The 53,993-nt window shown below is 72.0% G+C and carries 61 protein-coding genes and 1 tRNA gene (2 of these 62 only partly in view); 31 read left to right on the top strand and 31 right to left on the bottom strand.

Annotation, left to right across the window (positions count from 1 at the left end; translation table 11 throughout):
* Positions 1 to 275, top strand: the 3' end of a protein-coding gene (mshA, locus tag DJ010_RS04485; protein WP_109692373.1) for a D-inositol-3-phosphate glycosyltransferase. Its footprint begins 988 nt before the window's first position; only the last 275 of its 1,263 coding nucleotides appear in the window; its start codon lies off the left edge, out of view; its stop codon occupies positions 273 to 275.
* A gap of 4 nt (positions 276 to 279) precedes the next feature.
* Positions 280 to 792, top strand: a complete 513-nt coding sequence (locus DJ010_RS04480) for a type III secretion system chaperone family protein (RefSeq protein WP_109692372.1) — start codon at positions 280 to 282, stop codon at positions 790 to 792.
* Here DJ010_RS04480 and DJ010_RS04475 read toward each other — a convergent pair.
* From DJ010_RS04475 to DJ010_RS04465, 3 genes are all read right to left on the bottom strand, one after another.
* The gene (locus DJ010_RS04475) at positions 780 to 1,742 is read right to left on the bottom strand and encodes a DMT family transporter (protein WP_109692371.1); all 963 of its coding nucleotides are present in this window, start codon (positions 1,740 to 1,742) and stop codon (positions 780 to 782) included. The genes DJ010_RS04480 and DJ010_RS04475 overlap by 13 nt on opposite strands.
* A 156-nt stretch (positions 1,743 to 1,898) precedes the next feature.
* On the bottom strand, positions 1,899 to 2,576 hold the full coding sequence (locus tag DJ010_RS04470) for a response regulator (protein WP_109692370.1): 678 nt from the start codon (positions 2,574 to 2,576) through the stop codon (positions 1,899 to 1,901).
* Positions 2,573 to 3,748, bottom strand: a complete 1,176-nt coding sequence (locus tag DJ010_RS04465) for a sensor histidine kinase (protein ID WP_109692369.1) — start codon at positions 3,746 to 3,748, stop codon at positions 2,573 to 2,575. Before DJ010_RS04465 ends, DJ010_RS04470 begins: the two co-directional genes overlap by 4 nt.
* A gap of 133 nt (positions 3,749 to 3,881) precedes the next feature.
* Here DJ010_RS04465 and phoU point away from each other — a divergent pair, with 133 nt between their 5' ends.
* Positions 3,882 to 4,538: a phosphate signaling complex protein PhoU gene (gene phoU, locus DJ010_RS04460; RefSeq protein WP_109692368.1), complete on the top strand. Its 657-nt coding sequence runs from the start codon at positions 3,882 to 3,884 to the stop codon at positions 4,536 to 4,538.
* Between the two features lie 24 nt (positions 4,539 to 4,562).
* Here the strand turns inward: phoU and DJ010_RS04455 are convergent, their stop codons facing one another.
* The 3 genes from DJ010_RS04455 to DJ010_RS21965 form a co-directional block, all read right to left on the bottom strand.
* The gene (locus DJ010_RS04455; RefSeq protein ID WP_109692367.1) at positions 4,563 to 5,309 is read right to left on the bottom strand and encodes a phosphoglyceromutase; all 747 of its coding nucleotides are present in this window, start codon (positions 5,307 to 5,309) and stop codon (positions 4,563 to 4,565) included.
* A gap of 14 nt (positions 5,310 to 5,323) precedes the next feature.
* Positions 5,324 to 5,950 (bottom strand): hypothetical protein, encoded by a 627-nt coding sequence (locus tag DJ010_RS04450; protein WP_109692366.1) that lies wholly within the window; start codon positions 5,948 to 5,950, stop codon positions 5,324 to 5,326.
* Positions 5,951 to 6,072: 122 nt separating this feature from the next.
* Positions 6,073 to 6,924, bottom strand: coding sequence for a UbiA family prenyltransferase (locus DJ010_RS21965; protein WP_158282926.1), 852 nt, complete (start codon positions 6,922 to 6,924; stop codon positions 6,073 to 6,075).
* Between the two features lie 202 nt (positions 6,925 to 7,126).
* Here DJ010_RS21965 and DJ010_RS04440 point away from each other — a divergent pair, with 202 nt between their 5' ends.
* The gene (locus DJ010_RS04440; RefSeq protein WP_109692364.1) at positions 7,127 to 7,612 is read left to right on the top strand and encodes a CarD family transcriptional regulator; all 486 of its coding nucleotides are present in this window, start codon (positions 7,127 to 7,129) and stop codon (positions 7,610 to 7,612) included.
* An 83-nt stretch (positions 7,613 to 7,695) separates the two neighbouring features.
* Positions 7,696 to 8,274, top strand: coding sequence for a 2-C-methyl-D-erythritol 4-phosphate cytidylyltransferase (locus DJ010_RS04435; protein ID WP_245927179.1), 579 nt, complete (start codon positions 7,696 to 7,698; stop codon positions 8,272 to 8,274).
* On the opposite strand, the gene DJ010_RS04430 is transcribed toward DJ010_RS04435, so the two are convergent.
* A complete protein-coding gene (locus tag DJ010_RS04430) occupies positions 8,258 to 8,947 on the bottom strand; it encodes an IspD/TarI family cytidylyltransferase (RefSeq protein WP_109692362.1) in 690 nt (229 codons plus the stop codon). The genes DJ010_RS04435 and DJ010_RS04430 overlap by 17 nt on opposite strands.
* A gap of 104 nt (positions 8,948 to 9,051) precedes the next feature.
* On the opposite strand from DJ010_RS04430, the gene nirD reads away from it, so the two are divergent.
* A complete protein-coding gene (gene nirD / locus DJ010_RS04425) occupies positions 9,052 to 9,420 on the top strand; it encodes a nitrite reductase small subunit NirD (protein WP_109692361.1) in 369 nt (122 codons plus the stop codon).
* A gap of 12 nt (positions 9,421 to 9,432) precedes the next feature.
* Here nirD and DJ010_RS04420 read toward each other — a convergent pair whose 3' ends face one another.
* Positions 9,433 to 10,344, bottom strand: a complete 912-nt coding sequence (locus DJ010_RS04420; protein WP_109692360.1) for an alpha/beta fold hydrolase — start codon at positions 10,342 to 10,344, stop codon at positions 9,433 to 9,435.
* Positions 10,341 to 10,865, bottom strand: coding sequence for a 2-C-methyl-D-erythritol 2,4-cyclodiphosphate synthase (gene ispF, locus DJ010_RS04415; protein ID WP_109692359.1), 525 nt, complete (start codon positions 10,863 to 10,865; stop codon positions 10,341 to 10,343). The genes DJ010_RS04420 and ispF overlap by 4 nt, the downstream gene beginning before the upstream one ends.
* A gap of 31 nt (positions 10,866 to 10,896) precedes the next feature.
* On the opposite strand from ispF, the gene DJ010_RS04410 reads away from it, so the two are divergent.
* Both DJ010_RS04410 and DJ010_RS04405 read left to right on the top strand, forming a co-directional pair.
* Positions 10,897 to 12,435 (top strand): molybdopterin-dependent oxidoreductase, encoded by a 1,539-nt coding sequence (locus tag DJ010_RS04410; RefSeq protein ID WP_109692358.1) that lies wholly within the window; start codon positions 10,897 to 10,899, stop codon positions 12,433 to 12,435.
* On the top strand, positions 12,432 to 13,187 hold the full coding sequence (locus DJ010_RS04405) for an SDR family NAD(P)-dependent oxidoreductase (protein ID WP_109692357.1): 756 nt from the start codon (positions 12,432 to 12,434) through the stop codon (positions 13,185 to 13,187). The genes DJ010_RS04410 and DJ010_RS04405 overlap by 4 nt, the downstream gene beginning before the upstream one ends.
* Positions 13,188 to 13,675: 488 nt before the next feature.
* Here the strand turns inward: DJ010_RS04405 and DJ010_RS04400 are convergent, their stop codons facing one another.
* Positions 13,676 to 14,941, bottom strand: a complete 1,266-nt coding sequence (locus DJ010_RS04400; protein ID WP_109692356.1) for a C39 family peptidase — start codon at positions 14,939 to 14,941, stop codon at positions 13,676 to 13,678.
* 81 nt (positions 14,942 to 15,022) lie between these two features.
* Between DJ010_RS04400 and cysS the strand changes: the two genes are divergently transcribed.
* From cysS to DJ010_RS04385, 3 genes are read left to right on the top strand one after another with little or no spacing between them, the layout of a single operon-like run.
* Positions 15,023 to 16,417: a cysteine--tRNA ligase gene (cysS, locus tag DJ010_RS04395; protein ID WP_109692355.1), complete on the top strand. Its 1,395-nt coding sequence runs from the start codon at positions 15,023 to 15,025 to the stop codon at positions 16,415 to 16,417.
* A gap of 7 nt (positions 16,418 to 16,424) precedes the next feature.
* Complete coding sequence (rlmB, locus tag DJ010_RS04390) at positions 16,425 to 17,396, top strand: 23S rRNA (guanosine(2251)-2'-O)-methyltransferase RlmB (protein ID WP_109692354.1); 972 nt, start codon at positions 16,425 to 16,427, stop codon at positions 17,394 to 17,396.
* Positions 17,397 to 17,402: 6 nt separating this feature from the next.
* Positions 17,403 to 18,908, top strand: a complete 1,506-nt coding sequence (locus DJ010_RS04385) for a metallophosphoesterase (protein WP_245927178.1) — start codon at positions 17,403 to 17,405, stop codon at positions 18,906 to 18,908.
* Here the strand turns inward: DJ010_RS04385 and DJ010_RS04380 are convergent.
* Together DJ010_RS04380 and DJ010_RS04375 are read right to left on the bottom strand one after the other, a co-directional pair.
* Entirely contained in the window at positions 18,887 to 19,768 is an 882-nt protein-coding gene (locus DJ010_RS04380) for an alpha/beta fold hydrolase (protein WP_158282925.1), read from the bottom strand. The two genes, DJ010_RS04385 and DJ010_RS04380, sit on opposite strands and share 22 nt — an antisense overlap.
* A 1-nt stretch (position 19,769) precedes the next feature.
* Complete coding sequence (locus tag DJ010_RS04375; protein ID WP_158282924.1) at positions 19,770 to 20,258, bottom strand: nuclear transport factor 2 family protein; 489 nt, start codon at positions 20,256 to 20,258, stop codon at positions 19,770 to 19,772.
* A gap of 79 nt (positions 20,259 to 20,337) precedes the next feature.
* Between DJ010_RS04375 and DJ010_RS04370 the strand changes: the two genes are divergently transcribed.
* From DJ010_RS04370 to DJ010_RS04360, 3 genes are all read left to right on the top strand, one after another.
* On the top strand, positions 20,338 to 20,952 hold the full coding sequence (locus DJ010_RS04370) for a TetR/AcrR family transcriptional regulator (RefSeq protein ID WP_109692351.1): 615 nt from the start codon (positions 20,338 to 20,340) through the stop codon (positions 20,950 to 20,952).
* Between the two features lie 33 nt (positions 20,953 to 20,985).
* Complete coding sequence (locus DJ010_RS04365) at positions 20,986 to 22,155, top strand: acyl-CoA dehydrogenase family protein (RefSeq protein WP_342769466.1); 1,170 nt, start codon at positions 20,986 to 20,988, stop codon at positions 22,153 to 22,155.
* 111 nt (positions 22,156 to 22,266) lie between these two features.
* Positions 22,267 to 22,348: transfer RNA gene (locus DJ010_RS04360), tRNA-Gln, on the top strand.
* Between the two features lie 2 nt (positions 22,349 to 22,350).
* On the opposite strand, the gene DJ010_RS04355 is transcribed toward DJ010_RS04360, so the two are convergent.
* Together DJ010_RS04355 and DJ010_RS04350 are read right to left on the bottom strand one after the other, a co-directional pair.
* Positions 22,351 to 22,752 (bottom strand): hypothetical protein, encoded by a 402-nt coding sequence (locus DJ010_RS04355; RefSeq protein ID WP_109692349.1) that lies wholly within the window; start codon positions 22,750 to 22,752, stop codon positions 22,351 to 22,353.
* 88 nt (positions 22,753 to 22,840) lie between these two features.
* The gene (locus tag DJ010_RS04350) at positions 22,841 to 24,418 is read right to left on the bottom strand and encodes a serine/threonine-protein kinase (protein WP_109692348.1); all 1,578 of its coding nucleotides are present in this window, start codon (positions 24,416 to 24,418) and stop codon (positions 22,841 to 22,843) included.
* Positions 24,419 to 24,524: 106 nt separating this feature from the next.
* On the opposite strand from DJ010_RS04350, the gene glmU reads away from it, so the two are divergent.
* Positions 24,525 to 25,994, top strand: a complete 1,470-nt coding sequence (glmU, locus tag DJ010_RS04345) for a bifunctional UDP-N-acetylglucosamine diphosphorylase/glucosamine-1-phosphate N-acetyltransferase GlmU (RefSeq protein WP_109692347.1) — start codon at positions 24,525 to 24,527, stop codon at positions 25,992 to 25,994.
* A 3-nt stretch (positions 25,995 to 25,997) separates the two neighbouring features.
* Here glmU and DJ010_RS04340 read toward each other — a convergent pair whose 3' ends face one another.
* Positions 25,998 to 26,498 carry an LppU/SCO3897 family protein gene (locus DJ010_RS04340; RefSeq protein WP_109692346.1) on the bottom strand — a complete coding sequence of 167 codons (501 nt, stop codon included), beginning with the start codon at positions 26,496 to 26,498 and terminating at the stop codon, positions 25,998 to 26,000.
* Between the two features lie 172 nt (positions 26,499 to 26,670).
* Between DJ010_RS04340 and DJ010_RS04335 the strand changes: the two genes are divergently transcribed.
* Positions 26,671 to 27,651: a ribose-phosphate diphosphokinase gene (locus DJ010_RS04335; protein WP_109692345.1), complete on the top strand. Its 981-nt coding sequence runs from the start codon at positions 26,671 to 26,673 to the stop codon at positions 27,649 to 27,651.
* Between the two features lie 66 nt (positions 27,652 to 27,717).
* Here DJ010_RS04335 and DJ010_RS04330 read toward each other — a convergent pair whose 3' ends face one another.
* Positions 27,718 to 28,902: an ATP-binding protein gene (locus DJ010_RS04330; RefSeq protein ID WP_158282923.1), complete on the bottom strand. Its 1,185-nt coding sequence runs from the start codon at positions 28,900 to 28,902 to the stop codon at positions 27,718 to 27,720.
* 67 nt (positions 28,903 to 28,969) lie between these two features.
* On the bottom strand, positions 28,970 to 29,602 hold the full coding sequence (locus DJ010_RS04325; RefSeq protein ID WP_109692343.1) for a maleylpyruvate isomerase family mycothiol-dependent enzyme: 633 nt from the start codon (positions 29,600 to 29,602) through the stop codon (positions 28,970 to 28,972).
* Between the two features lie 90 nt (positions 29,603 to 29,692).
* Here DJ010_RS04325 and DJ010_RS04320 point away from each other — a divergent pair, with 90 nt between their 5' ends.
* The 5 genes from DJ010_RS04320 to DJ010_RS04300 all read left to right on the top strand — a co-directional run bounded on the left by DJ010_RS04320 (position 29,693) and on the right by DJ010_RS04300 (position 33,025).
* Positions 29,693 to 30,124 carry a MarR family winged helix-turn-helix transcriptional regulator gene (locus tag DJ010_RS04320; protein WP_109692527.1) on the top strand — a complete coding sequence of 144 codons (432 nt, stop codon included), beginning with the start codon at positions 29,693 to 29,695 and terminating at the stop codon, positions 30,122 to 30,124.
* A 199-nt stretch (positions 30,125 to 30,323) separates the two neighbouring features.
* Complete coding sequence (locus DJ010_RS04315) at positions 30,324 to 30,986, top strand: 50S ribosomal protein L25/general stress protein Ctc (RefSeq protein ID WP_109692342.1); 663 nt, start codon at positions 30,324 to 30,326, stop codon at positions 30,984 to 30,986.
* A gap of 104 nt (positions 30,987 to 31,090) precedes the next feature.
* Positions 31,091 to 31,687: an aminoacyl-tRNA hydrolase gene (gene pth / locus DJ010_RS04310; RefSeq protein WP_109692526.1), complete on the top strand. Its 597-nt coding sequence runs from the start codon at positions 31,091 to 31,093 to the stop codon at positions 31,685 to 31,687.
* Positions 31,688 to 31,797: 110 nt separating this feature from the next.
* Positions 31,798 to 32,598 carry a 3'(2'),5'-bisphosphate nucleotidase CysQ gene (locus DJ010_RS04305; protein ID WP_109692341.1) on the top strand — a complete coding sequence of 267 codons (801 nt, stop codon included), beginning with the start codon at positions 31,798 to 31,800 and terminating at the stop codon, positions 32,596 to 32,598.
* Positions 32,599 to 32,629: 31 nt separating this feature from the next.
* Positions 32,630 to 33,025, top strand: a complete 396-nt coding sequence (locus tag DJ010_RS04300; RefSeq protein ID WP_109692340.1) for a VOC family protein — start codon at positions 32,630 to 32,632, stop codon at positions 33,023 to 33,025.
* Here DJ010_RS04300 and DJ010_RS04295 read toward each other — a convergent pair.
* Positions 33,022 to 34,044, bottom strand: coding sequence for a TolB family protein (locus DJ010_RS04295; protein ID WP_146207258.1), 1,023 nt, complete (start codon positions 34,042 to 34,044; stop codon positions 33,022 to 33,024). The two genes, DJ010_RS04300 and DJ010_RS04295, sit on opposite strands and share 4 nt — an antisense overlap.
* 63 nt (positions 34,045 to 34,107) lie before the next feature.
* Between DJ010_RS04295 and DJ010_RS04290 the strand changes: the two genes are divergently transcribed.
* Positions 34,108 to 35,928 carry a DUF2207 domain-containing protein gene (locus tag DJ010_RS04290; RefSeq protein WP_158282922.1) on the top strand — a complete coding sequence of 607 codons (1,821 nt, stop codon included), beginning with the start codon at positions 34,108 to 34,110 and terminating at the stop codon, positions 35,926 to 35,928.
* 2 nt (positions 35,929 to 35,930) lie between these two features.
* On the opposite strand, the gene DJ010_RS04285 is transcribed toward DJ010_RS04290, so the two are convergent.
* The 4 genes from DJ010_RS04285 to DJ010_RS04270 are packed head-to-tail and all read right to left on the bottom strand — an operon-like array spanning position 35,931 to position 40,469.
* The gene (locus DJ010_RS04285; protein ID WP_211318645.1) at positions 35,931 to 36,227 is read right to left on the bottom strand and encodes a hypothetical protein; all 297 of its coding nucleotides are present in this window, start codon (positions 36,225 to 36,227) and stop codon (positions 35,931 to 35,933) included.
* Positions 36,224 to 37,477, bottom strand: coding sequence for a Rieske 2Fe-2S domain-containing protein (locus DJ010_RS04280; protein ID WP_109692337.1), 1,254 nt, complete (start codon positions 37,475 to 37,477; stop codon positions 36,224 to 36,226). Before DJ010_RS04280 ends, DJ010_RS04285 begins: the two co-directional genes overlap by 4 nt.
* Positions 37,478 to 37,530: 53 nt before the next feature.
* Positions 37,531 to 39,339 carry a PEP-utilizing enzyme gene (locus tag DJ010_RS04275; protein WP_109692336.1) on the bottom strand — a complete coding sequence of 603 codons (1,809 nt, stop codon included), beginning with the start codon at positions 39,337 to 39,339 and terminating at the stop codon, positions 37,531 to 37,533.
* 47 nt (positions 39,340 to 39,386) lie between these two features.
* A complete protein-coding gene (locus DJ010_RS04270; protein WP_109692335.1) occupies positions 39,387 to 40,469 on the bottom strand; it encodes a PEP/pyruvate-binding domain-containing protein in 1,083 nt (360 codons plus the stop codon).
* 157 nt (positions 40,470 to 40,626) lie between these two features.
* Between DJ010_RS04270 and DJ010_RS04265 the strand changes: the two genes are divergently transcribed.
* Complete coding sequence (locus tag DJ010_RS04265; protein WP_211318644.1) at positions 40,627 to 41,457, top strand: IclR family transcriptional regulator; 831 nt, start codon at positions 40,627 to 40,629, stop codon at positions 41,455 to 41,457.
* 24 nt (positions 41,458 to 41,481) lie between these two features.
* Here DJ010_RS04265 and DJ010_RS04260 read toward each other — a convergent pair whose 3' ends face one another.
* From DJ010_RS04260 to DJ010_RS04250, 3 genes are read right to left on the bottom strand one after another with little or no spacing between them, the layout of a single operon-like run.
* Entirely contained in the window at positions 41,482 to 42,228 is a 747-nt protein-coding gene (locus DJ010_RS04260; RefSeq protein WP_109692333.1) for an SDR family NAD(P)-dependent oxidoreductase, read from the bottom strand.
* Entirely contained in the window at positions 42,221 to 42,475 is a 255-nt protein-coding gene (locus DJ010_RS04255) for a tautomerase family protein (RefSeq protein ID WP_109692332.1), read from the bottom strand. Before DJ010_RS04255 ends, DJ010_RS04260 begins: the two co-directional genes overlap by 8 nt.
* A gap of 11 nt (positions 42,476 to 42,486) precedes the next feature.
* Positions 42,487 to 43,137: an HAD-IA family hydrolase gene (locus DJ010_RS04250; RefSeq protein ID WP_158282921.1), complete on the bottom strand. Its 651-nt coding sequence runs from the start codon at positions 43,135 to 43,137 to the stop codon at positions 42,487 to 42,489.
* Positions 43,138 to 43,263: 126 nt separating this feature from the next.
* On the opposite strand from DJ010_RS04250, the gene DJ010_RS04245 reads away from it, so the two are divergent.
* Complete coding sequence (locus DJ010_RS04245; protein ID WP_109692330.1) at positions 43,264 to 44,199, top strand: PDR/VanB family oxidoreductase; 936 nt, start codon at positions 43,264 to 43,266, stop codon at positions 44,197 to 44,199.
* 104 nt (positions 44,200 to 44,303) lie between these two features.
* A complete protein-coding gene (locus DJ010_RS04240; RefSeq protein WP_109692524.1) occupies positions 44,304 to 44,909 on the top strand; it encodes a carboxymuconolactone decarboxylase family protein in 606 nt (201 codons plus the stop codon).
* 3 nt (positions 44,910 to 44,912) lie between these two features.
* Here the strand turns inward: DJ010_RS04240 and DJ010_RS04235 are convergent, their stop codons facing one another.
* From DJ010_RS04235 to DJ010_RS04210, 6 genes are read right to left on the bottom strand one after another with little or no spacing between them, the layout of a single operon-like run.
* A complete protein-coding gene (locus DJ010_RS04235; protein ID WP_109692329.1) occupies positions 44,913 to 45,203 on the bottom strand; it encodes a DUF1330 domain-containing protein in 291 nt (96 codons plus the stop codon).
* Positions 45,200 to 45,571: a Rieske (2Fe-2S) protein gene (locus DJ010_RS04230; RefSeq protein ID WP_211318643.1), complete on the bottom strand. Its 372-nt coding sequence runs from the start codon at positions 45,569 to 45,571 to the stop codon at positions 45,200 to 45,202. Before DJ010_RS04230 ends, DJ010_RS04235 begins: the two co-directional genes overlap by 4 nt.
* Positions 45,562 to 46,326 carry a 2-keto-4-pentenoate hydratase gene (locus DJ010_RS04225; RefSeq protein ID WP_109692328.1) on the bottom strand — a complete coding sequence of 255 codons (765 nt, stop codon included), beginning with the start codon at positions 46,324 to 46,326 and terminating at the stop codon, positions 45,562 to 45,564. The genes DJ010_RS04230 and DJ010_RS04225 overlap by 10 nt, the downstream gene beginning before the upstream one ends.
* On the bottom strand, positions 46,327 to 47,112 hold the full coding sequence (locus DJ010_RS04220) for a 2-keto-4-pentenoate hydratase (RefSeq protein ID WP_109692327.1): 786 nt from the start codon (positions 47,110 to 47,112) through the stop codon (positions 46,327 to 46,329).
* Positions 47,113 to 47,116: 4 nt separating this feature from the next.
* Entirely contained in the window at positions 47,117 to 47,908 is a 792-nt protein-coding gene (locus DJ010_RS04215; RefSeq protein ID WP_109692326.1) for an IclR family transcriptional regulator, read from the bottom strand.
* Positions 47,905 to 48,645, bottom strand: coding sequence for a hypothetical protein (locus DJ010_RS04210; RefSeq protein ID WP_109692325.1), 741 nt, complete (start codon positions 48,643 to 48,645; stop codon positions 47,905 to 47,907). The genes DJ010_RS04215 and DJ010_RS04210 overlap by 4 nt, the downstream gene beginning before the upstream one ends.
* Before the next feature lie 96 nt (positions 48,646 to 48,741).
* On the opposite strand from DJ010_RS04210, the gene DJ010_RS04205 reads away from it, so the two are divergent.
* The 6 genes in view from DJ010_RS04205 to DJ010_RS04180 are tightly spaced (at most 26 nt apart) and all read left to right on the top strand, a layout consistent with a single transcriptional unit that may run on beyond the window.
* Positions 48,742 to 49,653, top strand: a complete 912-nt coding sequence (locus DJ010_RS04205) for a catechol 2,3-dioxygenase (protein ID WP_109692324.1) — start codon at positions 48,742 to 48,744, stop codon at positions 49,651 to 49,653.
* Positions 49,654 to 49,679: 26 nt separating this feature from the next.
* Positions 49,680 to 50,597, top strand: coding sequence for a catechol 2,3-dioxygenase (locus DJ010_RS04200; RefSeq protein ID WP_109692323.1), 918 nt, complete (start codon positions 49,680 to 49,682; stop codon positions 50,595 to 50,597).
* Complete coding sequence (locus DJ010_RS04195; RefSeq protein WP_109692322.1) at positions 50,594 to 51,634, top strand: histidine phosphatase family protein; 1,041 nt, start codon at positions 50,594 to 50,596, stop codon at positions 51,632 to 51,634. Before DJ010_RS04200 ends, DJ010_RS04195 begins: the two co-directional genes overlap by 4 nt.
* Positions 51,631 to 52,554 (top strand): acetaldehyde dehydrogenase (acetylating), encoded by a 924-nt coding sequence (locus DJ010_RS04190; RefSeq protein ID WP_109692321.1) that lies wholly within the window; start codon positions 51,631 to 51,633, stop codon positions 52,552 to 52,554. Before DJ010_RS04195 ends, DJ010_RS04190 begins: the two co-directional genes overlap by 4 nt.
* Positions 52,551 to 53,594: a 4-hydroxy-2-oxovalerate aldolase gene (gene dmpG, locus DJ010_RS04185; protein ID WP_109692320.1), complete on the top strand. Its 1,044-nt coding sequence runs from the start codon at positions 52,551 to 52,553 to the stop codon at positions 53,592 to 53,594. Before DJ010_RS04190 ends, dmpG begins: the two co-directional genes overlap by 4 nt.
* A 21-nt stretch (positions 53,595 to 53,615) precedes the next feature.
* A protein-coding gene (locus tag DJ010_RS04180) for an aldehyde dehydrogenase (RefSeq protein WP_109692319.1) crosses the window boundary here: on the top strand, positions 53,616 to 53,993 show its 5' end (the start). 1,053 nt of this gene lie beyond the right edge of the window; 378 of the gene's 1,431 nt are visible here — the first part of the coding sequence; it begins with the start codon at positions 53,616 to 53,618; its stop codon lies beyond the right edge, outside the window.

Raw genomic sequence — 53,993 nt, 5'->3', positions numbered from 1 at the left:
CCCAGGCCTCCGGCGCCCCGGTCGTCGCCGCCGCAGTCGGTGGCCTCACCACCGTCGTGCGCGACGGCCGCAGCGGCCTGCTGGTCCCGACCCACGACGCCGTCGACTGGGCCCGCGCTCTCGAATCCGTCGTGATGGACCCGGCCCACCGCGACCGGCTCGCCGCCGGTGCGCTGGAGCAGGCGAGGCTGTTCTCGTGGGACGCGACGGCCGCGCAGACCCTCGGCGTCTACGAGCGTGCCGGGTCGTTGATGAGGGAGGCCGTGGCAGGCTGACGGGGTGAGCGAGCCCGCCGATCCTGCCGATCCTGCCGCCGTCGTCCGCGACTACTTGGTCGCCGAGGAGATCGAGCACGACGAGCCGCAGCCCGGCATGTTCACGTTCTCGCTGCCGGGTGAGCGCAAGCAGCAGACGCCGGTGCGGCTGGATGTCGGACCGCACTCGCTGTCGGTGCACGCGTTCGTGTGCCGGCGGCCGGACGAGGAGTTCGAACGGGTCTACCGCTGGCTCCTCGAGCGCAACATGCGGATGTACGCCGTCGCGTTCGGGCTCGACCACCACGGCGACATCTACCTGGACGCCCGGTTGCCCCTGTCGATGGTGAACCCCGAGGAGCTGGACCGGCTGCTCGGCTCGGTGCTGACCTACTCCGACGAGTCGTTCAACGCGATCCTCGAGCTCGGGTTCGAGTCGTCGATCCGCAAGGAGTGGGAGTGGCGGGTCTCCCGTGGTGAGTCGACCCGCAACCTGGAGGCGTTCCGCGGCTGGCTCGAGGCCGGTCAGACCGACTGACGGTCGGCCGGGTCGATCGGCGCCGGGGTCTCCGGCGGCGTCACCTCGGCCTCCTCGACCACCGGTTTGGCCGGCGACCGCCGCGTGATCGCGACGCCGACCAGGGCGAGCAGGCCACCGACGTACGCGATCGCGGGTGGCGTCTCGCCGAGGAACACCAGCGCCAGCACGATCGTGATCGGCGGCACCAGGTAGGTCGAGATGCCGAGCGCGGAGGCGGACATGTGCCGCAGCGCGTAGGCATAGGTCGTGAACGCCACCGCCGTCGGGAAGATCCCGAGGTAGAGCAGCCACAGCAGCGCCGACGTGGGCGCCTCGCTCGCCTCGGAGACCAGCGTCGGACCGAACGGCAGGCAGCTGGCCGCGCCGACGATGCAGGACAGCCAGGTGACGTGCACGGCGGACAGGTCGGCGACCAGCGGCTTCTGCAGCACCAGGCTGACGGCGTACGTCGCCGCGGAGACGAAGCACAGCAGCGCGCCCAGCACGATCTTGCTCGTCTCGACGTCGCCGTCGCCGCTGCCGGAGAGGCCGATCAGCGCCACGCCCGCGAACGCCACGATCATGCCGATCACGAGCGGCGTGGTGAACCGCTCGCCCAGGAACGCCGCCGCCAGGAACGCGACCAGCACCGGCGCGACCTGGAGCAGCATCGAGGCGGTGCCGGCGTCGACCCACTTCTCGCCCTGGTTGAGCGCGAGGTGGTAGAGCGAGAACCAGAGCAGCCCGATGACGACGATGGAGACCCACTGCCGTCGGCTCGGCCGCGGGAACCCCTGCCGCAGGGCCACGAACGCGAGCGCCAGCGCCGCCACCCCGATCCGCCCCAGCGTCAGCGCGCCCGCCGAGAAGTCCTGGCCGAGGTGCCGGATCGCCACGAACGCCGAGGCCCACAGCACCAGCGTCGTCGCCACGGCGAGAAGGGGCAGGACCGCGCGCTCGTTCGTCACGAGGAGGACGCTACGGCCCGCCGCCGACCGTCGTCGCGCGGATTTCGGTCATGGCGCCGCGAGATGCCGCCAGCCGCGATAGTCCCTGACGAAAAGCACCCGATTGGGGTGATCTGAGGTGCTTTTCGTCAGGGACTATCGCCCCCCGGCGCAGGCTCAGACCTCCAGCTTGTAGCCCAGCCCCCGGACGGTGACGAGGTACTTGGGTTCGCTGGGTTCGGGTTCGAGCTTGGCGCGGAGGCGCTTGACGTGGACGTCGAGGGTCTTGGTGTCGCCGACGTAGTCGGAGCCCCAGACGCGGTCGATGAGCTGGCCGCGGGTGAGGACGCGGCCGGGGTTGCGGAGGAACATCTCGAGCAGCTCGAACTCCTTGAGCGGCAGTCGCTGCTCCTGGCCGTCGACGGTGACGACGTGGCGCTCGACGTCCATGCGGACCGGGCCGACCTCGAGGGTGTCGGGCATCAGCTCGGTCTCGGTGCCGCGGCGGAGCACCGCGCGGATCCGGGCGACCAGCTCGCGCGGGGAGTAGGGCTTGGTGACGTAGTCGTCGGCGCCGAGCTCGAGACCGACCACCTTGTCGATCTCGTCGTCCTTGGCGCTGACCATGATCACGGGCACGTTCGAGGTCTGGCGGATGGTGCGGCACACCTCGGTGCCGGGGATGCCCGGGAGCATCAGGTCGAGCAGCACGATGTCGGCGCCGTTGCGGTCGAACTCGGTGAGGGCGGCGTTGCCGTCGGCGGCGATCGCCACCTCGAAGCCCTCCTTGCGGAGCATGTAGGCGAGGGCGTCGCTGTAGCTCTCTTCGTCCTCGACGACGAGTACTCGGGTCACTTCACAGTCTCCTGGGTCGGTGCGGGGACGGGCTCCTGCGGCAGGGCCTCGTCGTACGACGTGTGCAGCGGCAGGGTCAGGGTGAACGTCGACCCCTGTCCCTCCACCGACCACACGCGGACCTCGCCGCCGTGGGTGGCGGCGACGTGCTTGACGATCGACAGGCCCAAGCCGGTGCCGCCGGTGGAGCGGTGGCGGGCCGGGTCGACGCGGTAGAACCGCTCGAAGATCCGGTCGATCTCGTCGGTGGGGATCCCGATGCCCTGGTCGACCACCGAGATCTCCACGAACCCGTCGACCACCTCGGTCCTGACGAGCACCTTGGACCCGGGGTCGGAGTAGTGGACCGCGTTGGCGACCAGGTTGGCGACCGCCGCGGACACCTGCTCCTCGTTGCCGAGCACGGTGATCCCGGGGCGGCCCTCGACGAGGACCTTGATGTCCTTGGCGCCCGCGTCGATCGCGCTGGTGTCGACGCCGACCGCGATGACCTGGTCGAGGTCGACCACGTCCGGCGACTCGAGCGGCTCGTCGCCCTGCAGGCGGGAGAGGTCGATGACCTGCTGCACCAGGTGGCTGAGCCGGTCGCTCTCAGTGAGCATGCGGGTGGCGAAGCGCTGCACGGCCTCGGGGTCGTCGGCCGCGTCCTGCACCGCCTCGGCGAGCAGCTTGATCGCCCCGACGGGGGTCTTCAGCTCGTGGCTCACGTTGGCCACGAAGTCCCGCCGCACCGCCTCGACGCGGCGCTCGCGGGTGCGGTCCTCGACCAGCGCGAGCACCAGGCGGGAGCCGAGGGGCGCGACACGGGCGCTGACGTTGCGCGGCGGCCCGGAGGCGCGGGTGACGATCAGCTCGGCCTCGCGGATCTGCCCGTCGCGTCGTACCTCCCGGACGAGGGTGCTGAGCTCCTCGGACACCAGGTTGGTGCCGCGGACGAAGCCCATCGCGAAGGCGGGCGCCGACGCCTTGACGACGACGTCGCGGTCGTCGACGACCACCGCGCTGCTGCGCAGCACGGACAGCACGGTCGCCACGCCGGGCGGCACCAACGGCTCCTCGGTCGCCGGCCGGCGGTGCTGCTGGCGGTCCGAGAGGTGCCACGCGAGCACGGCGCCACCGGCCACGAGGGAGCCGAGCACGCCGGCGAGGAGCGCCTGGGTCGTCGGATCCACGTCATCGATGGTACGGCGAGCAGGCCGGCCGGATTCGAATCGCCGAGGCCGTGCTTCGGAGTGTTCACCTGCCGTTCACCGCTGCTCCCCGGAGGGACAACTCGTGGTCCTCCTGCCGACCTAGCCTGCGACTATGCGTGATGCCTACACCGACCAGCTCGACTCGATCTTCGCCGACCTCGCCGGCATCTGCCGACGGGTGGAGACCGCGGTGGGCCTGGCCACCCGGGCCCTGATGAACGGGAACGCCACCCTCGCCGAGCGGGTGATCAGCGACGACATCGAGATCGACCGCGCCCGCGAGCGCGTCGAGGACACGGCGTTCAGCCTGCTCTCGCTCCAGCAGCCGGTCGCGGGCGACCTGCGCACGATCGTCGCCGCGCTGCGGATGGTCAGCGAGCTCGAGCGGATGGGCGACCTGTCCGTCCACGTGGCCAAGGTGGCCCGGCTCCGCGTGCCCGACGTCGCCGTGCCCGACGAGATCCGGCCCACCATGGAGCAGATGGCGGTCGTCGCCGAGGACATGGTCAGCCGGGTCTGCGACGTCATCATCAGCCGCGACGTCGAGGCCGCGATCGCCCTCGGCCGCGACGACGAGGAGATGGACGGCCTGCGCCGCCGCAGCTTCGCCGAGCTGCTCTCCGACGACTGGACGCACGGCGTCGAGGCGGCGGTCGACGTCGCCCTGCTGGGTCGCTACTACGAGCGGATCGCCGACCACGCGGTGTCGATCGCCAACCGGGTGGTCTTCGTCGTCACCGGGCACCACCCGGCGGCGCTGGCGGAGTAGCCCGCCGGTCAGGTCCTAGCGGTCCTAGCGGCCCTGGTTCGCCACCGCGGCAGCGGCCGCGGCGGCCGCCTCCGGGTCGAGGTAGGTGCCGCCCTTCGTCACGGGCTGCATCGTGTCCTCGTCGAGCTCGTAGACCAGCGGCATGCCGGTCGGGATGTTGAGGCCGGCGATGTCCTCGTCGCTGATCTGGTCGAGGTGCTTCACGATCGCGCGGAGGCTGTTGCCGTGCGCCGCGACGAGCACGGTGTGGCCCGCCCGCAGGTCGGGGACGATCCCGGCCTCCCAGTAGGGCAGCAGCCGCGCGATGACGTCCCTGAGGCACTCGGTGCGGGGCATCTCCGCGCCGAGGTCGGCGTATTGCGGGTCGCCGACCTGGGAGTACTCCGCGTCGTCGTCCAGCGGCGGCGGAGGTACGTCGAAGGACCGGCGCCAGAGCATGAACTGCTCCTCGCCGTACTCGTCGCGGACCTGCGCCTTGTTCTTGCCCTGCAGCGCCCCGTAGTGACGCTCGTTGAGCCGCCAGGACCGCCGCACCGGGATCCAGTGCCGGTCGGCCGCGTCGAGCGCGAGCGCGGCGGTGTTGATCGCGCGACGCTGGAGGCTGGTGTGGACGACGGTCGGGTGCAGCCCAGCGGCGACCAGCTGCTCGCCGCCGCGCACGGCCTCGGCCTGGCCCTTCTCGGTGAGGCCCACGTCGACCCAACCGGTGAACAGGTTCTTGGCGTTCCACTCGCTCTCGCCGTGGCGGAGCAGGATCAGCGTGTGCGTCATCGGTCAGCGCGGGCTCAGTGCCCGCCCTCCTCGCCCTCGGCTGCTTCGGTCGATTGCTCGCAGAGGTAGGTGGCGTCCTCGGCGTGGTCCTCGCCCTCCTCGCCCTCGACCTCGACCTCGACCTCGGGCGAGGCGGTCTCCTCGGCCGCGGCCGGCTCGAACTCGGGCTCGGCGATGTCGGCGTACTGGAAGCACGGCTTCACGACCGGCACCTCGAGGGTGACGCTCTCGTCGGTGTCGAAGGAGTAGGTCAGCTCGACCAGGTCGCCCGGGGCGAACTCGCCCTCGACCGGGATGGCCGCGACGTCGTCGCCGGAGAGGTTGACCGACCGGTTCGGCGGGACCTCGATCGCCGCCTCCTGGGTCCCGACCGTGACGCCGGTGCCGAGCACCTCGACCAGCTTGGCCGGGGGCTCGTCGCCGTTCTCGTTGTAGACCAGGGTGCCGATGAGGCGGCCCTTGCCGTCGGAGAAGGCGAGGATGCGCGCGCCCAGCACGTCGACGCTCGCCTCGCGCTCGTTGACGCCGGCGCCGATGGTGTTGACCTGGTTGGTCCTCGGCTCCTCGGCGCAGGACGTCAGCGCGCCGACCAGGGGCAGCAGGGCGACGAGAGCGATCGCGGTCGAGCGTCGGTGAAGCATTCGGCGGGCCTCCGCACATGTTCTGCGAGTCGGTGGACGGTTGCTCACGAGGAGCGGGGTCAGCCTAGTGGTCCGTCGCCCGGGTGCGCCCAACGGGACCGGGGGGCGGGCCCCCGGACCGGTCACCTCGAGAGACCGACGTCGCTCGCGACGTAGCCGATCGCCACCAGGATCCCGATGACGTAGAGGGTCGACAGCGCGAGCAGCCGGGTGGCCCCGATCTTGAGGCCGAGCTTGAGCGGCAGGTAGGTCCACCCGTCCTCGTGGTCGGCGACCAGCCCCCACACGGCTCGGGTGAAGTGGATGCCGATGCCGAGGGCGCCGGCGAGGATCGTGATCGCCGTCTCCGGCGGGTCGCCGACGGCCTGGCCGCCCCAGCCGCCGTAGGAGAGGTACGCCGGGAGCATGCCGAACGAGATCGCCCAGGTGACCCACGAGAAGAAACCGGTGCGCAGCACGACGTTGCCGAGCATGCCGACGCACACCGAGACCAGGTAGATGCCGCCGGCGGTGATGCCGGTCGTGATCGCCAGCGGCACCAGGATCAGCGCGGCCACGATGATCGCGTACCACGCGGCGCCCGGGTCGAGCCGGCCGTCGGCGATCGGCTTGCCGGGCGTCCCGTGGGCCGCGTCGCGCTCGCGGTCGACGATGTCGTTGTGCCAGCCGAGGATGACCTGACCGACGAGCACGGTCATCAGCACCACACCCGCCTCGCGCGCCGAGCGCTCGGCGAGCACGGCCGCGCCGCCCATCGCCAGGGCGGTGAGCACGGCCTGCTTGGCGTGGGCGGCCTGGAAGAGCAGCAGGGGGGTCCACCGGACGGTCGCGAAGAATCCCGGCCGGGCGGGTGGCTCGTCGTACTCGCCCTCCTCGGCGAGCTCCTCGTCCTCGGCCGGCTCCTCGACCTCGGGGTCGTCGACGACCTTCTCGTCCACGTCCCCGATCGCGCCCTCGTCGCGGTCCACTCCCATGCCGAGCAGTATTGACCACGCCGTGCCGCGGCGCAGGCGGAGCGGTGGAGTGTCGACGCCCGGATCGGCCGCCGTGTGAGGTTGCCCACCACACGAAACACCGTCTGTCAAGCCCGCGATTGCCGCGCTGACCTGCGCAAACGCTTTCGGAGGCGACGCCGGGACGTGGTAAGATGGACGCCTAGGAAGGGGTTCATCACATATGACTTTCACCGTCGGCGAAACGGTCGTCTACCCCAATCACGGGGCCGCTGTCATCGAAGACATCGAGATGCGGACAATCAAGGGGGAGGAACGGCAGTACCTCGTACTTCGGATCGTAGCCCAGCAGGACCTGGTGGTTCGGGTCCCGGCCTGCAACCTGGATCTGGTCGGAGTTCGTGACGTCGTCGACAAGGAGGGCCTCGACCGTGTGTTCGGCGTCCTCCGCGCCGAGCACGTCGAGGAGCCGACCAACTGGTCGCGCCGTTACAAGGCCAACCTGGAGAAGCTCCACAGCGGCGACGTCATGAAGGTGGCGGAGGTCGTCCGCGACCTGTGGCGCCGCGAGCGCGACCGTGGCCTGTCCGCGGGCGAGAAGCGGATGCTCGCCAAGGCGCGCCAGATCCTCGTCTCCGAGCTGGCGCTGGCCGAGCACACCAACGAGGACAAGGCCGAGACCATCCTCGACGAGGTCCTCGCCAGCTGATGCTCCGCTGAACGACTCTGTCGATGCCCCCGCCCGCCAGGGCGGGGGCATCCTCGCTTTTTCGACGCCCTACCGTGGGACCCGTGGAGTCCGAGGCGTACGACGAGGCGACCAGCGAGCCGCTGCGGTCGGTCGGCTTCGTGGTCGACGAGGGCCGCGGGTCGCTGCCCTACCGGCTGATCCACGGCGAGGCGCTGGTGGCCGCGGCTGCCTGGGCGGTCGGGGAGGCCGGCGTCGACCTGGTCGACGTCACCGTGCCGTGGCACGTCGTCACCGACCTCGGCCGGCCGCTGGTGCTGCACGACCCACTGTGCCCGATGACGCCGCCGGACTTCATCGCCGACTGTGTGCAGCGCGCGGTCGCGCGGGACGTCGTGGTGGTCGGGGTCCGGCCGGTCAGCGACACCATCAAGGAGCTCGACGGCGACCGGCTCGGCCGGACCGTCGACCGCGACGGCCTGACGATGGTGTGCGCCCCGGTCGTGCTGCCCCCGCGGGTGGTGCGCGAGACGCAGGACCGCCCGACCGCCGACTTCGTCGAGCTCGTGACCCGGCTGCGCGCGTCGTACGACGTCGAGCTGGTCGAGGCCCCGCCCGCGGCGCGCCGGGTGGGGTCGGACGAGGACATCGAGGTCCTCGAGGCGCTCACCGACCCGCGTTGAGGCGGGACGCGCTGACGAGGTCCTCCGGGTAGGTGATCTTGAGGTTCGCCGGCCCGGTCGGCACTGCGACCAGTGCGACGTCGGGACGGTAGCGCTCGAGGCAGGCGGCGGTGTCGGTGCCGTCGAACCCGTCGCGGCGCGCGGCGCGGTAGGCCTCGAGCAGCGGCCGTGCCTGGAACGCCTGCGGGGTCTGCACGCCGACCAGGTGACCCTCGGGGGCGGCGCTCGCGGGGTCGAGGGGGAGCAGGCCAGGCAGCTCGACCGTCGGTACGGCGCCGCCGGCCTCCCGTGCGACGGCGACGACCCGCTCGAACAGCCCGGCCGGGGCCAGGGCGCGGGCCCCGTCGTGGATCACCACGACGTCGACCTCGCCGGACTCGATCCTGGGCGCCAGGACGTCGAGGGCAGCCTGCTCCGAGGCGTGGCGGGTGGCGCCCCCCGGCACCAGGAGCAGGTCGCGGTCGGCGAGGTGGGGCACCACCGCGGCGGCGACCGCGTCCTCCTCGCCGGGACGGCACACCAGGACCACGGGATCGACGCCGTCGACACCGAGCGCGGTCAGCACCGCATGGGTGACCACCGGCCGGCCGTCGAGGTCGAGCAGCACCTTGTTGACGTCGGCACCGACGCGGGAACCGCTACCGGCAGCGAGGATCACGACGGCGGCGGACATGGTGCCCGAGCCTAGAACACGGGTCGGCGAGGCGTGCGCGTGAGTTTTCCTCGTCGTTACACAGCGAAACGCCGGTGTGAACAGGGCACTCCTACGGTCGGGCCATGGCAGAGGTGTCCGCACCCCCCGACGAGTGGCAGCCGGTGTGCCGGATCGTCGAGCTCGAGGTCGACCGCGGCGCGACCGCGCTCGTGCACGGCCAGGCCGTCGCCATCTTCCGCACCGGCGACGACACCGTCTACGCCCTCGGCAATCACGACCCGTTCGCCCGCGCCGCCGTCGGCGGCATCGCCAAGGGGATCGTGGGACGGCGCGGGGACGTCCCGTTCGTCGCCTCCCCGGCCCACAAGCACGCCTTCGACCTGCGCTCCGGTCGCTGCCTCGACGACAGCCACGTGTCCGTGCCGGCCTACGCCGTCAAGGTCGTCGAGGGTGTCGTCCTCATCGGCCACCGGAAGGTGGAAGCGGCCTAGCCCGGTCGCCCGCTAGCTCGCCTCGTCGGCCGCGCCTTCGCGCAAAGCGCGGTCGACGAGGTCGAACAGCTCCTCGCTGACCAGGTCGCGCCGCTCGAACGGCAGGTAGTGGCCGGCGTCGGGGGCGATGACGAGCCGGGCGCCGCGGATGCCGTTGGCGAGCGCGCGGGCGTGCGGAGGCGGGGTCAGCAGGTCGTGGGAGCCGACGAGGACCGTGGTCGGGATGCTGTCGAACGACCGCAGGTTGCCGATCCGGTCGTGGATCATCATGTCCCGGAAGAACCCGGCATAGGTCTCGGGCGCGCACTGGACGAGCTGGTCGACGACGTGCCCCACGTCGCGCGGCCGCGGGTCGCGACCGAGCAGGAACCGCCGGGCCACCTGCCGCTCGATCACCGGGAACCGCTGGCGACGGGACCGGCTGAGCATCCGGGCGCGGGTCGCAAGAACGAACGGCAGCCGGTCGCGCAGAGCCGGACCCAGCTCGGGCAGGCCGAGGGTCACCGTGTGCAGGTCCGCGCCCGAGGTCGAGACGAGCAGCACGCCGGCGATCCGGTCGACGAGGCGCGGGCACTCCTCGGGGATCGCGGTGATCGTCATGCCGCCGACCGAGTGCCCGGCGATCACCACGACACCGGTCGGAGCGAGCTGGTCGGCGAGGAGGCCGAGGTCGCGGGCGAGGTGCGGGATCGTGCACGCGGCCTCGGGGACGCGGTCGCTGCTGCCGTGGCCGCGGTGGTCCCAGGTGACGACGCGGATGCCGTGCCCGTAGCGGGAGAGCAGGTCCTCGACCTGGTAGTGCCAGTCCGACTCGTCGGCGGTCCAGCAGTGCGACAGCAGCACGCTGACCGGCGCGTCCTCCGGTCCGTGCACGGTGGCGTGGATCCGGACGCCGTCGTGGCCGGTCACCTCGACGCTGGTCACGGTGCCTCCTCCGGCTCCTGGCGTACGACGAGCGCGGTCGCGATCGCCGCCACGCCCTCGCCCCGGCCGGTCAGCCCGAGCCCGTCGGTCGTCGTCGCCGACACCGAGACCGGCGCACCCACCGCCGCGGACAGCGCCGCTTCGGCGTCGGTGCGCCGCGCGCCGAGCCGCGGCCGGTTGCCGACCACCTGGACCGAGACGTTGCCGACCGCGAAGCCGGCGGCGCGCACCCGGCGCACGGTCTCGCCGAGGAGGGCCACCCCTGCGGCCCCGGCCCAGGCCGGGTCCGCCGTACCGAAATTGCTGCCGAGGTCGCCCAGCCCGGCCGCCGCCAGCAGGGCGTCGCAGGCCGCGTGCGCGGCCACGTCGGCGTCGGAGTGGCCCTCGAGCCGCTGCTGCTCCTCCGGCCAGCTCAGACCCGCCAGCTGCATCGGCGGGTCGTCGTCGGAGCGGGGCACGAGGCGGTGCACGTCGGTGCCGATGCCGGTGCGGACCGCGCCCGGAAAGGACGGATGAGTCACGGGGTGATCATGCCTGAGACACAATCACCCTGTGAGGACGTCCCGTGGCTGGTGGTGGTTGTCCGGCGTGGTCGTCGGTGCGCTCGGTCTCGGCATCAGCTACCTGGTCTCCGGTCTGCTCCGTGTCCGGGAGTCGCCGCCGGTCGCTGTCGCCGAGTCGATCCGGGACATCTCGCCCGACGGCCTGGTCGAGTGGGCGAAGACCAACCTCGGCATGGCCGACAAGCTGGTCGTCTGGATCGGGATCTTCGTCTTCCTCACCGTCGCGTTCGCCGCGATCGGGCAGCTGGCGCGCAGCCGCTGGTGGTTCGCGGTCGGCGGGCTGGTCGCGCTCGGCGCGATCGCCACCGCGGCCGTGGTGACCCGCCCCTCGTTCGTCGACCTGCAGCTGGTGCCGCTCGTCGCGGGCTTCGTCGCCTGGTTGGTCGCGCTGACGGTGATCACCGGCGCCGTCCGCCAGTGGGAGCTGGTGGTCGCGGCCGACGACGACGCCACCGACCCGACGCACAGCCGGCGCCGGTTCTTCGCCACGGCCGGCGCCGTCGGCGGGCTGGCCGCCGCTGCCGCCGTCCTCGGCCGGTTCGCCGGCAACCCGCGCGAGGAGGTTGAGCGGGACCGCCGGCTGCTGCGCGTCGACGAGGTCACCAAGCCCACCGCGCCGCGCGGCGCGAAGGTCGACGTGCCGGGGGTCCAGCCCTGGCAGACGCCGACCGACGACTTCTACCTGATCGACACCACGTTCGTGCCGCCCGCGATCCGCGTCAAGGACTGGGTGCTGCGCATCCACGGCAAGGTCCAGAACGAGATGACGCTGTCGTACGACGACCTCGTCGCCCGCGGCATCACCGAGGACTGGATCACGCTCAACTGCGTGTCGAACCAGGTGGGCGGCGACCTCGTCGGCAACGCCTGGTGGAGCGGGGTTCGGCTCGCCGGGCTGCTCGCCGAGGCCGGTCCCGACGACGACGCCGACGCCGTCCTGCAGACGTCGGAGGACGGCTGGACCTGCGGCACGCCGCTCGGCCCGATGATGGACGACCGCAACGCGATGCTCGCCGTCTACATGAACGGCGAGCCGCTCACCGTCGAGCACGGCTTCCCGGTGCGGACGCTGGTGCCGGGCCTCTACGGCTACGTCTCCGCCTGCAAGTGGGTGGTCGACATGGAGGTCACCAGCTTCGACGAGATCGAGGCCTACTGGACCACGCGCGGCTGGGCCGAGGAGGGCCCGGTCAAGATCGCCTCGCGGATCGACGTGCCCGGCAGCGGAGAGAGCGTCTCCGCCGGCACCATCGTCTGCGGCGGGTCCGCCTGGAAGCAGCACACCGGCATCGAGTCCGTCGAGGTGTCCCTCGACGGCGGCGCCTGGACGCCGGCCACCCTCGGCCGGGTCCCGAGCGACGACACCTGGGTGCAGTGGCGGGCCGAGCTGGAGGTCGAGGAGGGAGACCACGAGCTGCGGGTGCGCGCGATCGGCAAGGATGGCGACGTGCAGACCGGAGTGGAGACCGACGTCCTGCCCAACGGTGCCACCGGGTGGCACTCCGTCGAGTTCTCGGCGTCCGCATGAGCACCCCGCAGCCCGGCCCGGCCGACTTCGCCGGGCTGGCCGGTGGCGCGCTGGTCGTCGGCGGCTCGGGCGGCATCGGTCGTGCCGTCGCGGAGCTGCTGGTCGACCGGGGCGCGCGGGTCGTGGTGACGCACCGGACTCGGCCCTCGCAGGTGGGTGAGGCGTCGTACGCCGTCGACCTGGTGGACCGTCATGAGGTCGGCCGCGTGGTCGACCGCGCCGTCGCCGACCTCGAGGGCCTGCACACCGTGGTCTACGCCGCGGGTCCGCACATCCCGATGACCCACCTCTCGCGGGTGGAGCCGGACACGATGGCCGAGCAGCTCGCCGCCGACGCCGCCGGCTTCTTCGCCGTCGCCCACGCCGCCCTGCCCGCCCTCCGGTCCTCGGCGGGCTCACTGGTCGCGGTCACGACCGCGGCGACCTCGCGGTTCCCGGTCCGCGACGGCCTGTCGTCCGCGCCGAAGGCCGCGGTCGAGGCGATGGTGCGGGGGCTCGCGGTCGAGGAGGGCCGGTTCGGTGTCCGGGTCAACGCCGTCGGCCCCGGCATGCTCACCGACGGCATGGCGGAGCGACTGATCAGCTCCGGTGAGCTCGACGACGCCGCCCTCGAGATCACCAGGCGCAACATCCCGCTCCGCCGCTTCGGTAACGCCCGCGACATCGCCGAGGCCGTCTGCTTCCTCGCCTCGCCCCGCGCCGGCTTCATCTCGGGGCAGAAGCTGGACGTCGACGGGGGTTACTCGGCCTGAGCCGAGCCGTCGCAAACTCACGCGGTGGAGGGGTCGACCCGTCGCAAACTCACGCGTGAAACGGGTCGAGCCGTCGCAAACTCACGCCGCGAACAGGTCGACCCGTCGCAAACTCGCGCGCGGAGAGCGCCGAACCGTCGCAAACTCGCGTTCGCCGCCGCTGGTCGAGGTGCGGGGTGGTCGCGTAGTGCCCTGCGCTCGGCTGGCACGTCGACCGGTCTCCCCGCGGCGGGGAATACCCGGCCGGCCGGGTATTCCGCGGGTTGTCAGGCATTGCAGAGGCTGACAACCCGCGGAAGAGGCTGACAACCCCGGGCGCTTGCTAGCACTCCGTGCGAGTTTGCGACGGGTCGACGGATCTGGGGTGCGAGTTTGCGACGGCTCGGCCGGTCTGGCGTGCGAGTTTGCGACGGGTCGACGGGTCTGGCGTGCGAGTTTGCGACGGGTCGGCGGGTGGGTGATCCGGACCTCGAACGACCCGGTGGCCGTTACCAGTTGCTCGCCCGGCCGGGGTCGGGCAGGGGGTGGGCGGGGTCGGTGATGACGTAGGCCAGGCCGCCGGAGGCGTCGAGCCAGAGGCGCTCGAGCTGGCCGCGGTCGTAGGTACGGCGCACCCGGCGCCGCTCGGACGCGGCGGGGTCGTTGACGACGACGTTGCCGTTGGCCCGGACGCCGACCACGACGAGCAGGTGGCCGTTGGAGGAGCCGATCGGAGCGCCGTCGAGCTCGCCGGACCCGAAGGCGATCGAGATCACCACCGGGATGCCGGCGGCGAGCAGCTGCTCGGCCTCGCGCAGAGAGCGCAGCCGGGTGACGAAGGCCTTGCCGGCGAGCGGCGCGGCGTACGCGGTGTTGAACGGCCAGTTGCCGGTGCCGTCGTAGGCGTGGTCGAAGGTCATCCGCGCCGCGTGGTCCACCCACGGGTCGGTGTGGTCCTTCGGCACCCAGCGGTAGCGCTTCTTCGCCGGCAGCCGGTCGTAGTAGCCGAGCACCATCGACGTCGACGTCGGCGAGCACCAGGCCTCGCCGCCGCCGCCCCAGCGCGGGTAGTGACCCCGGTGCACCATCTGCGAGTACCGCGGCACGTCGAGCACCACACCGCGTGCCGGTCCGGGCTTCGACGTGGCACCGGCCGACGACGGCAGTCGTGAGGTCATCGCGGTGGCGAGGTCCAGGCTCGGGCCGTACGACGCTCCGGCGCGCCGCGCCAGCCGCACCCGCAGCTGGAACCCGGCCAGGCCACCCGTCCGCCAGGTGTCGACCGCGACGCTGGTGCCGTCGTCGGACTGGCCGGAGACCGACGACCGCTGCAGGTGCTGGTCACCAGACGCCCAGCGCCCGAGCACGTCCCACGACGTGCGCTCGCCGTTGCCGCGCCCGCGCACCTGGACCTCGATCCAGCTGTCCTTCGGGGTCCTCGCCGACCACGACGCGATCAGCTCGGTGAACGCGTAGCCGGGCTCGACCCACTGGGAGGTCCACCGGGCGACGTCGTAGGTCCGGCTTCCGGCGGTCGCGCTCGCGACCGGCTGGTCAAACGCCAACCGCCCCGCGCTGACCGTCGTACCGGCCATCGTGCCGCGACGCCACTGCTTCGTGCTGTCCCAGCGGGTCAGGGTCACCTGGCGCTCACCGCCGGTCGAGCCGCGCGCGGCGGTGGTCGCCGACGCGCCGGCCGTGTCGGCGGGCGCGCACACGGCGGTGCCAGCCAGGGCAAGGACGAGGGCGGTGCCGACGACGGCGGAGCGGCGCATCGATCCAGGCTAAGTCACATCAGTCACTTCTGTCACACGACGGATTCGGGTGCGCGGGTCCGCGCTCCCTAGACTGGCCCGGTGACGTTCAGGCTCTACGACACCGTGACCCGCGAAGTCCGTGACTTCGTGCCCCTCGAGGAGGGCAAGGCGGGTCTGTACGTGTGTGGCCTGACGGTGCAGAGCGAGCCCCACGTCGGTCACGTGCGCTCGGGGGTCAACTTCGACGTCCTCCAGCGCTGGCTGCGGCACCTCGGCTACGAGGTCACCTTCATCCGCAACATCACCGACATCGACGACAAGATCCTCGTGAAGTCCGCCGAGCAGGGCCGTCCCTGGTACAACCTCGCCTACGCGATGCACCGCGAGCTCGACAAGGCCTACGCCGCGCTCAACGTCGCTCCGCCGACCTACGAGCCGGCCGCGACCGGGCACGTCCCCGAGATGATCGAGCTCATCACCGAGCTGATCGGCAAGGGCCACGCCTACCCCGCCGAGGACGGCTCCGGCGACGTCTACTTCGACGTCCGCTCCTGGCCGTCGTACGGCGAGCTGACCCACCAGGGCGTCGAGGACATGGAGCCCGCGACCGATGCCGATCCGCGGGGCAAGCGCGACCCTCGCGACTTCGCGCTGTGGAAGGGCTGGAAGAAGGAGACCGAGCCCAAGACCGCCGCGTGGCCGAGCCCATGGGGTCCCGGGCGTCCCGGGTGGCACATCGAGTGCTCCGCGATGGCCGGCAAGTACCTCGGCCACGCCTTCGACATCCACGGCGGCGGCGTCGACCTCCGGTTCCCCCACCACGAGAACGAGCAGGCCCAGTCCCGCGCGGCCGGCCGGCCGTTCGCGTCGTACTGGATGCACAACGCGTGGATCACCACCTCCGGCGAGAAGATGAGCAAGTCGCTCGGCAACTCGCTGACCATCCCGAACGTGCTGGAGAAGTACCGCGGGATCGAGCTGCGCTACTACCTGGTGGCCGCGCACTACCGCAGCCACGTCGAGTTCTCCTTCGAGGCGCTCGACGAGGCCGCGAAGGCGTTCCAGCGGGTCGAGGCGTTCCTGGAGCGCGCCGGGGTCTCGACAGGCTCGACCACCGGTGTTGCGGGCGAGCTGCCCGAGGCGTTCGTGACCGCGATGAACGACGACCTCGGCACGCCGGCCGCCGTGGCGGTGCTCTTCGAGGCCGTGCGCGAGGGCAACCGTGCCGACGACCCGAAGCCGCACGCCGCGCAGGTGCTGGCGATGCTCGACGTCCTCGGCCTCGACCCGGCCGATCCCGCGTGGGGCGGCGGCGGCGACGACGCGAAGCTGACGGCCGCGATCGACGCGCTCGTCTCCGGCCTGCTCGAGCAGCGCGCCGAGGCCCGCGCGGCCAAGGACTGGGCTCGTGCGGACGCGATCCGCGACCAGATCAAGCAGGCCGGCATCGAGGTGGAGGACACCCCCGACGGCCCCAAGTGGACAGTGAGCTGATGCTCTGATGCCAGGCAACTCCTCGCGCCGCGGAGCGGTGCGCAAGACCAACAAGAAGCCGGCCGCCGGCTCCGGCGGCCGGGTCCGGCGCGGTCTGGAGGGCAAGAAGTCGACGCCCAAGGCCGAGGACCGCGTCTATCACAAGGCCCACAAGGCGAAGGCCGCCAAGGAGGCCGCCGCCAAGAAGGCCGGCAGCCGCGGCGGTCCGCGTCGTCGTACGTCGGACGCGGAGTGGATCGCGGGCCGCAACCCCGTCGTCGAGGCGCTGCGGGAGCGGATCCCGGTCACCTCGGTCTACGTCGCCGAGAGTGCCGAGCGGGACGGCCGGCTGCGCGAGGTGTTCAAGCTCGCCGCCGAGCACGGCGTGGGCCTGCTGGAGGTGAGCCGGGCCGAGCTCGACCGGCTGACCAACGGTGCGGTGCACCAGGGGCTGGCGGCGAAGATCCCGGCCTACGAGTACGCGCACCCCGACGACCTGCTCGCCGCCGCGGACGAGATGGGGGAGAAGCCGCTGATCGTGGCGCTCGACGCGGTGACCGACCCGCGCAACCTCGGCGCCGTGGTGCGCAGCGCGGCGGGCTTCGGTGCCCACGGGGTCGTCATCCCCGAGCGCCGGGCGGCGTCGATGACCGCGTCGGCGTGGAAGACCTCCGCCGGCGCCGCGGCGCGGATCCCGGTCGCCCAGACCGTGAACCTGACCCGCCAGCTCAAGGCCTACCAGGACGCCGGGTGCTTCGTCGTCGGCCTCGCCGCCGACGGGGACCTCACCCTCCCCGAGCTGGCCGCCGACGCCGACCTCGCGGGCGGCGCGCTCGTGGTCGTCGTCGGGTCCGAGGGCGACGGCCTCCACCGGCTGGTGGCGGAGACCTGCGACCGGCTGGTGTCGATCCCGATGGCGGGGGTCCTCGAGTCCCTCAACGCGGGCGTCGCAGCCTCGGTGGCGCTCTACGCGATCGCCGAGTCACGGGCGAGGTTGTAGACACCGATGTCGCCGGCGCGCGGCTGGCTGTCGGTCACGGCGTACGTCGTGGTCTGGCTGACGCTGTCCGCGCTGGCGGCCGGTGGCTTCTTCCTCACCGGCGAGCGCACCGTCGACCTGGCCAGCCACGAGGCGCGGGTGACGGCGGACTTCAGTGGCCGGATCACCGTCCGCACAGGGCCGGTCCTGCCGAACCTGCGCGCGGACTCGGGCTCGCCCATCGGGGTGGAGGTCGAGCTCGGCAAGACCGAGGCCGGTTCGGTGGAGGAGCTCGTCGCGCGGTACGTCGCCATCGGCGGCAACCCGGACGCACAGATCGCGAAGGTGGAGGCCGCCGTGCGCGACATGGCGATCGACGCCGTCAGCCGGGGGCTCGCCCTGGGGATCCTGCCGATGCTGGTGTGGCGACTGCTCGGGGAGCGCCGCCGTCGCGAGGTCGTCGAGGCCCTGCCGACCCGGCGCGGCGTGGTCGGGCTGTTCGTGGTCGCGCTCGTCGTGATCGGGCTGACGACGCCTTGGCGCGGCCTCGGGCCGGCGCCTCGCGAGCGTCCGGAACGGTGGGTGCCGCTGGCCGAGTTCGTCGGGCCGTCGGTCTCGCTGCCCGAGGAGCTCGAGGACGTCGAGGTGCTGGGCCCGGCGGGCGGCGGCGTCGAGCGCCTCGTCGGCAGCGCCATCGACTCCTACGGCGAGGGACGCGAGTTCTACGAACGGCTGGCCGAGGACGCCGCGGACCTGGAGCTCCGCGAGCCGGAGGAGGGCGAGACCGTCGCGCTGCTCCTGTCCGACCGCCACGACAACGTGGGCATGGACCAGGTGGCGCGCGCCATCGCCGATGCGGGCGGAGCGGAGGCGGTCTTCGACGCGGGCGACGACACGTCCACGGGCGAGGACTGGGAGGCCTTCTCGTTGGACTCGCTGGCATCCGCCTTCGAGGACTTCGACCGGTGGGCGGTCACCGGCAACCACGACCACGGGTCGTTCGTGCGGGCCTACCTCACCGACCTCGGCTGGACGTACTTCAACGACGGCGAGGTCGTCGACGGCCCCGGCGACACCCGCATCCTGGGAGCCGATGACCCGCGCTCGAGCGGCCTCGGCAACTGGCGCGACGAGTCCGGCCTCACCTTCGCCGACCTCCGCGCGCGGATCGCCGACGCCGCGTGCGACGCCGAGGAGGACGGCGACCGCGTCGACACGCTGCTCGTCCACGACCGCAACCTCGGCGGCGACGCGCTCGAGCGCGGCTGCGTGGACCTGGTCGTCGGCGGCCACACCCACACCCAGTTCGGTCCGGAGCCGGTCACGGGCAGCAACGGCGCGGTCGGTTACGAGTACACGGTCGGCACGGCCGGTGGCGCGGCGTACGCGATCGCCATCGGCACCAAGCTCCGCCGGCCGGCGGGGTTCGCGCTCATCACCTACCGCGACGGTGAGCCGGCCGGCATCCAGTCGATCACCGTGCAGACGACCGGGCGGTTCGATGTCGACGACTACGAGGAGCTGGTGTACTGATCTGCTGGGTCCCGGAGGAAGGCGTGCACCCGCCGGGCCAGCTCGACCGGGGCGTCCTCGGGCACGAACGTGCGGGCTCCGGCAACCAGGTCGAACTCGCCGAGCGGCAGCGTGCGCGCCAGACGGCGGCCGCCGCGGCGCGAGAACCACAGGTCGGAGCCGCCCCACAGCACGAGGACCGGACGGTCGAACGTGCGCAGGCCGCGGGCCGCTTCCAGCGTGTGCCGGGGCCGGGTGCCGCGGAAGAACCGGACGAGGTCGGACCGGATCGCCGGGTCCTCGAGCATCGGACGCAGGTATGAGTCGAGGACCTCCGGCGGCAGCGGCGTCCGGGCGACCGAGCGGAAGAACGGGCCGTGGACGGCGCGGAACCGGAAGCTCCGGGCGACGAGGTCGCCCACGCGAGGGAGGAAGCTCACCCAGCGGACCGGCTTGAGGTAGCGCGGCGGGAACTGGAGGTACTGGTCGCAGGAGGTGAGGACCAGGCGGTCGATCCGCTCCGGGTGGCGGGCCGCCAGCATCTGGCTGATCGCCCCGCCCGCGTCGTTGGCCACCACGACCACCCGGTCGAGGTCGAGCGCGTCGAGGAGCTCGACGAGGATCGCGACGATGCCCGGCGGTGTGACGTCGGCGCCGTTGCGCATGGCTTCGTGGTGGGACCCGAGCGGGAGGTCCGGGGCGATGAGTCGGTAGGGCCCGAGAGCCGCCAGTGCCGGCACCACCTCGCGCCAGAGGTCGGCGTTGGCGAGGCCGCCGTGCACGAGCAGGACAGGTGTGCCCGCGCCCCGCTCGCGGTAGTGGAGCCGCCCGGCACGCAGCTCGACGGCGTGCTCGGTGCCCAGCGAGGACGAGATCGCCACGTCAGGCCCCTCTCCGACGGACCTGCCGCTCGACGCGGCCGAGCTGCAGGGCCACCCGCGGCGACGCGAGGAGCACCGCGAGGCGGCCGCGGAACGATGCGCCGGGGCGGACGTCGAGGAACGTCTCCGCGCGGTGCTCGACCACCAGGCCGTCGGCGTCGAGGACCCACGACTCGACACCGCGGCAGCGACCGCCGTGCCGGAACGAGCCCGTCCACCGGTTGACGATCGTCCTCTCCGATGCCGCCACCAGCTCCTTCTCGACGACGAACCCGGCGCGCTGCCCGGCGCCGAGCACGATCGCCCAGGCGTCGCTGATCGCGGATCGCCCGCGGTGCCACTGAACGGCCCCGTCGGTCACGAGCTCGAGCGACGCGTCGGCGGCGTAGACCGCGGCGGCGCCGGCGACGTCGTAGGTGTTGGTGAGGCGCTCGGCCTCGGCGACGAACGCCTCGGCGTCCACGACGACGCCGTCGGTGGCTGCGGTCATGGCGGGGTCCCTTCTTGTAATCATTGCAAGAGAAGGCTCAACCTAGCGTGGCCAGGACCGTTCTTGCAATGATTGCAACATGGATGCCCGGAAGCAGCGGACGATGAATGCGCTGCTCGCAGCGGCAGAGACGCTCTTCCTGGACCGCTCTCTCGAAGAGGTCACCGTCGAGGAGATCGCGGAGACGGCCGGCGTGGCGGTCGGGTCGATCTACAACCACTTCGGCTCCAAGGCGGGCCTGCACGCCGCGGTCGTCGAGCAGGCGCTCCAGGTCGATCGCGAGCACATGGACCGCGCCTACGTCGCCGGCCGGGGCCCGGTGGACCAGATCAGGGCGGCTGCCGCGGAGTACCTCGCGTTCGCGCTGGAGCAGCCGGAGCACTTCCGGATGCTGGCGTTCCCGCCCGACCCCGGCCGGTACGCCGCGGGGCGTCGTACCGCCGAGTCGCTGGCGGCCCGCGTCGACGAGCAGAACCGGCGGCTGGCCGCAGCCATCCGGGCCGGGGTGGATTCCGGCGAGCTGCGCGAGATCGACCCCGACGTCGCGGCGACCGCCCTGTGGGCCGCGTGGAACGGGATCATCGGCCTCGCCTGGCGCCCCGACGGGCTGCGTCAGGACCGGGCCGGCCTCGAGCGCCTGCTGGCCGTTGCGATCGAGATGGTCGAGCACGGCCTGCTCCGGCCGACCCCGTGACCGGAGCCCACCGCGGGTGCCTACGCTGGCCGGGTGGGAACCAACGTGGAGCGGATGCTGCCCAGCGACGAGGCACGTGAGCTGCTGGCGCTGACCCGGGAGATCGCGGTCAAGGAGCTCGAGCCGCAGGTGCACGCGGCCGAGGAGGCGGGCGAGTTCCCCGCGGCGGCGTACGAGCTGCTCGGCGGTGCCGGCCTGCTCAGCCTGCCCTTCGACGAGGAGTACGGCGGCGGCGGGCAGCCCTACGAGGTCTACCTCCAGGTCGTCGAGGAGATCGCCCGGGCCTGGCCGAGCGTCGGCGTCGGCACCAGCGTGCACAGCCTGACCGCCACCGTGGTCGCCGCCAACGGGTCCGAGGAGCTCAAGCAGGAGTGGCTGCCGCAGATGCTCGGCGGGGACTGGCTCGGCGCCTACTGCCTGTCCGAGCCGCAGGCCGGGTCCGACGTGAGCGCGATCAGGACGTCAGCGGTCCGCGACCCCTCGACAGGATCAGGGGCAAGTGGGGACTTCGTCGTCAACGGCACCAAGCAGTGGATCTCCAACGGCTCCTGCGCCGACTACTACATCCTCTTCGCGCGAACGGCGCCCGACCCGAAGCGCGGCCTGTCCGCCTTCGTCGTGACCGACGGGACGCCGGGCATGACCTTCGGCGCTCCCGAGAAGAAGATGGGCCTGGCCTGCGACGTCACCACCCAGGTCCTCTTCGACGACGCCCGGATCCCGGCCGACCGCCTGATCGGCAAGGAGGGCAGGGGCATGCAGGTCGCCCTGTCCGCGCTCGACGCCGGCCGCCTCGGCATCGCCGCGGTCGCGACCGGCATCGCGCAGCGCGCGCTCGAGCACGCCGTCGAGTACGCCCAGGAGCGGGTGCAGTTCGGCCGCCCGATCAGCGACAACCAAGGCCTGCAGTTCATGCTCGCGGACATGGCGGCCAAGGTGGAGCAGTCGCGCGCGTCGTACCTCCACGCCGCCCGGCTCAAGGACGCCGGCCGTCCCTTCTCCCGCCAGGCCTCGATCGCCAAGCTGACCGCCACCGACGGTGCGATGGCCGTGACCACCGACGCCGTCCAGGTCCTCGGTGGCAACGGCTACACCCGCGAGTACCCCGTCGAGCGGCTGTTCCGCGACGCCAAGGTCACCCAGATCTTCGAGGGCACCAACCAGATCCAGCGGATGGTCATCGCCCGCGACCTGCTGCGGTAGGTCGTGGACCCCACGGTGGTCCAGGCGACCCCGGTGGTCGAGTGGCCCGAGGCGCTAGCCGAGGGCGTATCGAGACCCCGGCACCCGAACGTCCTACCCTTGGTCCCACGATCCCCGGTTGGTCTGCCGGCAGGGCCCGCCTGACTTTGAATCAGGACAAGCGACGTAGGTTCGACTCCTACCCGGGGAGCCACATCACCGCTCGGCCGGAGCCGCCCACCGCAGCAGCAGCCCGGACACCGCGAAGCCGAGGGCGAACATCGCGTTGAGGCCGATCAGCTCGGCGACCGACGTGGCAGCGCGTTCGTGGACGCCGCCGACGACCGCGAGGACGCAGACGCCGACGATCGCCAGTGCGGTGGCGAACATGGTGTCGGAGAGGGCGGGCGCGCGGAGGCGCGAGACCGCGGCGCCGCCCAGCAGTGCCATGAGGACGCCGGCGTAGGCCAGGTCACCGCGGTAGCCGGACTCGGCCATCACGCCGACCGCTGCCATCAGGTAGACCAGGAAGAGGGCGGTGCCGGCACCGGCCGCCAGGCCGAGGCGGTAGGCGGCACCGCCGCTGAACAGGGGCTTCTCGTTGATAGCAACCGTCATGCCGTCGACGGTAGGGCCTCGGTCCGGTGGGATCGGTGCCCGAGCTGTGAACGTTCTGTGCAGATGCGAGCCGACACGGTGGCTCGCCTCAACCGACCTGGTCGCCGACGATCTGCGTGCCCTCGGAGGTGTCCTCGACCGTGATCGTCCTCGTCTCGGACTCGGTGCCGGCATCGGAGGTGTAGGTGAGCTCGACCGTCACCGTGCCCGAGCCGTCGTCGGCGACGTCCTCGACCGACACGGCGTCGATCGTCCTCCAGAACCCCTTGTAGGACCCGTAGCTACCGACTTCCGCCTGCATGCCGTCGGACAGCAGGTCCCAGGCCGTCTTGGTGTCGGACGGGAGGAGCGCGTAGTAGTCGCTCACGAACTGCGCGGCATCGGCCGGCGGCTCAGCGGTCGCCTCGTCCTCAGGCTCGTCCTCGCTCGTCGACCCCGACGCCGTTGCTTCGGGGACCGTCTCCGAGCCGGGCTGGTCGCCACCGCCGGAGCCTTCCTCGCCGTCCGGGGACCGGTCGGGGTCGCCGCTCGCACTCGGCTCGTCGTCGGCGGCGGTGGCGGGGTCGTCGTCGTCCCCTCCGCCGAGGAGGAGCGCAGCACCGACGGCGCCGAGGAGCAGCAGCGCGCCGACCAGGACGGCGATCGGGAGCCACCTGCTCCGCCGGCTCGGGTGCGGGGCGGCGGAGGACGGCTCGGCGCCGACCGGCAACGCAGGCGGGAGCCGGGTCGCGACGGGGGTCGGGTCGGGCGTGGGGCCGGGGATGGAGTCGGCGGTCGGCTCGGGTGGGGGCACCCGGGCTTCCCGCTCGACGGTGGGCGGATTCGCGGCGAACGCGACGGTCGGCTCGTCGGGCCCAGGGTGCTCAGCATCCGCGATCACGTGCAGCTCGCTCGCCACCGTCGCCATGTCGGGCCGCTCAGCTGGGTCGGCCGAGAGCATCCGGGTGACGAGGTCCCCGAGCAGGCCGGCCCGCTGCGGGCGCGGGGGTGGGTGTTCGGCGATGTGGTGCAGCATCGCGATCGCGTTGGGCAGCTGCGGCCAGGGCGGCTCCCCCTCGACCACGGAGAACAGCGTCGCCCCGAGCGCCCACACGTCGTCGGCGGGGACGGCCGTCCGGCCCCGGGCGAGCTGGGGGGAGAAGTACATCGGCGTGCCGGTCACCATGCCGGTCTGGGTCAGCGTCTCGTCGTCGACGTGGCGGGCGATGCCGAAGTCCGCGATCTTCGCGAGGTCGCCGTCGCCGACCAGGACGTTGCTCGGCTTGACGTCGCGGTGGACGGTGCCGGCGGCGTGGGCCGCCGCCAGGCCGTCGGCGATCTGCGCGCCGATGAAGGCAGCCCGCCGGGGTGTCAGCGGTCCCTGGTCGGCCGTGACGGCAGAGAGCGTGCGTGACGGGACGTACTCCATCACCAGCCACACCCGGTCCTGGTCCTCGACCGCGTCGTAGATCGACACCACGTGCGGGTGCGTGAGTGCGGCGGAGGCTCGCGCCTCGCGCAGCGAGCGCGCGAGGTTGGGCGCGGTCTCGCCGGGCAGGCCGCCCAGCTGCTTGACCGCGACCTGCCGTCCGAGGACGCCGTCACGACACAGCCAGACAGCGCCCATGCCGCCGCGGCCGATCTGTTCCAGCACCTCGTAGCGTCCCGCGATCGTCTCGGGTGGCATGTGTCTCCTCCTCGCGTCGCCCAGGAGTTGTTACCCCCGAACCGCACTCTCACCGCGGGTGCTCGGCCGCTGAGGGCCGGTGGCCACCGAGCCGTAGGCTCGTGCCATGACCGACCAGCTCACCGTCATCGTCCTGGCCGCCGGGGGCGGCACCAGGATGAAGTCCAAGACGATGAAGGTCCTGCACCGGATCGGCGGCCGGAGCATGATCGGCCACGTCCTCGACGCCGTCGGTCGGCTCGAGCCGACCTGCGTCTGCGCGGTCGTCGGCCACCAGCGCGAGCAGGTCGGCCCGCACGTCCGGGAGCTCCTGCCCGAGGCGGTGCTCGCCGTCCAGGAGGAGCAGCTCGGCACCGGGCACGCCGTGCGGGTCGCGCTCGACGCGCTCGCCGAGCAGCAGGTGGCGGCGGTCGCCGGCACCGTGCTCGTCGCGTACGGCGACACGCCGCTGCTCCAGGGTGCGACGCTGCAGTGGTTCGCCGCCCAGCACGAGGCGGCGCAGGCCGCGGTCAGCATCCTGTCCGGCGTCGTGGAGAAGCCGGTCGGCTACGGCCGAATCGTCCGCGACGAGGAGGGCGAGGTCGTGGCGATCGTCGAGGAGAAGGACGCCAACGCCGACCAGCGGGCGATCCGGGAGATCAACTCAGGGATCCTGGCCTTCGACGCGGGGTTCCTGACCGACGCCATCACCCGCGTCGGCAACGACAACGCGAAGGGCGAGTACTACCTCACCGACGCGGTCGGGCTGGCCCGCGACGCGGGCCTCACGGTCGCGGCGTTCCCGGTCGACGACGTGTGGCAGACCGAGGGCGCCAACGACCGCGTCCAGCTGGCGGCGCTCGGCCGCGAGCTCAACCGCCGGATCGTCGACCGTTGGATGCGCGACGGCGTGACCGTGCTTGATCCCGAGACGACCTGGATCGAAGCCGACGTCGTGCTGGCAGAGGACGTGACGATCCTCCCGGGCACCCAGCTGCTGGGCACGACGGTGGTGGCCGAGGACGCGGTCATCGGGCCCGACACCACGCTCGAGGACTGCGAGGTCGGCGCCGGCGCGCGGGTCGTGCGCACCCACGGCCAGCTCGCCGTGATCGGCGAGCGCGCGACGGTCGGCCCGTTCTCCTACCTCAGGCCCAACACCGTGCTCGGCGCCGGCGGCAAGATCGGGGCGTTCGTGGAGACCAAGAACGCCGAGATCGGTGACGGCGCGAAGGTGCCCCACCTGTCCTACGTCGGCGACGCCGAGATCGGCGAGGGCACCAACATCGGCGCGGGCACGATCTTCGCCAACTACGACGGCGTCGAGAAGCACCGCACCAAGGTCGGGAAGCAGGCCCGCACGGCGTCCAACAACACCTTCGTCGCCCCGGTCACGATCGGCGACGGAGCCGGCACCGGCGCGGGCACCGTCGTACGCCGTGACGTGCCGCCGGGTGCCCTGGCGGTCAGCGCCGGCCAGCAACGGAACCTCCCGGGGTGGGCCCAGTCGAAGCGGGCCGGCACCCCGCAGGCAGACGCCGCCGCAGCGGCCGGGGCCGGTGCGGCGGCGTCGGAGAAGCCTGAGCCGGAGGACTGAGCCTCAGACGTTAGGCGTGATGCAGACCGTCACGTCGCGCTTCTTGTTGGCGAAGGCGAACTCCTGCTTCGAGGCGCACTTGGCGTCGGCGCTGTCCTCGACGGAGACGACCTTCGCGACCGTCGTGCCCTTGTTGGTGGCGCAGTCGACCTTCTCGTCGCTGGTCGTGCCCTCCTTGATGCAGTCGCCGGGCTCGACCTCCCAGAACAGGCAGAGGTCGACCGCGTCGCTGCCGTTGACCTCGACGGTGTAGTTGACCTCGGACTCGAGGTCGCAGTCGCCGTCGTCGGCGGTGACCTTGTAGAGCACGTCGTCACCGCCGCACTCCGCCTCCTCGACGTCGGCGTCGGTGGTGGTGCCGCTGACGGTCACGCACTCGCCCACGTCCGGGGCGTCCGCCTTCTCCTTGAAGGTGCTGAACCCCCACCAGCCGAGGCCGATCGCGATCGCGACACCGATGCCGATGAGGTTGCGGAGCAGGCCTCCGCGCAGGTTGAAAGCCATGAACCCAGTCCTTTCCTGGTGCTGCAGGAAAGGCCGGGTGCCTCCTGGCGAGCGAGCGCAACCTACCCAAGGTCGAACAAAACAGTCGGTAAAATCTCGTGGACTTGGGACTGACCTCCGGGAGAGGGCAGAATCGGAGGTGCCCGAGGCCGGCCGACTCCAGGAGCCCTGCGTGACCGGAATATTGCGGACCACCGAGAAGAACCTGATGGTCTTCAGCGGCCGGGCCCACCCCGAGCTCTCCGAGGAGGTCGCCGAGATCCTCGGCATCTCGCTCGTCCCGACCGAGGCCTACGAGTTCGCCAACGGCGAGATCTACATCCGGTTCGAGGAGAGCGTCCGCGGCTGCGACGCCTTCGTGCTCCAGAGCCACACGGCTCCGATCAACGAGTGGATCATGGAGCAGCTGATCATGGTCGACGCGCTGAAGCGCGCCTCGGCGAAGCGGATCACCGTCGTGATGCCGTTCTGGGGCTACAGCCGCCAGGACAAGAAGCACCGCGGGCGCGAGCCGATCTCCGCCCGGCTGATGGCCGACCTGCTCAAGACGGCCGGCGCCGACCGGATCATCACCGTCGACCTGCACGCCGACCAGCTCCAGGGCTTCTTCAACGGACCGGTCGACCACCTGATGGCGCTGCCGATCCTCACCGACTACATCAAGTCGAAGTACGGCGAGCAGCCGCTCGCGATCGTGTCGCCGGACGCCGGTCGGATCAAGGTGGCCGAGCGCTGGTCGGCCCGGCTCGGCGGCGCGCCGCTGGCGTTCATCCACAAGACCCGGCGCACCGACCGCCCGAACGAGACCGTCGCCAACCGCGTCGTCGGTGAGGTCGCGGGTCGGATCTGCGTGCTGACCGACGACATGATCGACACCGGTGGCACCATCGTGCAGGCCGCGGAGGCGCTCGTCGCCGAGGGCGCCGCGGGCGTGGTCATCGCCGCCACCCACGCGATCCTCTCCGACCCCGCCGTCGACCGGCTCAAGAACTCCAGCGCCGTCGAGATCGTCGTGACCAACACCCTCCCGGTCGGTCCGGAGAAGCAGTTCGACAAGCTCACCCTGCTGTCGATCGCTCCGATGGTCGCCCGGGCCATCCGCGAGGTCTTCGAGGACGGCTCGGTCACCTCGATGTTCGACGGGCACGCCTGAGACCGTCGTCGCAACGGGGAGACTTGCTGCTTCTCGGCCCGTTCGAGAGCAGAAGACCCCGGTGCGTCACTCCTCGTCGAGGCGACGCACGAAGTCGCCGAAGCCCGGCAGGGTGAAGCGCACCAGGCCGTGGCCGACCGGCTCGATCACGCCCTTCTCGATGAGGCGCTCCCGGGGGTCGCTGATCGCCCGGCTGTCGCGTCCCATCCCCCTGGCGATCTCGGCGCGGGTCACGTTGTCCTTGCCGGTGGCGGCCATCGCGCTGAGGAACGAGCGCTGGGTGGCGGTCGCGGCGCCCCAGCGGGCCCGGTGCATCGCGGTGAGCTGCTCGCGGGCGACCGGCAGGCCCTTGCGCACCTGGGTGAGCGAGAGCCGGTCGCCGCGGGCGGGCCGGGCGGCGTCCCAGGTGCTGCTGCCGATCAGCTGGAGCAGGTAGGGGTAGCCCCGCGCCTCGGCGACGACGGCGTCGAGCGCTCCGGCGCTCCACGTGACACCCTCGGCCTCGGCCGGGCCGGTCAGGACCCTGCGGGCGTCCTCGTCGTTGAGGACGTCGAGCGACACGAACGTGCTGCGCTCGCCGAACGTGGCGGCGCGGGTGAGGGCCTCCGGGGTGACCGGGAGGCCGGCGGTCACGACCGCGAGCGGGTTGGTCTCGCGGGCGCCGTCGAGGTTCTGCAGGGTGTTGAGCAGCACCGACATGTCGTCGGCCGAGGCGGTGTGCAGCTCGTCGAGGAGGAGCAGCAGCCCCGCGCCACCGCGTCGGCGGACGAGCTCGGCGGTGTCGTGCAGCAGCGCCTCGAGCGCGCCGATCGGCGCCAGCGCCATCGGCTCCTCGGCGGGCGGCGCCGGACTGGCGACCTCGGCCTGCACCTTCGCTCCCGGCAGGCCGACCTCGACCGTGACCGACTCCAGCCGCTTGCGCCATCGGCCGCCGGCGCCGCCGCGGGGGAGGACCTCGGCTCGCTCGAGGGCCGTCCTGATGCTGCGCACCAGCTCGGGCAGCACCGGGCGTTCGCGGGAGCACGCGACCCAGGCCGACACGAACCCGAGCGCGTCGGCACGGCGCTGCGCGGTCCGGAGCAGGGAGGTCTTGCCGAGCCCGCGCGGGGCGTGGAAGACCATCAGCGGGCCGCCCAGCTCGCCGTACGTCACGACCCGGGCGAGCCGGTCCTCGATCCGGCGCAGCTCGACGGCGCGGCCGGCGAAGACGCGCGGGACCTGACCCGGTGTGTAGGGGTTGCTCGCTGCCACGGCCCGATCCGATACCTTCCGATACTTTGCTGAAGTATAGGAAAGTATCAGGCGGGTCCGACAGAAGTCAGCGCGTCGGCAGCTCCGCGAGCCCGTCGCCGGTCAACAGCGAGCGGTCCGGCTCCCGGCCGGAGCAGAGCATCAGCAGCTCCTGGATCGGGCCCGTGACGGTCGGGCCCTCACCCCGCGTCCAATCGACGTCGGTGGCGACCAGCCGGACCGACCGGAGCAGCCGCCGGGTCCCCAGCAGGAAGGCGAGCCGGCGGACCCGGTCGGCGGCGACGGCTGCGGCCTCAGGCGGCATCGCGCGCTCGATGCCGAGCGGGCGGACGATGTCCTGGTGGTGCAGGAGGACGTCGACCAGGGGCTCGACCGAGGTCGTGCCCGGCACCCGGTGGGTGCTGCCGCCGTACTTCTCGTAGTCGGCGAGGATCGACTCGCGGGTCTCGCGGGCGCCGAGCCGCTTCACCTGGCGGTAGATGATCGTGTTGTAGCCCCGCCCGGGGGAGCGGAGGGTCATCGCGGCGATGTCGCTCCAGCCGATCTGGGGAGTCGAGATGACGTGCGCCGCCACGTCGTGGACGGTCCACCCGGTGCAGAGCGAGGGGCGGGACCACTCCGCGGCGGGCAGGTCAGCCAGGTTCGCGGCGAGGGCCTCGCGTTCCGCATGGATGTGGCGCCAGATCTCCGTCTTGTCCACCGCTGCCTCCTGCGCGTTCCGAACTGGTCAGGTTGTCTGACTGATATAGTCAGTCCTGCTGACTACTTTCGTCAAGAGGATGGGTGTGTGATGGCCGAGCCGAGCGCAGCGCTGCTGATGTTCATCAGTGCGCGTCATGCGGAACGCCGGGTGCAGGAGGCGGTCCTCGCCGCGGGCCATGACGACCTGAGCCCGGCCATGATGCGGATCGCCGGCCAGGTCGCCGAGGAGGGGAGCCGGGTGACCGAGCTCGCCGAGCGGAGCCAGATCACCAAGCAGAGCGCCAGCGTCCTGGTGGAGCAGCTGTCACGCGCCGGCTACGTCTCCCGGGTGCCGGACCCGACCGACGCCCGCGCGAAGCTCGTGGTCCTGGCGGAGCGCGGCAGGGACGTCCAGCGGGTGGCGCGCCGGGAGGAGCGGGCGATCGAACGGGAGTGGACGCGTCATCTCGGCGTCGGGGGCATGGCGGAGCTGCGGCGTGCGCTGTCCGGGCTGAGAGCGATCACCGACCCCTACCTCTGAGGACCCGCTCTCCGATTTCACGCCTGATCGCCCGTGCCGGTAGCATCCTCGGGTTGCCTCGGCGAGGGAGCACCCGCTTCTGTGACTCCGTGATCGACTGGGCCGGTTCGTACGACGACGCCGCGCGCCCACCGATCACCGGGTTTGGGAAGCGTGGCGTTCCTCGTCTGAGGGTCCGCCACCACGACGAGGAGACACCATGAGCGAGAAGATCACCGCCGAGCTGCGCACCGAGTTCGGCAAGGGCGCCGCCCGCCGCATCCGCCGCGAGCACAAGGTCCCCGCGGTCGTCTACGGCCACGGCAACGAGCCGATCCACCTGACCCTCCCGGGCCACGACACGATGATGGCGATCAAGCACGGTGGCGCCAACGCGCTGCTCGAGCTCGACATCGACGGCACCGCGCAGCTCGCGCTCACCAAGCAGGTCCAGGTCGACCCGGTCCGCCGCGTGCTCGAGCACGTCGACTTCGTCGCCGTGAAGCGCGGCGAGAAGGTCACCGTCGACGTCCCGATCGTCGTCGTGGGCGAGGCCGTCCGCGACACCCTGGTCGTGACCGAGAACGCCACCGTCCAGGTCGAGGCAGAGGCGACCCACATCCCCGAGTCCTTCGAGGTCGACATCGCCGGCGCCGAGGCCGGCACCCAGTTCCTGGCCAGCGAGCTGGCGCTGCCCTCGGGCACCACGCTGCTCACCGACCCGGAGACGCTGATCGTCAACGTGACCGCCGCCCAGGAGGCCGACCTCGGCGAGACCGACACCGACGCCGCCGAGGACGAGGCCGCCGCCGAGGGCGCGACCGCCGAGGAGGCCGCTGGGGCCGCCGAGGGCGAGTCCGCCGAGGGCGGCGACGAGGAGTGACGTTCACTCGGCTCAGGTGGTTCCTGGGCCGACTGATCTCCCCGGCACGGAGCGCCGAGCCGGGGAGCACCCGACCCGATGCGCCGGAGGACCGGGAGGATGCGATGAGCGAGCCTGCTGAGGTGTGGCTGGTCGTCGGGCTCGGCAACCCCGGTCCGTCGTACGCCGGCCACCGGCACAACGTCGGCCACCTGGTGGTCGACGAGCTCGCCCGCCGGATGGGGAGCGGCTTCCGCGCCCACAAGTCCGGTCGGGCCGACGTGGTCGAGGGCCGGCTGGGCGCGCCCGGCACCCCTGGGCCGCGGGTGGTGCTTGCCAAGGCGCGGTCCTACATGAACGAGTCCGGCGGAGCGATCAAGAGCCTGGTCACCTTCTACAAGGTGCCGCTGACGCGGGTGGTCGTCGTTCACGACGAGCTCGACATCCCGTTCGGCACGATGCGGGTCAAGCTCGGCGGTGGCGACAACGGCCACAACGGCCTGAAGTCGCTGCGCTCCTCGTTCGGCACCGGCGACTTCTTCCGGGTCCGCTCCGGCATCGGCCGGCCCCCGGGCCGGCAGGAGGTCGCGGACTTCGTGCTGTCCAACTACTCCTCGACCGAGCGCAAGGACCTGCCGTTCGAGGTGGACCGCGCCGCCGACGCGGTCGAGACGCTGATCCTGGACGGTCTCGAGAAGGCCCAGCAGACCTTCAATTCCTGATTGCCCGAGCGTGTCGCAGATCGCGCGACACCGCACGGGCGCTCGCTCCGCTCGGCCCGCGGGTGAGGGGTTGCGGCGAGCTGGCGGCGAGCGGGCACTAACCTGACGCCGTGACCTTCGACGCCGGTGTTCCCGCTCCCGAGGTCGTCGCGGACGACCACCAGCTCGCCGCCTGGCTGGCCGAGGCCGCCGGCCGGCGCCTGCTCGAGGTCCGGGGCGAGGGGCTGGAGGGCAAGGAGCTCAAGGACGCCGGCGACGCCGCCGCCCACGAGCTGCTGATGACCCTGCTCGCGACCTACCGGCCCGACGACGCCGTCCTCTCCGAGGAGGGCAAGGACGACAAGGCGCGGCTGGACGCGGCCAAGGTGTGGATCGTCGACCCGCTCGACGGCACCCGCGAGTTCAGCGAGCCGCCGCGGGACGACTGGGCCGTGCACGTCGCGGTCTGGGAGGGCGGCACGCTGACCGCCGGCGCGGTGGCCCAGCCCGAGCTCGGCGAGACGTTCAACACGGGCAACCCGCCCGTCGTACCCCCGCGGACGTCGGCGAAGCCGCGCATCGCCGTGAGCCGCAGCCGCCCGCCGGCCTTCGTCACCGCCCTGGCCGAGCGGCTTGACGCCGAGCTGGTGCCGATGGGGTCGGCCGGTGTGAAGATGATGTCGGTCGTGCGTGACGTCGCCGACGCCTACGTGCACGCCGGCGGCCAGTACGAGTGGGACTCCGCAGCTCCCGTCGCGGTTGCCCGCGCCGCCGGGCTGTTCACCAGCCGGGTCGACGGCAGCGAGCTGGTCTACAACCAGGACGACGTCTACCTGCCCGACGTGATCGTCTGCCGCCCGGAGCTGGCCGACGACATCCTCGCGTTCATCGCCGAGCACGGCACCGAGGAGAGCCGGCCGGAATCCGGTTGAGGGATCCGGTACGACGGGCGAGGGTGGTCGCGTGACGTCCTACATCTCGCACACGACCCTCGACTGCCGGAACGCCTACGAGCTCTCGGAGTGGTGGAAGCCGGTCCTCGGCTACGCCGACGTCCCGGGCGACCCCAACCTGCCCGGGCACGAGGAGTGCATGATCCTGGACCCGGAGACGGGCCACTGCGTGCTGTTCATCGAGACCCCCGACAGCAAGGCGGGCAAGAACCGCATCCACTTCGACCTGCGCCCGCGCTTCGGCACCCGGGACGAGGAGCTGGCCCGGCTGTTGGCCCACGGCGCCACCGAGGTGGCCGACCGGCGCGGCATCGACGGACCCGGCACGGGCTGGGTCGTCCTCGCCGACCCCGAGGGCAACGAGTTCTGCATCCTGCGGTCGCCCGGCGAGCTGGACGGCGCCTAACGACCGGCGCGCCAGTCGGGCTCGGCCCGGTAGACGCCGGTCACCTCGGGCAGCACGTTGCGGTTGCGCTCGCCGTCCTTGCTGGCGATCTGCAGACTGTTGGAGCGGCCGCTGACGAAGAGGATCTTCCGGCCGTCGGGCGACCAGGTCGGGTCGGGCTGGGCGCAGCGCTTCTGGATGTCCACCGCGCCGGGGCTGCCGTCGAGGCGGAGGGACCGGATCGAGCTGGCGCAGTAGCCGCGCGGCTCCTCGGCCCAGTAGAGGAGCTGCTGACCGTTCGGGGACCAGCGCGGGGATCCCCACGCGTAGGTGTACTTCGGCACCCGGACCAGTCCGGTCCCGTCCAGGCCCACGGTGAAGATCGACCCGAAGGGGTAGCTGTAGCCGTCGCTGGAGTCCCAGCGCCACAGCATGACGGCCAGCGTCTCGCCGTCCGGTGACAAGGCAGCGTCACCCGACGCGTAGCTCCACTCGCTGTAGTCCGGGTAGTCCTCGTCCGGGTACTTCTCGACGAGGCCGGGGACCAGGGGCAGGTCGATGTCGAGCTCCTCCTCCGCGCCCGTGGCGACGGTGTGCACGACCCAGGTCGGGTCCTGGCCGTCGACCCCGAGCCCACGCACCACCAGGACCCGCCCTCCGTCCGGTAGCCAGTCCACCAGGTAGCCGCCGGTCAGCTTCCGCTTGTCCGAGCCGTCGCCCCGCATCAGCCACACCTCGGCCGGGCGCTGGAAGGCGATCCGGTTGCCCGTCGGCGCCCACTTGGGCCGGGTGGCGTCGCGGAAGTAGGTCAGCCGCGTGTTGCCCTCGCCGGTCGGCCGCACCTTGAAGATGTCGACGCGCTCGTCGGGCCCGGGCGTGTGCAGCACCCGCCAGCTCTTCGTGTAGGCGATCGGGCCGTTGGTGACGGCGACGCCCTCTCCCGGCGGGGCGGCCGCTTCGGCGAGGTGCACGGGTGCCCCGGTCAGGACGGCTGCCACCGTCATCGTCGCGACCATCGCCGCGATACCACGTCTGGTCACCTGGTGCCTCCGCCCGGATCGCTTGCAGACCGAGTATGCGCCGAAATCGCTAGTCTGCGGGACGTGACGCGCATATTCGTGTCCCTCGGCGGGCTCGGGCTGCTCGTGGGGGCCCTGTTCCTACCTGCGCTCCTGTTCGACGACGACGGCAAGCACGCCGAAGCCGATCCGAGCACCTACGAGCCGACCACGATCACGTCGTACGTCGCCGACTTCGAGGTGCACGAGGACGGCGGGATGGACGTCGTCGAGAAGCTGACGGTGAACTTCCCGGGCACCGACCGGCACGGCATCTTCCGCTTCTTCGACCGGCTCGACCCCTCGGCGCCGGACGTCCGGCACCGGATCAGCGATGTCGAGGTGACCTACGACGGCGGCGAGGTGCCGGTGGACCGGTCGCAGGAGGACCTGCGGTACGACGTGCTGAAGATCGGCGACGCCGACGCCTTCGTGCCGTCCGGTGACCACGTCTACGAGATCAGCTACCACGTCACCAACGCGCTCACGCCCGGCGACGACGTGGACGAGCCGACCCAGTTCTACTGGAACCTGGTGCCGCAGGGCTGGCAGCAGGAGATCGCGGAGACCGACCTGACCGTGCACCTCCCGGAGCCCGCCGCCGACGTGCAGTGCGCGATCGGGGTCGGGGAGGGCGACACCGGGGCCTGCCGGATCGACGGGGAGGGCACCACCGACCTGCGGATCCGCACCGGCGCGATCGCCGACCACACCCCGGTGACGGTGCTGGTGGGCCAGGACCTGCCGACGCCGGACCAGGAGACGCTGCCGTGGGCGCCGCGTCTGGACCGGGTCCTCGGCAGCGCGCTGTGGATGCCCGGGCTGGCCCTGCTGCTCGCGCTGGCCGCGGCCACGCCGGTGGTCCGCTGGCTGCTGCAGACCCGTGACCCGGAGCCGCCGTTCCCGCTGCAGTACGCGCCTCCCGAGGGGCTCGGGCCGGCGCAGGCGCACTACGTCGCGACCGAGAAGACCGGCCGGTCGCAGTTCGTCGCGTCGCTGCTCCACGCCGCCGAGAACGGCGCCGCGCGGTTCGACCACCAGGGCAAGGACCGTTGGGCGATCACCAGCCTGGACGGGCAGCGGAGCCTGACCGGCCTGGACAAGGTGACCAAGAGCCTGGCCTCGCTGATCTCCTCCAAGGAAGGCACGGTCTTCGAGTTCGGCAAGGGCAACGTCCTGTCCGGGTCGCGGCTGAAGACTGCGTACGACACCCACCGGCTCGCGCTGCAGAAGTGGGCCAACGACGCGCAGGTCGTGGAACGGTGCGGCCCGGCCGGCAAGTGGCGGTTCCTCATCGTCCTCGCCATCCTCGCCGAGGCGGTGTGGGTCGGGCTGGCGATGGGCGGCAAGGTCGACGTGTCGATCTTCGCACTGCCGCTGGCGGTGTACGCCGGGCTCGGGCTGCCGTTGCTGAACGGGCGCCAGCTGACCCGTCGCACGGCCGTCGGACGCGACCTGTGGTCGCGCGTCGGCGGCTTCCGCCGGATGCTCGCGACCCCGTCGGCCGAGGCCCGGTTCGACTTCGCCGGGCGCACCGACCTCTACACCGCCTACCTGCCGTGGGCGGTGGCGTTCGGCTGCGCGGACACGTGGGCGGAGAAGTACCGGCTGGAGATCGGCGAGCCACCACCCCTGCCGGCGTACCTGCACGACAGCGCAGGCGTGAAGGACCCGGCCGTGGCGCTCGTCGCCATCACCTCCGTCGTCGACGGCTTCGACCGCTCGGTCGGCAACGCCATCAGCGCCTACGACCGGGCGGTGTCGGCCACGAGCAGCAGCTCCTCGTCGTCGAGCAGCTCCTCGTCGTCCTCAGGCGGGTTCTCCGGCGGAGGCGGCGGGGGCGGCGGAGGCGGCGGCTCCTGGTGAAGCTACTCGGCGGCCTCGTGGCCGAGCACCCGCTCGGAGAGGACGACGTCACCGCTCCACCCGCAGGACCCGCAGAAGCACACGAACACCCGGTCGGCACCCGACCAGTACTCGACGGCCAGCCCTTGCCCGCCGTCGGCGAGCGCCAGCGCGGAGGCGCAGGCGGGGCAGTAGCGGGGGGCGTCCCGGCGGTGGGAGTCGGCGTCGGCCGGGAACCAGCCGCGGCCGACGTCCAGCCCGAAGGACTGGTCGATCCCGCGCGGCCGGGTCCCGCTCCCGGAGCCGAGGTCGGAGGTCACTTGCGCCGCCGCTCCCACGCCTGGATGTGCAGCTTCTTGAGGGCGTCGGCCTGCGGGCTGAACCGGCTCGAGGCCATGTCGATGAAGTCGATCGCGAACTGCGGCCCTGCGTCGAACTTGTTCTTCTCGCACGGCAGGTCGATCCGTTCGTGCGGCTCGCGGATCGTGCCGAGGGGGTCCTCGCCGGCCGCGACCTTCGCCATCTCCGCCTTGAACATCCGGCGCAGCATGGTGACGCCGACGTCGGAGCGACCGAGGTGCTCCACGGTCCGGTCGGTGATCGCGCCCTGCGTCACCCAGGCCATCATGTCCTGGCCCTCGACGTAGTCGGTGCGGTGCCGGCCGTCCTCGGTGTAGACGGGGATCTGGTAGTCCGGCACCACCGGCTGCTCCGGGAACTCGATGCCGTCCGGCGCGTGCACGGAGTAGAGCATGAACCGGGTCGTGGTCCGGTCGATCGGAACCCGGATCTGCATCTGCTCGATGTTGGCGCCGCCCACCCGCATGTTGAACGGGAACACCAGCGGGTGGCCGACCGCCCAGTCGTCGTCCTCCTCGGACGCGCCCTCGAGCACGCGGCGCTTGATGATGCCCCACTCGAAGGCGTCGAAGCCGACCTTCACGTGCTTCTTGCCGAACGACGCTGGGGCGTCGAAGCCCTGCTGGCGCCCCATGAACTCGAAGTAGCGGCCGTGCAGGAACTCCACGTGGTGCGGGTCGACGGCGTTCTCCATGATCTGGACGAAGCTGCACGGAAGGTCGGCCCAGCCGATGTCGCGCACCCCGTCCATCACGAACACGTCGAACCGCGGCAGCTCCGGTGCGGGCTTGTCCTTGCTGTGCGGCCCGACGTAGGCCCAGACCAGGCCGCCCATCTCCTCGGCCCGGCCGGCCTGCGCCCGCACCCGGTCGCGGAAGTTGGTCTCGTCGCGCTCCGCGGGCTGCTCGAGGCACTCGCCGTCGAGCCCGAAGAGCCAGCCGTGGTAGGGGCAGCGCAGGCCGTCGGACTCCACGACGCCGTACGCCATGGACGCGCGGCGGTGGGGGCAGGCCTCCTGCATGATCCCGTAGCGGCCCGAGGCGGTCTTGTAGACCGCCCAGTCCTCGCCCAGCAGCCGGGTGTGCTTGACGGGGAACTCCTCGAGCTCGCGGGTGAACGCCACCGGGTACCAGTAGCGGCGCAGCAGCTCGCCCATGGGCGTGCCGGGCGCGATGTCGGTCAGCTCGTCGTTCTGCTCAGCCGTGAGCACAGCGATCTCCTCAGGTCAGGGGTTGGGCGGGGTCGATCGGGGTCGCGGGGCGCTCAGTCCAGGACGGTCACCTGTCCGGTGTTGCCGTCGACCCGCAACCGCTGGCCGGTCTTGATGTTCTTGGTGCCGAAGGCCGTGCCGGTGACGGCGGGCAGGCCGTACTCGCGGCACACGATGGCGGCGTGGCTCATGATCCCGCCGACGTCGGTGACGGTGGCCGCGATCTTCCCGAACACCGGCGCCCACGACGGCGCGGTGAGCGGCGCGACGAGGATCTCGCCCGCCTGCAGCTCGCTGATGCCCTCGGCGGTGAGGACGACCCGGGCCGGGCCTTCGGCGACGCCCGGGGACGCCGCGAACCCGCTGAGGGTGCCGTCGGGGCTGTCGGAGCCGCCGAGCCACGCCTTGACCGAGTCCGAGGTGACGCCCCAGAGCATCACGCTGAACGGCTCGGTGATGACCTCCGGCGGCACCCCGAGGGCCGGCGGAGCCGACCACGACCGCAGCGCCTGCATGATGCCCTGACGCCGCGGGATCTCCCGGCCCCAGTACGCCGGGCCTCGGGACGGGATGCCGACCGCCCAGCCGTGGAAGTAGTCGAAGATCGCGTCCGGCACCTCGTTGCGGCGCAGCAGGAAGATGTCGTCGGCCTTACCGAAGAACCCGGCGTCGGTGAGGATCTGCCCGAGCTGGCGCATCTTGCGCCACACCAGCGACATGCCCCAGTGCTCGACGTAGAAGTTGTGGTTCTCGACGTACGGGAAGACCACGCGGGCCAGGCCGAGCTTGCCGTCGAACGTCGCCCTCGTCTCGTCGTCGTCGATGAGTTCGGAGTACTCCGCCACCAGCCGGTCCCGCTCGGCCTCGATCGCCTCGATCGGCCGGGCCAGCGACTCGCCGCGGCCGAGCTTGGCGACGTAGGACTCGATGAAGCCCATCGGGATGTCGGGGTACTCCGCCCACACCCGGTCGGAGTGGTAGAAGCCGGATCCCGAGGAGAAGTTGAACCACGGGTGGTGTGCCTCGTCCCAGGCCGTCGCCCACTTCTTGCCCGCGTCGTCGGCGTCCATCGCGGCCAGCGTCCCTGCCGCGTCGGAGGTGATCCGGTCGCCGATGCCGAGGTCCACGGCGAGCTGCGCCAGCTTCTTCAGCTCCTCGTCGGGGCGGAACAGGTCGACGTCGATGCCGGCGACCATCTTGGCGATCGCCTGGTCGGGGATGGAGGGCCAGATCTGCTTGCAGAACCCGAAGAAGTCGAGGTAGGCCGCGTAGCCCAGGTTGAGGAACTCGAAGTGGTGCGCCCACAGCCGCGCTGTCAGCTGCACCAGCTTGTCGTACTCGAACATCATCAGCTGGCCCGAGCCGATGCCGCGGCCCTCGGTGATGACGGACATGTCCTCGCGGTGGGGCAACGGCTGGAAGTCGATCGCCTCGAGCTCGCCGATGACGCCCTTGATCTTGTCCATCCAGGCGTCGTAGAGCGTCGGCCAGTTGGCGAAGTAGTAGCCGGCACGCTCGGCGAACTCCGGCACCCGGGCCTCGATCTCGGCGGGGTCGGTGACCGGCACCGGGGAGAGGTACATGTGGCCGTTGAGGTAGCGGATGTCGACGCCCAAGGCCGGCGGGATCACGTAGTGGCGGGTCGTGTACTGACCGAGGAACGTGAGTGCGAAGTCGAGGACCGTCGCGTCCCAGGGCTCGATGGCCTCCGGCGTGTGCACGCCGTCCATGAACCAGAACATCGAGTCCTCGAGCTCGCGGCGGTCCTCGCTGAAGACGGTGGAGTAGCCGTAGAGCTCCTCCCACCCCTCGGCTCCGGTGGGTGTCACGACCTCGAACGGGCTCGGGAAACGGTCGGGCATCGGTCTCTCCTTGCGGTGGTTCTGCGGCTCCGGCTGCTCGGCGCAGCTCAGTGCAGGTGGACGGTCTGGCTTCCCGAGGGGTGGAGCAGGTTGTGCACGATGGACTGGAACGTGTTGGCGGAGTCCGGCGAGGCGACGCGGGCCTTGCGGCTCCAGACGGTCTCCGGCCGGGACTGGAGGAGGACGACCGCCTCGTCGGCGGGCGCCGCTCCGTCGATCGCCCACTCGACGTCCTGGGGTCGGCCGTAGTGCTTCTCGGCGCGGCGAGCGAGGGCGGCCACGGCGCGCACCTCGTCGTCGGTCAGCGACGCGGCAGTACGACGCTCCTCGTCGACCTCGCGCTCGACCACGCGGTCGTCCTCGTCGAGCACGTGCTCGACGGTCTTGTCGGAGATCACCCGGGAGGTGATGTCGCCCATCACCTTGTCGACGAGGAAGTTGTCGGGCGTGACCGAGCCGCTCACGACCGCCTCGCCGAGCCCCCACGACGCGTCGATCGCGATCTGCGACCGGTCGCCGTTGAGAGGGTTGAGGGTGAACGCCACCCCGGAAGCCTTCGGCAGCACCATCTGCTGGATGCCCACGCTCATCGCGGCGCCGTCCTCGCCGTACCCCATCTGGCGGCGGTAGCAGATCGCCCGTTCGGTGTAGAGGCTCGCCCAGCACCGGCGGACGTGGTCGCGGAGCGCGTCGGCGCCGCGGACCCACAGGTAGGTGTCGTGCTCGCCCGCGAAGCTCGCGTCGGGCTGGTCCTCGCAGGTCGCGGAGGAGCGGACGGCGACCGGGAGGTCGGCCTGCCCGCGGCGCTCGCTGATCGTCGCGTAGGCCTCGTCGACCTCGTCGGCCAGCCACGGCGGCAGCGGCGTCCCGGTGATGGTGTCGCGCGCCTCGGTCGCGACCCGGGCCAGCGCGACGCCGTCGGTGACGTCGAGGCCGCCGACCATCGCCGCGAGCGCTCCGGCGACGCCGGTGTCGTGCAGCGCCTTCACGTAGGCGGTGGCGGTGACCGCGAAGCCCGGCGGCACCGGCAGGCCGGCCATCGTCATGATGCCGAGGCTGGTGTTCTTGCCGCCGAGGACGGGCTCGAGGGCCGGGTCGTGGCGGTCGAACCAGGCGATGTGGTGGGGCATCGGGCGGGTACCTCCGGCAGGGGTCGGGTGCCTGTTGCTGCATCCTGTGGCGCAGGTCACCATCATGGATCAGAATGTCCCGCGGAGCGGGACGTTCGTGTTCCGTCCGGAGGTCCGCGGAGAGCCTGTGGGCGCGTCGCACGCAGGAGGAGGTCGGGTGCCCGAGCAGACCGAGGAGTCCCTCGACGCCTCGGAGGCCTCCGCCGCCGCCCCGAGGTCGCAGCTGCTGTCCTCGGTCCGCAACGCGGCCCGGGTGCTCCGGGCGTTCACGCACGCCGACCAGGAGCTCGGGGTGAGCGAGCTCAGCCGCCGGCTCGGGCTCGGCAAGAGCACCACGCACCGCCTGGTCGCGACGCTGGAGGCCGAGCGGCTGCTGGAGCAGGACCCGCAGACCGGCAAGTACCGGCTGGGCCTGGCGCTCTACGAGCTGGGCACCACGGTCACCGAGCACGTCGACCTCCACCAGGCCGCGCTGCCGGTGCTGACCACGCTGCGGCACCAGACCGGCGAGATGGTGCACGTCGCCGTGCTCGACGGGCTGGAGGCGGTCTACGTCGAGCGCCTGGAGAGCACCTACCTGCTGCCGGTGTTCCGCCGGGTCGGGCACCGGCTGCCGGCGCACTGGACCAGCTCGGGAAAGGTGCTGCTGGCAGCTCTCCCGCGGCCGGAGCTCGAACGCCGGCTGCGCGGGATCGCGCTCGACGCGCGCACGACGCACACGATCACCGACCACCAGGCGCTGGTGAAGGAGCTCGAGGTCGTAGCCCGGCAGGGCTGGGCGTCCAACATCGAGGAGGGCGAGCTCGGGGTGAGCTCGGTCGGTGCGCCGCTGCGCGGCGCCGACGGCAGCGTCATCGCCGCGGTGACCGTGGTCGGGAGCTCCGAGCGGATCAACACGACCACGATGCTGAGGTACCGGTCCGCCGTGCTGGAGGCGGCGGCGGTCATCAGCCGACGGCTGGGCTACCGGGGGCGGCTGCACCGCTAGCCCCCGGTGCTGCTGCCCGCGGGCTCAGACGATCGAGCGCTGCCCGCCCGCGTCGAGGTGCAGCACGCCGCCGTGGAGCGCGTCGGCCTCGGGATCGAGCAGCAGGGTCACCGCCCACGCGATCTCCTCGACCCGTGGCAGCCGGTCGAGCGAGGTCTGCGCGGCGTACGACGCCCACTGCTCGGCCACGGTGATGCCCTTCTCCGCCGCGGCCCGCTCGACGAGGGCGTGCAGGCGTGGCGACTCGGTCGGGCCGGGACTGAGCGTGTGGGTGGTGATGCCGCGCGGGCCGTAGACGTCGGCGAGCTGGCGCATCAGGTTGAGCACCCCCGCGTTGATCGCACCGGGGCCGGCGGAGGACGGCTTCGGCTCGAGGCCGAGGGTGCCGGCGAACATGACGATCCGGGATCCCCGCTCGAGCCGGTCGTCGACGGCGCGCACCAGTCGCAGCAGGCCGCCGAGCTTGATGTCGGCGCCGCGGGCCAGGTCGGAGGGCGCGACGGTCTCCACCGAGCCCGCGATCGGGAGCCCGGCTGCGAAGACGGCCATCCGGACCGGTGCGTCCACGGCGGCACCGATCGTCGCCACCGCCGCGTCGTCGGCGATGTCGGCGACGCACGGCGCCACCCCCGCCACCTGGTCGGCCAGCGTCGCCAGGGCGGCCTCGTCGCGGCCGACCGCCAGCACCCGTTGTCCGCGCTTCACGAGGCGCTCGGTGACCGCGCGGCCCATGGTCCCGGTCGCGCCGACGACGACGCAGAGATCAGCCATCGGCCGATCCGTCGCTCTCGCGCTCCTCCTGGGCGGTCCGGCGCGCCTCCACCTCCGCCTGACGCGCGACGCTGGCCGGCACGCCGCCGATGCCCCAGGCCTCCGGCGGGAACTGGGTGACGTAGGTGCGCACCCGCTCGATCGGCGCGTCGAGGATCTCGGCGACGAGATGGGCGACCCGGTCGTGCAGCTCCTCGATCACCTCGGGCGGACGGCCCTCCATGATGTCGATCCGGACCAGCGGCATGGCGTCTCCTCTCAGAGCCCGAGCCGGCGCCGTGCCTCGGCGACGGCGGCGCCCTTGTCCTCGTGGGCGACCTCGATCGCCTGCAGGCCGACGGCCGTGCCGCCGGCGACGTTCACCGGCATGTCGTCGAGGTAGACGATCTCTCCCGCCGGCACGCCGATCGCCTCGATCGCCAGCGCGTAGGCAGCCGGATCGGGCTTCAGGACGCCGGTCACCGAGCCGTCCACGATCGTGTCGAACGGCTTCAGCCACTCCTGGGCGGACGCCCACTCCTCGCCGTGGAAGTCGACCAGGTCGTTGGTGAGGGCGACCAGCGGCAGGCCCGCGGCCTTGGCGTCGGTCATCAGCTCGACGACCTCGGCCGCCAGCCAGTCGGGCTCGGGCCGGTGGTAGATCCAGGAGATGAGGTCGTAGGTGGTCCAGTCGTCGTGCCCCATCGCCCGGCCGACCTCGCCCGAGCGCCGGGCCCAGTACTCCCGCTCGGTCACCTCGTGCCGCAGCATCTGCTGCCACAGCTCGTCGCCGGGTCCGGCGAAGTCGACCTCCTCGAGGTAGGCCGACACCTCGGGAGCGTCGACGGCGGCGCGCATCCGGATCAGCTCACGGGCGTTGCGCAGAACGACGCCGCCGATGTCGAGGAGCAGGGCGCGGGCGGTGGCCATGGGCCGATCCTGCTGTCGTAACCCGTTCCAGCACAAGGACCGCCGTTCCTGTTCGCGGAACAACAGTGGCCCGCTCCGCGGGACGGACCGTGCTCGACCTGGGGCTCGGGTGCGCACCATCGCGACATGTCCCTTCTGGTCCGTTCGCTGACCCTCGAGGCCGCCGGTGTCCTCTCCGTCGAGCTCGTCGACCCCGCCGGCGCCGAGCTGCCCGCCTGGGAGCCGGGGGCGCACCTCGACCTGAAGCTGCCGGGCGGGCTGTCGCGGCAGTACTCCCTGTGCGGCGATCCCGCCGACCGACGCCGCTACCGGCTGGGCATCCTGCGCGAGGAGACCGGACGGGGCGGGTCGGCCTATGTCCACGACACCTTGCGACCCGGCCACACCGTCGAGCACGCCGGGCCGCGCAACCACTTCCGGCTGGAGCCGGCGCCGTCGTACGTCTTCGTGGCGGGTGGCATCGGCATCACGCCGATCCTGCCGATGCTGGCGTCGGCGACCGCCGCGGGCGCCGAGTGGACCCTGCTGTACGGCGGCCGGAGTGCCGCTTCGATGGCGTTCGTCGACGAGCTCGCGGCGTACGACGACCGGGTGACCCTGTGGCCGCAGGACACCCATGGCCTGCTCGACCTCGACGGCCTCTTGGCCGAGCCGAGGCCGGACACCCTCGTCTACTGCTGCGGCCCCGAGCCGCTGCTCGCGGCCGTCGAGGAGCGGACGGCAGGCTGGCCGAGGGGTGCGCTCCACCTCGAGCGGTTCTCCGCCCCGGTCGTCGAGCGCGACCCGTCGGCGGAGAACGCGGCGGAGCTGGTCCTCGCCGACAGCGGCCGCACCCTCCTCGTCCCGCCCGACCGCTCGATCCTCGACGTCCTCGACGAGCAGGGTGTCCCTGTCCTCAGCGACTGCCGCGACGGCATCTGCGGCAGCTGCGAGGTCAAGGTGGTCGAGGGCGAGGTCGATCACCGCGACTACGTGCTCACCGACCCCGAGAAGGAGGCGAACACCTGCATGATGGTCTGCGTCTCCCGCGCCCGGAGCGCCCGCCTCGTGCTCGGGCTCTAGTGCGTCAGCGGGAGTCGCCGGCCCGTTCGGTCCAGCGGAACGCGGTCGTCCCGCGGAGCAGGACGGCCCCGCGCCCGCGCGGCGCCGCCGCCGACGATCTGCTCATGGCGCGCATGGCACCCATCCCGCCCGAGGACTGCACCGACCCGGAGCTGGGCGAGGCGTTCCAGCACTTCGTCCGGACCCTCGGGTTCGTCCCGAACAGCCTGCTGACCATGCAGCGGGTCCCCGCGATCGCCGCGGCGGTCATCCAGCTCAACCGCGCTGTGTTCGCGCCGGACGGCGAGGTCGACCTCGGCCTCAAGCGACTCGTCGGGCACCTGGCGAGCGCCGCCTCGGGCTGCCAGTACTGCAAGGCGCACACCACGGTGAGCGCGACCCGCCACGGCGTCAGTGCAGAGAAGATGGAGGCCGTCTACGACTACGCGACGAGCCCGCACTTCACGCCGGCCGAGCGCGTCGCGCTCGATTTCGCTCTAGCGGCAGCGTCCGTGCCCAACGCGGTCACCGACGAGATCTACCGGGCCCTCGCGGAGCACTGGACCGAGACCCAGATCGTGGAGATCCTCGGCGTCGTGTGCATGTTCGGGGTCTTCAACAGGTGGAACGACTCCATGGCCACACCGCTCGAGGACGTCCCGCTCTCTTTGGCCGGCGAGCTGCTCGGCAGCCGCGGTTGGGAGGCCGGCAAGCACGCTCCCGGTGGCTGACCGCTACTCGACGGCCGGCACGATCCGGATGTCGCGGCGGGCGCCGCCGTCGAGCGCGGCGAGGGCCTCGGCGTAGGCCCGGCTGTCGTGGGCCGCTCGGGCGGCGTCGACGCTGTCGAACTCGATGAGCACGGTGCGGGTCTCCTCGCCGAGCTCGTAGACCTGCTCGGGCAGGCCACGGGCGAGGAACCGCCCGCCGGCGCCGGTCAGCGCCGGGAAGGCGAGGTTCGCGTAGGCGGCGACCTTGTCGGGGTCGGTGACCTCGTCGTAGGTGGCGATCCAGTAGGCGGTCATCGGTCTCCTGCTCCTTCTCCGGCGGCATGGGCACGCAGGCGCTCGGACCACGAGCGCGCGGGCTCGACGCCGACCTCGGCGTACCAATGGCCATCCTCCTCCACGACCGGGTGCAGCGGCAGCGCGGTCTCCGTCGCGTTGCGGCAGGCGCCCGTGGCGAGGTCGAAGGTGTACCAGTGGCCGGGGCACACCAGGCAGCCGTCGCGCAGCAGCCCCTCGGCCAGCGGCTGCTGCTTGTGGGGGCACCGGGCATCGGTGACCACGAGCCGACCGCCGAGGTCGAGCACCAGGTAGTCGCGACCCTCGTGGTGGACCGTCCAGCGCTCGCGGCCGTCGCGGACGCCGAGCGGGACCCGGGTCAGCGGCACGCCAGCTCCAGCGATCCGAGGCGGTCGATGGTCGCGACGACGACGTCGCCGGGACCCACGGGCACGGCGGCAGTGAGCCCGCCGGACAGCACCACGTCCCCCGCCCGCAACCCCTCCCCAGCGGCCGCCAGCGCGCGGACCAACCAGGCGACGGCAGCGGCCGGGTGCCCCAGGGACGCGGCTCCCGACGCGGTGGCGACCACGTCGCCGTCGTGCTCGAGCACCACCCCGACCAGCCGCAGGTCGATGCCGTCCGGATGCACGGGAGCGCCGACGACGTACCGCCCGGCGGACGCGTTGTCGGCCACGACGTCCGGCATCGTGAACCGGTAGTCGGTGAAGCGCGAGTCGATCACCTCGATGCCGACGGCGACGCCGGAGGTCGCGGCAAGCACCTCGGTGGTGGTCACGTGCGCCCCCGCGAGGTCGCGGCCGAGGACGAAGACGATCTCCGGCTCGCAGCGCGGGTTGATGTGCTCGGCCGTCGTCAGCGGTTCGCCCAGGTCGAGCACGTGGTCGGAGGCGAGGAATCCGTAGATCGGCGCGTCGACGCCGACCTGCCGCTGCTTGGCGCGGCTGGTGACGCCGAGCTTCCAGCCGACCGGCCGCCCGAGCCCGGGACGCTGGAGCCGTTGCACGGCGTAGCCGGTGGCGAGGTCGAGGCCCGGCACCTCGTCGGAGAGCTGGGGGATCGCCGTCCGCGTGGTGCGCGCCCACGTCAGCCGGTCGGCCAGCGCCTGCGTGTCGACGGTCATTCACTCCACCACCCTCAGCGTCACCGGACCGAGCCGGTCGAAGTCGGCGCGGAACACGTCGCCCGCGGCCATCGGCACGGCGGCGTGCAGCGCCCCGGTCATCACCAGGTGGCCCGGCTCGAGCGCGATGCCGCGCTCGCCGAGGGTGTTCGCCAGCCAGGCGACCACGGCGAGCGGGTCGCCGAGCGCGGCCGCGCCCGCACCGGTGTCGACGAGCTCGCCGTTGCGGGTCAGCGTCATGCCGACGTAGCGAGGGTCCACCTCGGTGAGGGGTACGACGCGCGACGAGCTCGCGAACGCCCCGTTCGAGGCCAGGTCCGCGACGGTGTCGGCCAGCCCGATCCGCCAGTCCTCGAAGCGGGAGTCGACGATCTCGACGGACGCGCAGACGCCCGCGACGGCGCGCGCCGCGTCGGTCACGAGCACCCCGGGCCCGGCGAGCCGCTCGCCCATGACGGCGATGATCTCGGCCTCCATCTTCGGCTGGATCAACCTCGACAGCGAGACCGTGCCGCCGTCGACGTGCGCCGTCGAGCCGAGGATCGGCGCGAAGTCGGGGGAGTCGACGCCGATCATCCGCTGCATCGGCTTCGACGTCAGGCCCACCTTGTAGCCGACGACGGAGTCGCCGTCGGCGAGCAGGAGGTCGACCAGCTCGGCCTGGACGGCGTACCCGTCGGCCATCCCGAGTGTCGGATCGTCGTCGGTGAACGGCGGGATCGCCACCCGGTCACGCCGGGCGTCGTAGAGGAGCCGGGCCTTGCCGACGGGGTCGGAGATCGGCATCCGCTCAGCCCTCCCGCGCCAGGGACGACTCGGGTGACCACCCGAGCCGGCGGGACGCGGCCTCGCCCGCCTCGACGATCACCTCGGCGAGCCGCCGTCGCTGCTGCGCGCCCAGGCGCGCCGCCGGCCCGCCGATGCTGATGGCGGCGACGACGCGGCCGCTCGCGTCCCGGATCGGTGCGGCGATCGACGCGACGCCGACCTCGCGCTCCTCGACCGCCTCCGACCAGCCGCGGGCCCGGATCCGCGCCAGGTCTCCTCGGAGCTGCTCGGGATCGGTGATCGAGCGGGGGGTCATCTCCGCGAGCGGCGACGCAGCCTCGAGCACGCGGGTCAGGTGCTCCTCGTCGAGGTGGGCGAGCAGCACCTTGCCGGAGGAGGTGGTGTGCACCGGCACCCGGCGTCCGGTCTCGTTGAAGAGGCGCAGCGTCTGCGAGCTCTCGAGCCGGTCGATGTAGACCACCTCGTGCCCGTCCAGCACGCCGACCTGGCAGCCCTCGTGGGTCTCCTCCCGCAGCGCGGCGAGCACGGGACCGACCGCGCCGTGCAGGTCCATGTGGGACTGCACGACCTGGCCGAGCTCGAACATCGTCAGCCCGAGCCGGTAGGCCCCGGTCTCCGGGTTGCGCTCGACCAGCCCCTCCTGGACCAGCGTCGTCAGCAGCCGGTGCACGGTGCTCTTGCCGAGGTCGAGCCGGCGCGCGAGCTCGGAGACGCCGATCTCCTTCTCGCGGGACAGGAACGCCTTGAGCAGCCGGGCCGCGTTGCCGACCGAGGAGAGTCCGCCGTCGCTCACGCCGACTCCTTCGGTGTCCACTGGGTGCGGCCGCCGACCGCGGCGAGCACCGCGCGGCGGATCGCGTCGGGGTCCGGCGCGGGCGTCTCGCACGCGGTCCGCACGCCCTCGTCGTGCGGCGAGATCGCGCGGGCCAGCAGTGCCTGCGCATGGGGGAGCCCGGCCTGTGCCGCTCCGGCGAGCTCGTCGACCAGCGCCTCCCGGCCGCGGGCCCGGGCCCTGATGGTCTCGAAGTCGCGGGCGGCGGCGGAGTGGCCGTTGGCGATGCCGGTGCCGACGTGCGTCGCCTGGTGGCCGTTCAGGCCGGCGCCCGGCTGGGCGACCACGTGGTAGAGCACCGTGCTGACCCCGAGGGCGCGCTTGACCTCCTCGAACGCGGGGGCGTCGCGCTCCTCGAGCAGGCCGAGGTCGGGCAGCACGACCGGGTCGTAGAAGCGCAGGTCCCACGCGAGCCCGCCGTACTCCGCGGCGAAGGAGACCTCGTCGCCGCGGAGCGGTCCCAGGGTCTCCAGCGTCGCCAGCAGGTGGAGGTTGCGCGCCGCCGCAGCGACCACGGTCACCCGGCCGGGCGCTGCGGCGAGCAGCGGCAGCCGCCCGCGCACGCCGGGGGAGAACGTCGCCGCCTGGTCGACGTAGGCGCGGTGGATCTCCTGCACGTATCCGGCCACGGCGTCCCGCATGGCCTCCGGGCCGGGACGGTCGGGCTGGTCCTCGCGAGAGGCCTGTCGTTCCTGCATATGGAACACCCTTCCTTTACACGGAACGCTAGCCATCCCTACGTTCGACGTCAAGGAGCCCGTCATCGGGCCGGCCGAACTCTTGAGGAGGCAACGGTGGGAGTCCTCCGCCTCGCCCACGTCGACGTCCGCACGCCCGACCTGGAGCTGTCGACGGCCTACTACACCGAGGTCCTCGGACTGCACGTCAGCGAGCGCACCGACGACGCCGTCTACCTCAAGTGCTGGGACGAGGAGGACCACCACTCGCTGCGGCTGCGCAGCGACACCCGCATCGGCATGGACAAGTTCTCCTTCCGGGTCGAGCGCGAGGACGACCTCGCCGACCTGGAGATCCGGCTCGCCAACGCCGGCTGCGACGTCCGGCGCGTGAGCAAGGGCGAGGAGGTCGGCCAGGGGGAGTCGATCCAGTTCGAGATCCCCAGCGGCCAGACCATGGAGCTGGTGTGGGACCTCGAGAAGGTCGGCAACGTGCTCGGCAAGCTCAACCCCTCCCCGGTGCCGCCGCCCGACCTGCCGGGCATCGCCCCGCCGCGGATGGACCACCTGCTCATCAACGCCGAGGAGGTCGGCGAGTCCTACGCGTTCTTCAAGCACGTGCTGGGGTTCCGGATGACCGAGCAGGTCCTCGACGGCAACGGCCACCAGCTGGGCGTCTGGATGGAGCGGTCGCACTCGCCCCACGACGTCGCGATCGTCAACGGCCCCAACGGCGCGCTGCACCACTTCGCGTTCTGGCTCGACGACTGGGACCACGTGCGCAAGAGCGCCGACATCCTGGCCTACAACGGGGTGCAGATCGACCAGGGCCCGACCCGTCACGGCGTCACCCGCGGCAACACCATCTACTTCTTCGACCCGCTCGGCACCCGCAACGAGGTGTTCACGGGCGGCTACAGCCCCGACCCCGACTTCCCGCAGATCACCTGGACCGAGGACCAGTTCGGCAGGGGTCTCTTCTACTACGAGAACGTCGTCGCCCAGCGCTTCCTGCGCTTCCACACCTGAGCCGCCACGAGAACCAGGGAGCCACCGTGTCCGATCGCATCCTCCGTCTCCAGCACGTGCAGATCCGGGTGCCCGACCTCGAGCTGTGCACCGCCTACTACACCGAGGTGCTGGGGCTCATCGAGACCGCGCACGAGGAGAACCGGGTCTTCCTGAAGTGCTGGGACGAGCACGAGCACCACTCGGTCGTGCTGCGCCAGGCCTCGACGTACGGCCTCGACCACATGAGCTTCAAGGTCGCCGAGCTCGAGGACCTCGACCACTACACCGAGCGGGTGGAGGCCGCGGGCATCCCGGTGAAGCGCTACGGCAAGGGCGAGCTCGGGCCCGGCTGGGGCGAGGCGATCCGGTTCGAGGCGCCGTCGGGCCACACCATCGAGCTCGGCTGGGGCATGGAGAAGGTCGGCAACATGCTGCCGCTCTTCAACCCGCCGCCGCGGCCGGGCGGGCTGGTCGGGATCGCGCCGCCCCGGCTCGACCACATCTTCATCATGGCCGAGGACGTCGACGCGGCCACCCGGTTCTACCGCGAGGTGCTGGACTTCCGGCTCACCGAGCAGATCATCGCCAACGACGGCCACCAGATCGCCACCTGGCTCGAGCGCTCGCACAGCCCGCACGACCTGGCCCTGGTGACCGGCCCCAACGGCGCACTGCACCACTTCGCGTTCTGGCTCGACGACTGGAACGCGGTGCGGGAGGCCGCCGACCACCTGGCGTTCAACGGGGTGACCATCGACGTCGCCCCGACCCGGCACGGCGTCACCCGCGGCTACACCGTCTACTTCTTCGACCCGGTCGGCAACCGCAACGAGGTCTTCACCGGCGGCTACTGGGTCGACCCCGACTTCGAGCCGATCACCTGGACCGAGGAGGAGATGGGGCGGGCGATGTTCTACTACGCCCGCGAGGTCAACGAGCGCTTCTTCACGGTGCACTCGTGAGCACGAACGACGTCTTCCGTCGAACGGACCGCACCGACGCTCCGCTGTACCTGGCGCGCTACACCGAGCGCCGCAGCAGGGGCACGACGACGCCGGCCGCACCCGCGGAGGAGACCGACGAGTCGGTGCCGCTCTACCTGCGGCGGTTCCGCGACCGTCGTACGGACTCACCGGTGCGGACCCGCTCGGTGCCGCTCGAGCACGACGGGGAGACCTTCGCCCCGGAGTACGCGGCGGTCACCCGCAGCCACGAGATCATCCCCGAGCAGCGCAGCGAGCGGGACACCTACACGACCGAGATCCGGATCATCCGGCACGGCATCACCCAGGGCTACTCCACCGACGCCGGCCTCACCCCGATGGGTGCCTGGCAGGCCCACCAGCGGGGGCAGGCGCTGGCCCGCACCCTGCGCGAGTGGCCGCAGATGCGGATCGTCTGTGCTCCCACCAACCGGGCGCGGCAGACCGCGGAGCAGATCCACCGCGGGCTGCTCGACGGGCTGCAGCAGTACGGCCGCGAGTGCGAGGTCAGCGGCCCGGAGCCGGTCGAGGAGCTCAAGAACTTCCAGGTCTGGAGTCCCGACGGCGTCCGCGACATCACCGCGTCGTTCCGCAAGTACCAGGCCGAGATGGAGAAGATGGAGCGGATGGCGGTGGGCGACCGGCCGCGGTGGCTGGTCGAGATCGACCGGTTCTACCGCACCCAGCTCGGTGGCGCCGACCCGATCCAGCTGTGGCTGACGATCCCGCTGATGTACTTCGAGTCGCCACAGGCCTGCGTCCGCAGGTTCTGGACCGGTTTCAACCGGTTGATCGCGGAGTCGCCCGGCCAGCGCATCATCGCGGCCACCCACTCCGGCCCGATCCGGGCGTTCGCGACCTGGGCGCACGGCTACGACCCCGGCGAGCCGGTCAACACCGAGGAGGTCGTCGTCCGCGTCAAGCACGGCGGCCGCACCGCCACCGTCAGCTACCGCAACCGGGTGACCGAGGTGAACATCCCGCAGGAGGACGAGATCCCGAGGTGGGACGCATGAAGATCCCCCACGATTCTGCGCGCAAGGCCCGCGCGGCCATCATCGGCCCGGGCAACATCGGCACCGACCTGCTCGCCAAGCTGCGCCGCAGCGAGTCGATCGAGGTGCAGTACGTCGTCGGCGTCGTCGAGTCCGACGGCCTGCAGCGGGCGCGCGACCTCGGGCTCGAAGCGTCGGCCGAGGGGCTGGACTGGCTGCTCTCCCGCGACGAGCTGCCGGAGATCGTCTTCGACGCGACCTCGGCGAAGGCGCACCGGGCGGCGGCCCCGCGGCTGCAGGAGGCCGGCATCGTGGCGATCGACCTGACGCCGGCCGCGGTCGGCCCGCTGGTCTGCCCGCCGGTGAACTTCCGCGAGCACGTCGACGCGACCAACATCAACATGATCAGCTGCGGCGCGCAGGCGACGGTGCCGATCGTGCACGCGGTGTCCTCGGTCGTCCCGGTGGCGTACGCAGAGATCGTCGCCTCCGTGGCCTCGAAGTCGGCCGGTCCCGGCACCCGCGCCAACATCGACGAGTTCACCCACACCACCAGCCGGGCCGTCCGCGAGCTCGGCGGCACCCCGCGGGGCAAGGCGATCATCGTGCTCAACCCGGTCGAGCCGCCGATGATCATGCGCGACACGATCTTCTGCGCGATCCCCGCCGACGCCGACAAGGACGCGATCACCTCCGCCGTGCACCGTCGCGTCGAGGAGGTGCAGCAGTACGTTCCGGGCTACACCCTCCGCGCCGAGCCGCAGTACGACGACCCGCGCGAGAAGTGGGACGGCAACGGACGCGTCACCGTGTTCATCGAGGTCCTCGGCGCGGGCGACTACCTGCCGACGTACGCCGGGAACCTCGACATCATGACCGCCGCCGCAGCGCGCGTCGGCGAGCTGGTCGCCACCGAGAAGCTGGCAGGAGCCCTCGCATGACCGGGACCCAGCGGCCCGTCCGCATCACCGACACCACGCTGCGGGACGGCAGCCACGCGATGCAGCACGAGTTCACCGAGGCGCAGGTGCGCGCGACCGTCCACGCGCTCGACGCCGCCGGGGTCGAGGTGATCGAGGTCAGCCACGGCGACGGGATCGGCGGCTCCTCCTTCAACTACGGCTTCTCGAAGGTCGAGGACATCACGCTGGTGCGCGCGGCGGCCGAGGAGGCGAGCCAGGCGCGGATCGCGGTGCTGCTGGTGCCGGGCATCGGCACCATGGACGACCTGCGCAACGCCCGTGAGGCCGGCGCCTCGGTGGCGCGGATCGCCACCCACTGCACCGAGGCGGACGTGTCGATCCAGCACTTCGGGCTCGCCCGGTCGCTCGGGATGGAGACCGTCGGCTTCCTGATGATGAGCCACCGCACGTCGCCGGAGGAGCTCGCGCGGCAGGGCCGGATCATGGTCGACGCCGGTTGCGAGTGCGTCTACGCGGTCGACTCCGCGGGTGCGCTGGTGCTCACCGAGGCGAAGGCGCGCATCGCCGCGCTGGTGGCCGAGGTCGGCCGCGAGGCGCAGGTCGGCTTCCACGGCCATCAGAACCTCTCGCTGGGCGTCGCCAACTCGGTGCTGGCGTTCGAGTCCGGTGCCCGCCAGATCGACGGCTCGCTGTGCGCGCTCGGTGCCGGCGCGGGCAACTCGCCGACCGAGGTGCTGGCCGCGACGTTCGACCACCTCGGCGTCGAGACCGGCGTCGACGTCGGTGGCGTGCTCGAGGCCGCGGAGGAGGTGGTCCGCCCCTACCTGCCGCGCTGGCCGAAGGCCGACCGCACCGCGATCGTGCAGGGCTGGGCGGGCGTCTACTCCTCCTTCCTGCTGCACGCCGAGCACGCGGCCGAGCGGTACGGCGTACCGGCTCACGAGATCCTCCAGCGCGCCGGCGAGGCCGGCTACGTGGGCGGCCAGGAGGACATGTTGATCGACATCGCGCTCCAGCTCTCGCAGGAGCGCGACCTGCACGCCGTCGGGGCGCGCTGAGCGAGGAGCGGAGGAAGTCCGGTGGAGCAGATCACCCACGTCATCGACGGCGAGGACGTCGCGTCGGAGTCCGGGGCGACGTTCGCCTCCGTCGACCCGTTCACCCAGCAGGCCTACGCCGACGTGGCGCTCGGTGGCCGGGTCGAGGTCGACCGCGCCGTCGCCGCCGCCCGTCGCGCCTTCGACGAGGGGCCCTGGCCGCGGATGGGGTACGCCGAGCGCGGCGCCCTGCTCCACCGGCTGGCCGACCTCGTGCTCGAGCACAGCGACGAGCTGGCGATGGCCGACACCGTCGACATGGGCAAGCCGATCACCGACGCCCGCACCAAGGACGTCCCGCGCACCGCCCAGAACTTCCGCTTCTTCGCCGACCACGCCCGGCTGAGCGCGGGCGAGGCG

Origin of the sequence: Nocardioides silvaticus (assembly GCF_003160695.1) — a bacterium.
In the GTDB taxonomy this organism is placed as follows: domain Bacteria; phylum Actinomycetota; class Actinomycetes; order Propionibacteriales; family Nocardioidaceae; genus Nocardioides; species Nocardioides silvaticus.
The sequence above is the reverse complement of the archived record's forward strand: the minus strand, read 5'-3'. Positions and strand labels throughout refer to the sequence as shown.

What these genes read in the sequence shown, in the direction of transcription:
- phoU (WP_109692368.1), top strand. Translation starts at nt 3,882, where the DNA reads ATGCGTGATGCCTACACCGACCAGCTCGACTCGATCTTCGCCGACCTC.
- DJ010_RS04455 (WP_109692367.1), bottom strand. Translation starts at nt 5,309, where the DNA reads ATGACGCACACGCTGATCCTGCTCCGCCACGGCGAGAGCGAGTGGAAC.
- DJ010_RS04450 (WP_109692366.1), bottom strand. Translation starts at nt 5,950, where the DNA reads ATGCTTCACCGACGCTCGACCGCGATCGCTCTCGTCGCCCTGCTGCCC.
- DJ010_RS21965 (WP_158282926.1), bottom strand. Translation starts at nt 6,924, where the DNA reads ATGGGAGTGGACCGCGACGAGGGCGCGATCGGGGACGTGGACGAGAAG.
- DJ010_RS04440 (WP_109692364.1), top strand. Translation starts at nt 7,127, where the DNA reads ATGACTTTCACCGTCGGCGAAACGGTCGTCTACCCCAATCACGGGGCC.
- DJ010_RS04430 (WP_109692362.1), bottom strand. Translation starts at nt 8,947, where the DNA reads ATGTCCGCCGCCGTCGTGATCCTCGCTGCCGGTAGCGGTTCCCGCGTC.
- nirD (WP_109692361.1), top strand. Translation starts at nt 9,052, where the DNA reads ATGGCAGAGGTGTCCGCACCCCCCGACGAGTGGCAGCCGGTGTGCCGG.
- DJ010_RS04405 (WP_109692357.1), top strand. Translation starts at nt 12,432, where the DNA reads ATGAGCACCCCGCAGCCCGGCCCGGCCGACTTCGCCGGGCTGGCCGGT.
- DJ010_RS04400 (WP_109692356.1), bottom strand. Translation starts at nt 14,941, where the DNA reads ATGCGCCGCTCCGCCGTCGTCGGCACCGCCCTCGTCCTTGCCCTGGCT.
- rlmB (WP_109692354.1), top strand. Translation starts at nt 16,425, where the DNA reads ATGCCAGGCAACTCCTCGCGCCGCGGAGCGGTGCGCAAGACCAACAAG.
- DJ010_RS04385 (WP_245927178.1), top strand. Translation starts at nt 17,403, where the DNA reads ATGTCGCCGGCGCGCGGCTGGCTGTCGGTCACGGCGTACGTCGTGGTC.
- DJ010_RS04375 (WP_158282924.1), bottom strand. Translation starts at nt 20,258, where the DNA reads ATGACCGCAGCCACCGACGGCGTCGTCGTGGACGCCGAGGCGTTCGTC.
- DJ010_RS04370 (WP_109692351.1), top strand. Translation starts at nt 20,338, where the DNA reads ATGGATGCCCGGAAGCAGCGGACGATGAATGCGCTGCTCGCAGCGGCA.
- DJ010_RS04355 (WP_109692349.1), bottom strand. Translation starts at nt 22,752, where the DNA reads ATGACGGTTGCTATCAACGAGAAGCCCCTGTTCAGCGGCGGTGCCGCC.
- DJ010_RS04350 (WP_109692348.1), bottom strand. Translation starts at nt 24,418, where the DNA reads ATGCCACCCGAGACGATCGCGGGACGCTACGAGGTGCTGGAACAGATC.
- glmU (WP_109692347.1), top strand. Translation starts at nt 24,525, where the DNA reads ATGACCGACCAGCTCACCGTCATCGTCCTGGCCGCCGGGGGCGGCACC.
- DJ010_RS04340 (WP_109692346.1), bottom strand. Translation starts at nt 26,498, where the DNA reads ATGGCTTTCAACCTGCGCGGAGGCCTGCTCCGCAACCTCATCGGCATC.
- DJ010_RS04320 (WP_109692527.1), top strand. Translation starts at nt 29,693, where the DNA reads ATGGCCGAGCCGAGCGCAGCGCTGCTGATGTTCATCAGTGCGCGTCAT.
- DJ010_RS04315 (WP_109692342.1), top strand. Translation starts at nt 30,324, where the DNA reads ATGAGCGAGAAGATCACCGCCGAGCTGCGCACCGAGTTCGGCAAGGGC.
- pth (WP_109692526.1), top strand. Translation starts at nt 31,091, where the DNA reads ATGAGCGAGCCTGCTGAGGTGTGGCTGGTCGTCGGGCTCGGCAACCCC.
- DJ010_RS04275 (WP_109692336.1), bottom strand. Translation starts at nt 39,339, where the DNA reads ATGCCCGACCGTTTCCCGAGCCCGTTCGAGGTCGTGACACCCACCGGA.
- DJ010_RS04270 (WP_109692335.1), bottom strand. Translation starts at nt 40,469, where the DNA reads ATGCCCCACCACATCGCCTGGTTCGACCGCCACGACCCGGCCCTCGAG.
- DJ010_RS04260 (WP_109692333.1), bottom strand. Translation starts at nt 42,228, where the DNA reads ATGGCTGATCTCTGCGTCGTCGTCGGCGCGACCGGGACCATGGGCCGC.
- DJ010_RS04255 (WP_109692332.1), bottom strand. Translation starts at nt 42,475, where the DNA reads ATGCCGCTGGTCCGGATCGACATCATGGAGGGCCGTCCGCCCGAGGTG.
- DJ010_RS04250 (WP_158282921.1), bottom strand. Translation starts at nt 43,137, where the DNA reads ATGGCCACCGCCCGCGCCCTGCTCCTCGACATCGGCGGCGTCGTTCTG.
- DJ010_RS04245 (WP_109692330.1), top strand. Translation starts at nt 43,264, where the DNA reads ATGTCCCTTCTGGTCCGTTCGCTGACCCTCGAGGCCGCCGGTGTCCTC.
- DJ010_RS04240 (WP_109692524.1), top strand. Translation starts at nt 44,304, where the DNA reads ATGGCGCGCATGGCACCCATCCCGCCCGAGGACTGCACCGACCCGGAG.
- DJ010_RS04235 (WP_109692329.1), bottom strand. Translation starts at nt 45,203, where the DNA reads ATGACCGCCTACTGGATCGCCACCTACGACGAGGTCACCGACCCCGAC.
- DJ010_RS04225 (WP_109692328.1), bottom strand. Translation starts at nt 46,326, where the DNA reads ATGACCGTCGACACGCAGGCGCTGGCCGACCGGCTGACGTGGGCGCGC.
- DJ010_RS04220 (WP_109692327.1), bottom strand. Translation starts at nt 47,112, where the DNA reads ATGCCGATCTCCGACCCCGTCGGCAAGGCCCGGCTCCTCTACGACGCC.
- DJ010_RS04210 (WP_109692325.1), bottom strand. Translation starts at nt 48,645, where the DNA reads ATGCAGGAACGACAGGCCTCTCGCGAGGACCAGCCCGACCGTCCCGGC.
- DJ010_RS04190 (WP_109692321.1), top strand. Translation starts at nt 51,631, where the DNA reads ATGAAGATCCCCCACGATTCTGCGCGCAAGGCCCGCGCGGCCATCATC.
- dmpG (WP_109692320.1), top strand. Translation starts at nt 52,551, where the DNA reads ATGACCGGGACCCAGCGGCCCGTCCGCATCACCGACACCACGCTGCGG.